55 protein-coding genes, 1 tRNA gene and 1 pseudogene are annotated in these 56834 nt (G+C 46.8%); 28 read left to right on the forward strand and 29 right to left on the reverse strand.

Going from position 1 to position 56834, the window contains the following annotated elements; translation table 11 throughout:
• The first annotated feature begins 112 nt into the window (after positions 1–112).
• From SFV55_RS21335 to SFV55_RS21345, 3 genes are all read left to right on the forward strand, one after another.
• Positions 113–691 (forward strand): TIGR04282 family arsenosugar biosynthesis glycosyltransferase, encoded by a 579-nt coding sequence (locus SFV55_RS21335; RefSeq protein ID WP_320031582.1) that lies wholly within the window; start codon positions 113–115, stop codon positions 689–691.
• A 99-nt stretch (positions 692–790) separates the two neighbouring features.
• Positions 791–1021 (forward strand): hypothetical protein, encoded by a 231-nt coding sequence (locus SFV55_RS21340; protein WP_320031583.1) that lies wholly within the window; start codon positions 791–793, stop codon positions 1019–1021.
• A 10-nt stretch (positions 1022–1031) separates the two neighbouring features.
• Positions 1032–1499 carry a hypothetical protein gene (locus tag SFV55_RS21345; RefSeq protein ID WP_320031584.1) on the forward strand — a complete coding sequence of 156 codons (468 nt, stop codon included), beginning with the start codon at positions 1032–1034 and terminating at the stop codon, positions 1497–1499.
• 15 nt (positions 1500–1514) lie between these two features.
• On the opposite strand, the gene SFV55_RS21350 is transcribed toward SFV55_RS21345, so the two are convergent.
• From SFV55_RS21350 to SFV55_RS21360, 3 genes are read right to left on the reverse strand one after another with little or no spacing between them, the layout of a single operon-like run.
• On the reverse strand, positions 1515–2159 hold the full coding sequence (locus SFV55_RS21350; RefSeq protein ID WP_320031585.1) for a protein-L-isoaspartate(D-aspartate) O-methyltransferase: 645 nt from the start codon (positions 2157–2159) through the stop codon (positions 1515–1517).
• 2 nt (positions 2160–2161) lie between these two features.
• Positions 2162–2614 carry a GNAT family N-acetyltransferase gene (locus SFV55_RS21355; RefSeq protein WP_320031586.1) on the reverse strand — a complete coding sequence of 151 codons (453 nt, stop codon included), beginning with the start codon at positions 2612–2614 and terminating at the stop codon, positions 2162–2164.
• Between the two features lie 37 nt (positions 2615–2651).
• Positions 2652–3014 (reverse strand): diacylglycerol kinase family protein, encoded by a 363-nt coding sequence (locus tag SFV55_RS21360; RefSeq protein ID WP_320031587.1) that lies wholly within the window; start codon positions 3012–3014, stop codon positions 2652–2654.
• Positions 3015–3142: 128 nt separating this feature from the next.
• On the opposite strand from SFV55_RS21360, the gene SFV55_RS21365 reads away from it, so the two are divergent.
• Both SFV55_RS21365 and SFV55_RS21370 read left to right on the forward strand, forming a co-directional pair.
• The gene (locus tag SFV55_RS21365) at positions 3143–4351 is read left to right on the forward strand and encodes a Gfo/Idh/MocA family oxidoreductase (RefSeq protein WP_320031588.1); all 1209 of its coding nucleotides are present in this window, start codon (positions 3143–3145) and stop codon (positions 4349–4351) included.
• Between the two features lie 69 nt (positions 4352–4420).
• Positions 4421–5323 carry an ROK family protein gene (locus SFV55_RS21370; protein ID WP_320031589.1) on the forward strand — a complete coding sequence of 301 codons (903 nt, stop codon included), beginning with the start codon at positions 4421–4423 and terminating at the stop codon, positions 5321–5323.
• A gap of 158 nt (positions 5324–5481) precedes the next feature.
• Here the strand turns inward: SFV55_RS21370 and SFV55_RS21375 are convergent, their stop codons facing one another.
• Entirely contained in the window at positions 5482–7212 is a 1731-nt protein-coding gene (locus SFV55_RS21375; protein ID WP_320031590.1) for an amidohydrolase, read from the reverse strand.
• A 77-nt stretch (positions 7213–7289) separates the two neighbouring features.
• Here SFV55_RS21375 and SFV55_RS21380 point away from each other — a divergent pair, with 77 nt between their 5' ends.
• Entirely contained in the window at positions 7290–7745 is a 456-nt protein-coding gene (locus tag SFV55_RS21380; protein WP_320031591.1) for a GNAT family N-acetyltransferase, read from the forward strand.
• 227 nt (positions 7746–7972) lie between these two features.
• Here the strand turns inward: SFV55_RS21380 and SFV55_RS21385 are convergent, their stop codons facing one another.
• Both SFV55_RS21385 and SFV55_RS21390 read right to left on the reverse strand, forming a co-directional pair.
• Positions 7973–8506: a GAF domain-containing protein gene (locus SFV55_RS21385; RefSeq protein ID WP_320031592.1), complete on the reverse strand. Its 534-nt coding sequence runs from the start codon at positions 8504–8506 to the stop codon at positions 7973–7975.
• A gap of 45 nt (positions 8507–8551) precedes the next feature.
• Positions 8552–9169: a DUF2306 domain-containing protein gene (locus SFV55_RS21390; protein ID WP_320031593.1), complete on the reverse strand. Its 618-nt coding sequence runs from the start codon at positions 9167–9169 to the stop codon at positions 8552–8554.
• A 35-nt stretch (positions 9170–9204) separates the two neighbouring features.
• On the opposite strand from SFV55_RS21390, the gene SFV55_RS21395 reads away from it, so the two are divergent.
• The 3 genes from SFV55_RS21395 to SFV55_RS21405 all read left to right on the forward strand — a co-directional run bounded on the left by SFV55_RS21395 (position 9205) and on the right by SFV55_RS21405 (position 10014).
• On the forward strand, positions 9205–9489 hold the full coding sequence (locus SFV55_RS21395; protein WP_320031647.1) for a hypothetical protein: 285 nt from the start codon (positions 9205–9207) through the stop codon (positions 9487–9489).
• A complete protein-coding gene (locus tag SFV55_RS21400; protein WP_320031594.1) occupies positions 9408–9632 on the forward strand; it encodes an NAD(P)H-dependent oxidoreductase in 225 nt (74 codons plus the stop codon). The genes SFV55_RS21395 and SFV55_RS21400 overlap by 82 nt, the downstream gene beginning before the upstream one ends.
• Positions 9633–9720: 88 nt before the next feature.
• Positions 9721–10014: a hypothetical protein gene (locus SFV55_RS21405; RefSeq protein WP_320031595.1), complete on the forward strand. Its 294-nt coding sequence runs from the start codon at positions 9721–9723 to the stop codon at positions 10012–10014.
• A gap of 107 nt (positions 10015–10121) precedes the next feature.
• On the opposite strand, the gene SFV55_RS21410 is transcribed toward SFV55_RS21405, so the two are convergent.
• The 4 genes from SFV55_RS21410 to SFV55_RS21425 form a co-directional block, all read right to left on the reverse strand.
• Positions 10122–11126 carry a hypothetical protein gene (locus SFV55_RS21410; protein ID WP_320031596.1) on the reverse strand — a complete coding sequence of 335 codons (1005 nt, stop codon included), beginning with the start codon at positions 11124–11126 and terminating at the stop codon, positions 10122–10124.
• 71 nt (positions 11127–11197) lie between these two features.
• The gene (locus SFV55_RS21415; protein WP_320031597.1) at positions 11198–12076 is read right to left on the reverse strand and encodes a hypothetical protein; all 879 of its coding nucleotides are present in this window, start codon (positions 12074–12076) and stop codon (positions 11198–11200) included.
• Positions 12077–12090: 14 nt separating this feature from the next.
• Entirely contained in the window at positions 12091–13143 is a 1053-nt protein-coding gene (locus tag SFV55_RS21420; RefSeq protein WP_320031598.1) for a permease prefix domain 2-containing transporter, read from the reverse strand.
• Position 13144: 1 nt separating this feature from the next.
• Complete coding sequence (locus SFV55_RS21425; RefSeq protein WP_320031599.1) at positions 13145–13471, reverse strand: PadR family transcriptional regulator; 327 nt, start codon at positions 13469–13471, stop codon at positions 13145–13147.
• A gap of 191 nt (positions 13472–13662) precedes the next feature.
• Here SFV55_RS21425 and SFV55_RS21430 point away from each other — a divergent pair, with 191 nt between their 5' ends.
• The 8 genes from SFV55_RS21430 to SFV55_RS21465 all read left to right on the forward strand — a co-directional run bounded on the left by SFV55_RS21430 (position 13663) and on the right by SFV55_RS21465 (position 20295).
• Entirely contained in the window at positions 13663–14019 is a 357-nt protein-coding gene (locus tag SFV55_RS21430) for a hypothetical protein (protein ID WP_320031600.1), read from the forward strand.
• 7 nt (positions 14020–14026) lie between these two features.
• Positions 14027–14662, forward strand: coding sequence for a TetR/AcrR family transcriptional regulator (locus SFV55_RS21435; protein WP_320031601.1), 636 nt, complete (start codon positions 14027–14029; stop codon positions 14660–14662).
• A 129-nt stretch (positions 14663–14791) separates the two neighbouring features.
• Positions 14792–15772, forward strand: a complete 981-nt coding sequence (locus tag SFV55_RS21440; protein WP_320031602.1) for a hydrogenase — start codon at positions 14792–14794, stop codon at positions 15770–15772.
• Positions 15773–15781: 9 nt separating this feature from the next.
• Positions 15782–17374, forward strand: coding sequence for a nickel-dependent hydrogenase large subunit (locus SFV55_RS21445; RefSeq protein WP_320031603.1), 1593 nt, complete (start codon positions 15782–15784; stop codon positions 17372–17374).
• Positions 17375–17572: 198 nt separating this feature from the next.
• Complete coding sequence (locus SFV55_RS21450; RefSeq protein ID WP_320031604.1) at positions 17573–18097, forward strand: hydrogenase maturation protease; 525 nt, start codon at positions 17573–17575, stop codon at positions 18095–18097.
• Positions 18098–18104: 7 nt separating this feature from the next.
• The gene (locus SFV55_RS21455) at positions 18105–18419 is read left to right on the forward strand and encodes a hypothetical protein (protein ID WP_320031605.1); all 315 of its coding nucleotides are present in this window, start codon (positions 18105–18107) and stop codon (positions 18417–18419) included.
• A 1-nt stretch (position 18420) separates the two neighbouring features.
• Positions 18421–19938 carry a hypothetical protein gene (locus SFV55_RS21460; RefSeq protein ID WP_320031606.1) on the forward strand — a complete coding sequence of 506 codons (1518 nt, stop codon included), beginning with the start codon at positions 18421–18423 and terminating at the stop codon, positions 19936–19938.
• 3 nt (positions 19939–19941) lie between these two features.
• A complete protein-coding gene (locus tag SFV55_RS21465) occupies positions 19942–20295 on the forward strand; it encodes a hydrogenase maturation nickel metallochaperone HypA (RefSeq protein WP_320031607.1) in 354 nt (117 codons plus the stop codon).
• 93 nt (positions 20296–20388) lie between these two features.
• Here the strand turns inward: SFV55_RS21465 and SFV55_RS21470 are convergent, their stop codons facing one another.
• Positions 20389–20922: a hypothetical protein gene (locus SFV55_RS21470; protein ID WP_320031608.1), complete on the reverse strand. Its 534-nt coding sequence runs from the start codon at positions 20920–20922 to the stop codon at positions 20389–20391.
• A gap of 137 nt (positions 20923–21059) precedes the next feature.
• Positions 21060–24341, reverse strand: a complete 3282-nt coding sequence (gene ileS, locus SFV55_RS21475; RefSeq protein ID WP_320031609.1) for an isoleucine--tRNA ligase — start codon at positions 24339–24341, stop codon at positions 21060–21062.
• Positions 24342–24504: 163 nt separating this feature from the next.
• Between ileS and SFV55_RS21480 the strand changes: the two genes are divergently transcribed.
• A complete protein-coding gene (locus tag SFV55_RS21480) occupies positions 24505–25080 on the forward strand; it encodes a Uma2 family endonuclease (protein WP_320031610.1) in 576 nt (191 codons plus the stop codon).
• Between the two features lie 147 nt (positions 25081–25227).
• Positions 25228–25926, forward strand: a complete 699-nt coding sequence (locus SFV55_RS21485; RefSeq protein ID WP_320031611.1) for an SH3 domain-containing protein — start codon at positions 25228–25230, stop codon at positions 25924–25926.
• Positions 25927–26024: 98 nt separating this feature from the next.
• Here SFV55_RS21485 and SFV55_RS21490 read toward each other — a convergent pair whose 3' ends face one another.
• From SFV55_RS21490 to SFV55_RS21500, 3 genes are all read right to left on the reverse strand, one after another.
• Positions 26025–30341, reverse strand: a complete 4317-nt coding sequence (locus SFV55_RS21490; RefSeq protein WP_320031612.1) for a T9SS type A sorting domain-containing protein — start codon at positions 30339–30341, stop codon at positions 26025–26027.
• 655 nt (positions 30342–30996) lie between these two features.
• Positions 30997–32286: an O-acetylhomoserine aminocarboxypropyltransferase/cysteine synthase gene (locus SFV55_RS21495; protein ID WP_320031613.1), complete on the reverse strand. Its 1290-nt coding sequence runs from the start codon at positions 32284–32286 to the stop codon at positions 30997–30999.
• 138 nt (positions 32287–32424) lie between these two features.
• Positions 32425–32877 (reverse strand): small multi-drug export protein, encoded by a 453-nt coding sequence (locus SFV55_RS21500; RefSeq protein ID WP_320031614.1) that lies wholly within the window; start codon positions 32875–32877, stop codon positions 32425–32427.
• A 345-nt stretch (positions 32878–33222) separates the two neighbouring features.
• On the opposite strand from SFV55_RS21500, the pseudogene SFV55_RS30275 reads away from it, so the two are divergent.
• Both SFV55_RS30275 and SFV55_RS21505 read left to right on the forward strand, forming a co-directional pair.
• Positions 33223–33438, forward strand: a pseudogene (locus tag SFV55_RS30275) (formylglycine-generating enzyme family protein); the annotation flags it as partial.
• The gene (locus SFV55_RS21505; protein ID WP_320031646.1) at positions 33438–33746 is read left to right on the forward strand and encodes a formylglycine-generating enzyme family protein; all 309 of its coding nucleotides are present in this window, start codon (positions 33438–33440) and stop codon (positions 33744–33746) included. The pseudogene SFV55_RS30275 and the gene SFV55_RS21505, both read left to right, overlap by 1 nt.
• Before the next feature lie 90 nt (positions 33747–33836).
• On the opposite strand, the gene SFV55_RS21510 is transcribed toward SFV55_RS21505, so the two are convergent.
• Complete coding sequence (locus SFV55_RS21510) at positions 33837–34472, reverse strand: hypothetical protein (RefSeq protein WP_320031615.1); 636 nt, start codon at positions 34470–34472, stop codon at positions 33837–33839.
• Between the two features lie 213 nt (positions 34473–34685).
• On the opposite strand from SFV55_RS21510, the gene SFV55_RS21515 reads away from it, so the two are divergent.
• From SFV55_RS21515 to SFV55_RS21525, 3 genes are all read left to right on the forward strand, one after another.
• A complete protein-coding gene (locus tag SFV55_RS21515) occupies positions 34686–35408 on the forward strand; it encodes a PepSY domain-containing protein (RefSeq protein WP_320031616.1) in 723 nt (240 codons plus the stop codon).
• 107 nt (positions 35409–35515) lie between these two features.
• A complete protein-coding gene (gene purU / locus SFV55_RS21520; RefSeq protein ID WP_320031617.1) occupies positions 35516–36358 on the forward strand; it encodes a formyltetrahydrofolate deformylase in 843 nt (280 codons plus the stop codon).
• 61 nt (positions 36359–36419) lie between these two features.
• The gene (locus SFV55_RS21525) at positions 36420–36788 is read left to right on the forward strand and encodes a VOC family protein (protein WP_320031618.1); all 369 of its coding nucleotides are present in this window, start codon (positions 36420–36422) and stop codon (positions 36786–36788) included.
• A 61-nt stretch (positions 36789–36849) separates the two neighbouring features.
• Here SFV55_RS21525 and SFV55_RS21530 read toward each other — a convergent pair whose 3' ends face one another.
• The 4 genes from SFV55_RS21530 to rbfA form a co-directional block, all read right to left on the reverse strand.
• Positions 36850–37158, reverse strand: coding sequence for a rhodanese-like domain-containing protein (locus SFV55_RS21530; RefSeq protein WP_320031619.1), 309 nt, complete (start codon positions 37156–37158; stop codon positions 36850–36852).
• A 137-nt stretch (positions 37159–37295) separates the two neighbouring features.
• Positions 37296–40940 (reverse strand): PASTA domain-containing protein, encoded by a 3645-nt coding sequence (locus SFV55_RS21535; protein ID WP_320031620.1) that lies wholly within the window; start codon positions 40938–40940, stop codon positions 37296–37298.
• Between the two features lie 160 nt (positions 40941–41100).
• Positions 41101–44796, reverse strand: coding sequence for a reprolysin-like metallopeptidase (locus SFV55_RS21540; protein WP_320031621.1), 3696 nt, complete (start codon positions 44794–44796; stop codon positions 41101–41103).
• Positions 44797–44990: 194 nt separating this feature from the next.
• Entirely contained in the window at positions 44991–45365 is a 375-nt protein-coding gene (gene rbfA, locus SFV55_RS21545; protein WP_320031622.1) for a 30S ribosome-binding factor RbfA, read from the reverse strand.
• A 161-nt stretch (positions 45366–45526) separates the two neighbouring features.
• Here rbfA and recG point away from each other — a divergent pair, with 161 nt between their 5' ends.
• Positions 45527–47635: an ATP-dependent DNA helicase RecG gene (gene recG / locus SFV55_RS21550; RefSeq protein ID WP_320031623.1), complete on the forward strand. Its 2109-nt coding sequence runs from the start codon at positions 45527–45529 to the stop codon at positions 47633–47635.
• Positions 47636–47649: 14 nt separating this feature from the next.
• Positions 47650–48633, forward strand: a complete 984-nt coding sequence (locus SFV55_RS21555; protein WP_320031624.1) for a hypothetical protein — start codon at positions 47650–47652, stop codon at positions 48631–48633.
• Positions 48634–48649: 16 nt separating this feature from the next.
• On the opposite strand, the gene SFV55_RS21560 is transcribed toward SFV55_RS21555, so the two are convergent.
• The 3 genes from SFV55_RS21560 to SFV55_RS21570 form a co-directional block, all read right to left on the reverse strand.
• A complete protein-coding gene (locus SFV55_RS21560) occupies positions 48650–49546 on the reverse strand; it encodes a hypothetical protein (RefSeq protein WP_320031625.1) in 897 nt (298 codons plus the stop codon).
• 54 nt (positions 49547–49600) lie between these two features.
• Positions 49601–50104, reverse strand: coding sequence for a hypothetical protein (locus SFV55_RS21565; RefSeq protein WP_320031626.1), 504 nt, complete (start codon positions 50102–50104; stop codon positions 49601–49603).
• Positions 50105–50389: 285 nt separating this feature from the next.
• A complete protein-coding gene (locus SFV55_RS21570; protein WP_320031627.1) occupies positions 50390–51064 on the reverse strand; it encodes a head GIN domain-containing protein in 675 nt (224 codons plus the stop codon).
• 175 nt (positions 51065–51239) lie between these two features.
• On the opposite strand from SFV55_RS21570, the gene SFV55_RS21575 reads away from it, so the two are divergent.
• Positions 51240–52556, forward strand: a complete 1317-nt coding sequence (locus SFV55_RS21575) for an acyltransferase family protein (RefSeq protein WP_320031628.1) — start codon at positions 51240–51242, stop codon at positions 52554–52556.
• Here SFV55_RS21575 and SFV55_RS21580 read toward each other — a convergent pair.
• The 6 genes from SFV55_RS21580 to SFV55_RS21605 all read right to left on the reverse strand — a co-directional run bounded on the left by SFV55_RS21580 (position 52553) and on the right by SFV55_RS21605 (position 55993).
• Positions 52553–53194: a Crp/Fnr family transcriptional regulator gene (locus SFV55_RS21580; RefSeq protein WP_320031629.1), complete on the reverse strand. Its 642-nt coding sequence runs from the start codon at positions 53192–53194 to the stop codon at positions 52553–52555. The genes SFV55_RS21575 and SFV55_RS21580 overlap by 4 nt on opposite strands.
• Positions 53195–53217: 23 nt before the next feature.
• Complete coding sequence (locus SFV55_RS21585) at positions 53218–53586, reverse strand: DUF983 domain-containing protein (protein ID WP_320031630.1); 369 nt, start codon at positions 53584–53586, stop codon at positions 53218–53220.
• 162 nt (positions 53587–53748) lie between these two features.
• A complete protein-coding gene (locus tag SFV55_RS21590) occupies positions 53749–54090 on the reverse strand; it encodes a metalloregulator ArsR/SmtB family transcription factor (protein WP_320031631.1) in 342 nt (113 codons plus the stop codon).
• A gap of 185 nt (positions 54091–54275) precedes the next feature.
• A tRNA-Leu gene (locus tag SFV55_RS21595) sits at positions 54276–54360 on the reverse strand.
• Between the two features lie 109 nt (positions 54361–54469).
• Positions 54470–55243: an ABC transporter ATP-binding protein gene (locus SFV55_RS21600; protein ID WP_320031632.1), complete on the reverse strand. Its 774-nt coding sequence runs from the start codon at positions 55241–55243 to the stop codon at positions 54470–54472.
• A gap of 6 nt (positions 55244–55249) precedes the next feature.
• Positions 55250–55993, reverse strand: a complete 744-nt coding sequence (locus tag SFV55_RS21605) for an ABC transporter permease (RefSeq protein WP_320031633.1) — start codon at positions 55991–55993, stop codon at positions 55250–55252.
• A gap of 277 nt (positions 55994–56270) precedes the next feature.
• Between SFV55_RS21605 and SFV55_RS21610 the strand changes: the two genes are divergently transcribed.
• Positions 56271–56813, forward strand: coding sequence for a GNAT family N-acetyltransferase (locus SFV55_RS21610; RefSeq protein WP_320031634.1), 543 nt, complete (start codon positions 56271–56273; stop codon positions 56811–56813).
• Positions 56814–56834: the final 21 nt, after the last annotated feature.

The raw sequence follows: 56834 nt of genomic DNA on the forward strand, positions 1-56834 counted from the left end.
AGTTGAAGTGTTGTAAAGTTGCTGCCGCCGCGGTTTTGGCCGCGACCGAATCTAAGTTGGTGCGGTAGCAACATTTCAACACATCAAATTTTCAACAATTCAACTACGCCCCATGAGCCTAATTATTTTTATCAAAAACCCGGCCCTGGGCAAAGTTAAAACCCGCCTGGCCGCAACCATTGGGGACGAAGCCGCGCTTGCCGTTTACCACAAACTCTCTCACCGCGCTCGTGAAATGGCCCTAGTCCTGGATGTTCCCCGCCATTTGTTCTACAGCGATTTTATCGACGACAATGATGCCTGGGACAAGGCCCTTTTTATCAAAAAACAACAAGTAGGACAAGACCTTGGTGAACGGATGCACCTTGCCTTTGTGGACACCCTACAAACTTCTTCCAAGGCCGTCATCATTGGTAGCGATTGCCCCTTGTTGACCTCCGAAATTGTGCAGTTGGCTCTTGATCAGCTTGACGAGTATCCTTTCGTTTTAGGCCCAGCTTTGGATGGTGGGTACTATTTATTGGGCATGCGAAAGCCAACACCAGCACTTTTTGAAAACATGGAATGGAGCACGGAGAATGTGGCAAAAATCACCTTGGAACGGATGGCTGAAAGTGGAGCCCCCTGTTATTTGTTGCCTGCCTTGCCAGATGTTGATGTGGAGGAAGACTGGCAAAAATATGGCTGGTGATTTTTTGTCTTGACTTTAACAGATTTAATCGAAAATTCAAACATCACAGTTGCATGTTTGAAGTAATTTTAGTTACTTTATTAGTAAATACGTACCTACATGATCCAAAATAAAGTTTTGCTTACCCTGGTCAAAATCATCAGCATTATTTTACTTTGCTACCTCCTCTTTGTTGACTTTTTCTTCGATGAATGGGTTGAACAGCAGCCAAAGGAAACTGTCAGGCTGATCCAGCGAGGACGTGGTTTTGTCATGTTATGGGTGAGTGCCCTCTGCTTTTATAACCTATACAGCAGATTTGCCAAAAAAGAAGCTCCAATTCAGCCTTAAATAATCGACAATGGACCCTGTAATGGAACACTTTTATCTGGATCTGGGGATAAACCCAATCAGCCCGAAAGCCCGAAAAGGGTTGAATATCTTATATGTAGTTGTCCTTATTTTTTCAATCGTAAAATCGGTGGCTCGTTTTGCTACGAACCAGGAACTTCCCGGCTGGACCTCGATCTTTTTAGTCCTATCCTTCGTATTTAGTCTGTATTTCATCAATCGAAAGCGGTTTTTCCCTGAAGGTAAATTTTTTGTGTCCATTACCCGGGATACCCTCAAGTATCGCGCGCAAAAGGATGCTGAAGTACAGGCCTGCTCGCTCCAAGACATCGAATACATCCACCATGATGATGAACGGGTTGGATTCAAGCCCGCTGGTGCATACTGGCAATACATCTACAGTGGCCAGTTCACTAAAGAGATTTTTGAGCACCTTGAAAAAGCCCTCCAAGCAAGGGCCAATTCGAATGTCATGTGACAAGCTTTTCAGTTTTCACTCATTCAGCCCCTCCACAAACGGCACAAATCGAAACGGCCCCAGCGGCTCATCCTCATACAAATTTTCAGCAATGCGCCGCACTCGAACCATCGTCTGCTCTTCCTCTCCCACGGGGATCACCATCACGCCCCCAAGGCTCAACTGATCCCGCAAGGCATCCGGAATAAACGGCGCTCCGGCCGTAACGATGATCCGATCGAAGGGAGCGTACTCTGGCATTCCTTTATACCCATCGCGAAAAAACAAGCGGATTTGGGGAAAACCAATGACAGGCAAAAAAACCTTCGCTTTTTCGTACAAGTCTTTTTGGCGTTCAATGCTGTATACCCTTCCCCCCAAAAGTGCCAGGATACAGGCCTGATACCCCGATCCCGTACCTACTTCCAATACTTTTTGGCGCTTTTCTACCTCCAGCAATTCAGTCATGTAAGCCACGGTGTAGGGCTGGGAAATGGTTTGTTCGTTCCCAATCGGGAAAGCTTTGTCCTGATAAGCGTGTTCTTCAAAAGCTTTATCCAAAAAATAATGCCGAGGCAGCGTACCTATCGCCTCCAGCACTTTTTCATTTTTAATGCCTTTTTTGCGCAAGCCTTCTACCAATTGGCGGCGCATCCCTTTATGTCGATAAGTATCTTGCATTTTTAGTTTTTCAACATGGGGATATGTGGAATACCATCTTCCAAATACCCCTCGCCGCATTGGACGAAGCCCAAGGATCCATAAAATTTTTCAAGGTAAGCTTGTGCGCCAATTTTGATGGCTTGCTGTCCAAAAGTAGCATACAATTGCTCAATGCTGTATTCCATCAATTTGCGTCCCCAGCCACCACCTCGCGAGGCTGCCGAAGTTACTACCCGACCAATAGAAGCGTATTCAGGGTAGGCAATGCCCTTATCCAATAAACGGGTATAGGCATGCAATTGCCCATCGGTATCATACCCAAAACAATGGTACGCAACTTGATCTTTGCCATCTGCATCCAGGAAGGCACAGTTTTGCTCAACCACAAAAATCTCCTGCCGCAGCACCATACTGTCGTACAATTCTTTCAAACTCAGCTCGTCAAAATGTTTACAGGTAAAACTCAGGTTCATAAGATCAAAGTAGAGGGGCAAAAACAAATGCTCATTTTTATCGCCCTAAAGCTACAATTTTTGGTCCAAAAATAAATGCCGCTACTGCGATGGCCGCTAAAGCGGTAATCAATACTGCCCCCGCCGCCACATCTTTAGTTTTACCAGCCAACTCATGGTAATCGGGCGAAACCAGATCGGTCAAAAATTCGAGCGCGGTGTTGAAACCCTCCGCTGCCAGCACAGCGCCAATCGTCAAAGCCAAGATAGCCCATTCCAATGCCGATACTTCGAGGTACCATGCCACTACAATTACTACTGTGCCAGCCAGTAAATGAAAGCGGGCATTGGCCTGGGTTTTGATCAACAAGGCGATTCCTTTAAAGGCGTACCTGAAACTGGCAATGTATTTTTGCAGCATAACTAAAAATTTATTTGGTAATCGCAGTTAGAAACTTAATTTTCTTTGGAATACTCTGGGCTTCTTCCTATTTTCCCGCTCGTAAACGCCAAGCACTTGGTCAACTGAAAGTTTGCAAACCACAATGTATGAACACCCATAAGATTTGCATGCTGGGCACCGGTTTAATCGGTACCTTTTATACCATGACTTTGCATAATCTGCGTGGACGCGATCGGGTCCATGCCATCTATTCCCGCAGTCAGGAACGCGCCGACAAGTTCGCGAAAGAATGGGGAATTCCCAAAACTTATACCAATCTCGCTGCCGCTATTGCCGACCCAGACATCAATGTAGTGGTCATTGGCCTGCCCAACGACCAGCACCTGGAAGCGGTTAAACTATGTGCGGCCGCTGGCAAAGCTGTCCTTTGTACCAAACCGCTTGGCCGCAACGCAGCTGAGGCCAAAGAGATGTTGGACGTCGTGGAAAAGGCAGGAATTTTTCATGGTTACCTTGAAGATCTGGCTTACACCCCCAAAACTTTAAAGTCGCTGACTGCGGTCAAAAACGGTGCCCTTGGCCGTATTCTTTGGGCTCGTTCCCGCGAAGCACACCCTGGTCCACACAGCGATTGGTTTTGGAACAAGGATATGGCTGGCGGTGGCGCTATCGTAGATCTTGGTTGCCATTGCATCGAGATTGCCCGCAATTTCATTGGCAAGGATGTTAAACCACTCGAAGTGATGTGCTGGGCTGCAACCCAGGTCAAACCCATTGACGCTGAAGACAGCGCCATTGGCCTTGTCAAATACGCCAATGGTGCCATCGGCCAGTTTGAAGTAAGTTGGAATTACCGCGGTGGTATGGATTTACGCGATGAAGTAGCCGGAACCGAAGGCAATATTCGCCTCGATCACTTCCTGCGCACGGGTTTTGAATTGTATACCGGAGTAGGCCTAGGTGGCTATGTCGCCGAAAAAGCGGAAAGTGAAACGGGCTGGATGTTCCCGGTTGGCGATGAAGTGCACGAGTTGGGTTATCCGCATATGTTTGCAGATATGTTCGACTGCATCGATAGTGGGGGCACACCGATGGAGTCGTTTTATGATGGCTACATCGTCAATGCCATTATTGATGCCTGCTACAAATCAGCCCATACTAAACAGTGGGAACCCGTACAACTCGATGTTTGGCGGGGCTCCAACGACATTACGGAAGGTGCTCAATACGAACACTACGATGAGCAGCACTACCTCATCAAAACTGAAATTCTGCCGGATGAACGCAAAAAAATCATCCTGAAGGACAAAACTACGGGCGAAATCACACAAAAAGTAATTGATAAAGCAGAATAATCAGTTTTCATCCGTACTCCGCTATTCAGGGATAAACGATTGGTGATTGATTATTGAAAAAACACGACCATGTTGGCAATTGGAATGGACCTTGGCGGCACTGCGGTAAAAGCAGTCGTCATCGACCACTATGGAAATGTTCAAAAAACGATGTCCCGCCCCCTTGGACAACACGCCACACCTATCGATGAGTGGCAATGGAAAGGGGTTGTAAAATCAGTTGCAAGCGACCTTTTGGAAGAATTTGGCGATCGGGTCACGGCCATGGGAATGTCGGCACCTGGCATTTGCAACGAAGAAAATACCGCAATTTACTCCATGCCAGGCCGCTTTTATGGGCTGGAAAAATTCATCTGGTCGGATTATCTCGATCACGAAACCTGGATTCTGAACGACGCCCACAGCGCCCTGATGGCTGAGGCGCAGTTTGGTGCTGCTAAGGGCTATAAACATGTGATTTTGCTCACCCTGGGAACAGGGGTAGGTGGTGGCATCATCATAGATGGAAAATTGCTACAGGGTCGCAACATGATGGCTGGTCACTTGGGGCACATCTCCGTAGATGCCGACAATCCTGAATTGGATATTTTCAAAATCCCTGGTAGCATTGAAGACCACATTGGTAATGCTACCATTGAAAAACGCACCTACAACCGCTACCAGGCTACCCACGAGTTGGAGGCTGCTTACCGCGAAGGAGACCCGATTGCTACCTACGTTTGGTTGAGCTCAGTGCGCAAGTTGTCGATTGCGATGTGTTCCTTGATCAATGCGCTTTCGCCCGAAGTATTTGTACTTGGCGGCGGCATTGCCCAGGCTGGGGATTCGCTGATGAAACCACTTTCCGCGTTTATGGAATTGCATGAGTGGCGGCCTCGTGGAGAAGGGGTTCCAGTGTTGCTAGCGCAACATGGTGAATATGCCGGGGCGATTGGTGCGGCGGCGTTCGCGATTCGGCAGAGCACGAAGTAGAGGAAAATAAAAAGAGTACATGAGATAAGCGTTGAGAAGTGGGCTACTGCAGCGACCGGTTCGCTGCGGAAGTCCACTTCTCAACGCTTATCTCATGTACTCGGAACTCGGAACTCAAAAAAAATCATCAATCAACTGATCATCAATTTAATTCAAATTTACTTCCTGCTATATTTTTCCTTTCCTCCTACCACAGTTTTCAGCACCTTGGTTCCCAAAATCTCCTCATCTCCACACTTGATCAAGTCCTTATCCAATACCACAAAATCTGCCAGCTTGCCTTTTTCCAGCGAGCCCTTGTCCTTCTCTTCAAAGGCAGCATATGCATTCGCCATCGTGTAGGAATAAACCGCCTCTTCACGAGTGATCTTTTGTTCAGGGAAAAAAACCAGGCCACTGTCGGCTCGTTTACGGGTTACTGCGGCGTAAAAAGATTGTAGTGGGTCCACATCTTCTACCGGAGCATCGGTTCCATTGGTCACCACTGCCCCTGCGTCCAAGAGTGAGCGCCAGGCGTAGGCTCCATTGCGGGCACGGTCTTCCCCAAGGCGTTTGACCACAAAAGGAGCATCCGAAGTACAATGTACCGCCTGCATGGCCGCGATTACGCCCAGTTTTTTAAAGCGGGGAATGTCGTCAGGGTCCAGGTGCTGAGCGTGTTCGATCCGCCAGCGCAGTTCTTTGCCTTTTTGGTCTTTTTTCAATTCGCCCTCCATGATGTCGAGGCAAACCCGGTTGGCGCGGTCGCCGATGGCGTGAACACAAAGCTGGAGTTTGTGTTCGCGGGCCATTTGGGCAATTTTTTTCACCTCCTCCACCGAAGTTGTGTTTTGGCCTTCAAAATCGGGCTTATCCTGGTATGAGCGCAGCAACCAAGCCCCAAACGAGCCCAATGCCCCATCCACTTCCGACTTGATACCATTGACGGTAAAATAATTATTGCCCAGGTTGATCCAGGGAAAATTATTGAGTTTTCCTTCCATGTCCTTGGAAGAATGACGGATCATGGCCCAGAGGCGCACATCAAATTTGCCAGCCTCGGCCAATTCCCGGTACCAGTCCAGGTCTTTAAAACTGGATCCCGCATCCTGAAAGGAGGTGATTCCCTTGGCCAGACATTCTTTTTGTGCCAATTCAATACCTTTCAACCATTGTTTTTTGCGGTCTTCCTCTGATAAGGTTTCCAGGTATTCCTGGTATACTTTGTAGATCACTCGCATGGCGCGTTCTTCGAATACCCCGATGGCATTTCCCCGATCGTCACGCACAATTTCACCACCAAGAGGGTTGGGAGTTTCAGCGCTTACCCCTGCCAAATTCATAGCCTTTTCATTGGCAAACAAGCCGTGGCCACTGGCATGGCTGAGTAGGACAGGGTTGTTCGGCGCCGCTTTACTCAGCTCATCATGGTAGGGATACCCCAGTACATTGCGGTCTGGTGTGCTGGTCCATTTTTCTTGATGCCAACCACGACCAATGATCCACTCACCCGGTTTGGCGGTTTTGGCGCGCTCGGCAACTGCTTGGACTATTTCTTCCCAGCTTTTGGATTTGAGGAAATTCAAATTGATCAAACTTTGGCCCAAACCCGAATAATGCCCGTGCCCTTCAATAAAGCCTGGCATAACGAACCGGCCTCCTAAGTCGACCGTTTGAGTGTTTGGGCCTTTCAGTTTTTCAATTTCGGCATTGCTGCCTACGGCCAAAATCCGTTCGCCCAGAACCGCAATGGCTTCCGCATGAGGATTTTTTTCATCCACGGTGTAAATGTTGCCGTTGGTAAAAATGGTGTCGGCTACTTCTTTTTTTTGGCATGCTGAAAACAAGCCAAATAATAACACCATTGAAAAAAGAGAAAAAGTTGTAGTTTTTTTACTCAGGTAGAACATGTTTACAGTTTTGATTTGGAAAGGGAAAAATTGCGATTATGTTTGTCACAAGTCTAATCAATTTCAATCAAAAAAATATGGAAATCATCATCCGCAGAGCCACCCACGCTGATTTGAACGCCATCCACGATCTGGTCCACGATTTGGCCGTGTACGAAAAAGCTGAAGAGGAATTCATTGCCACAATTGAAGAGTACGAACGTGATTTTAGCAGTGGCATTTTCCAAGCCATCGTTGCAGAAATGGACAATCAGGTGGTAGGAATGGCTTTGTATTATGTGGCCTATTCTACCTGGAAGGGCAAAATGCTTTTTCTGGAAGATTTTGTAGTAAAAGAAACCCATCGGCGTTATGGCCTGGGCCAAAAATTATTTGATGCTTTTTTGGATGAGGCCCGCAACCAGGGTTGCCGCATGGTGAAATGGCAAGTTTTGGACTGGAACGAGCCAGCGCTGCGCTTTTACCGCAAGAATGACGCCATTATTGAAGAGGGTTGGTGGAACGGGAAAATCTTCTTTTCCGAAAATTTCTAGAAAAATTTAAAAAAAAATCCAAATCTGCAAAATTTGGCACGCTATTGGAATATTAGTTAAATATCTCAACCGATTAAAGATCTAGTGTTTCATAGTGTGTGGGGGGGAGTTGCCGATTTGGAAGCCCCTCCATTTTTTTGAATTTGCTTTCCTCAAAATATACAAGGGCTAACTGTAATTTACCAAGAAAGGGAGTAGGCAACTGCTCCCTCTTTTTTATTCCCTACTCAATCCAAGGCCTCCTGCCGAAAATGCCGCTCCATTATTTTTTCTAAATAGAACTGGTCCAGCGCGTCAAATGAATTGATTTGGGTACTATCCACATCGTACACCGCAATCAGCTCACCTTTCCCATCAAATACTGGCACCACAATCTCCGAAGCCGAATTGGGGTCACAGGCGATGTGCTCGCTGCCTTGTGCCAGTGCATGAACATTCCCTACCAGTTGCGTTTTTTGCTCCCGTGCCGCTTTGCCACATACCCCCCGGCCAAATTCGATGTGCAAACAACCCAAAGTGCCTTGGTAAGGCCCTACCGAAAGTCGACCATTTTTGACCACATAAAAACCGGCCCAATAATAATAAGGCAGGTAAGTTTTCAACACGGAGTTGATGGTTGCCATTTTGAGGATGCGGTCGGTTTCGCCTCCCAAATTGGCATCAATGGCGACTACTGCCTGTTCGTAAGCGGCTTTTTTGGCCTCCGCATCCAGATTGAGCGAAGGTTTGATGAAATAGGGCATTTCTGCGGATGCGGACATGGTACTTCTTTTTGCAAGAATACAAAAAAGGGGAAAAAAAGTTCGTTAGGCCAAACTGGGTTTAGCCCTTCTGATGATCCACTCCGCCACCAACAAATTAGGCACCCAGCTCAGCCAGGCGATGATCGGATAAGCGAAGTCGAAACTCATGCCCAAAGCGCCCAGGAACAGGGGCATCCACAAGCGTAGGGTGACTGCCCCAAAACAAAGGGCGTAACTGCGGGTCATCCAGTTTTGATGCTCGGCAATGTCGCGTTTTTTGATGGCCAGAAAAGCCTTCGCCGTTGTATAGAGCCACAAAAAGCCCAAGGCAGCAAAACCCATTTGCGCCCACACCCCTCCGCTAGCCGCAAAGGCGATGCCAAGACCCGCAACTCCGCTCAACATGACCGAGGCTATGTAACCCTTACCCAGGTTGCGGTGCAAGGACAAGTGTTTTTGCCGCAAGCTGGATAAGAACTGCGTGCAGCCACTCAACAAAGCCAAACCACCCAAAGTGATGTGGGTATAAAAACCCACTTGCCACAAACGATTGCTCAACAACTGCGCTGATTTGGAGCTCATCAGGCCATTACTCATGTCAAATAGGAAGTAAACGAGCGGGTACAACCCAATGGAGATGGCAAAAAAAAGGAAAATAGGCGTGAGTACTTTTGATTTCATAAATAATTGTTTGCTTAAAGATGTAAAAATTGAGCTTGTCCCCTAAATCTAAACCAAATTATTGTCGGGATGGGCTGGTGGTTGGGATTTGGAAACGGACGGTTCAGAAGAATAAAGTGGTGGTGGAAGTCGAGTTTTTTGATTTGAAGGATGCGCTGGAGCTGAGGGTGATGGAAAAAGTGGTGGCGGGTTTTGGGAAGTTTTTGGGCTTGGAGGTGGTGGTGAGGGCAACAAAAAAATGTTTTGTATCTCCTCCAGGGGGAATGATTATGGTGCAGGTAGTCCAATGCATCAATTTGATTTTCAAGAGCCCTATTTGAGAGGTGTTTTTGGCATGGCTGGAATACATGACATCAGTTTTATCACTGCTCAACCGATGGATTATGATCCAGGTATTACACAAAATGTGCTGGATGGTGCCAAAGCAGAAGCGGTGTTGATGGCTCAGAATAGTGATTTGTAAAATTTGATCAGAGCCCCTATCATATGACCCTTTAAGCGCATGGAAGGTGGTAAGATGGGCATTTCAAATCAAGATTTGAGCTCCTTTTTTGCGTTTAAAGGCTCCCACCTTGATCCGCACCCAATACCTCAAGGTTTATCAAATCACCTATAAAATTTACGGATTGCTGAACCGCAAACCCGTGGGCAGTTTCCCCGCTGCGAAAATGTTGCTAGAACTGGCAGAGGAGCAACACCCGCAATCAGCGATTGTGTTTGCACATTGGGGAGATTATTTCCTCAAAATGCAGGATCGGGCGGCGGCGATTCGGGCCTATGAACGGGCAGATCAGTTGGATCCAAGTGATGAGGGAGTGGTGAAGGTTTTAAGGGGGGTGAAGTAGAGAGCTTGATAGAGGTGGAATATTCAATTTCTGCCACCGCGAGTGGCAGAAATTGTCCTTCTGATTCTCGTACCAGTTGTGCGAGAATTTCAACCACAAAATTATCTCTAACTGAATCTTCCTTGATTGGAGTCTATCTTTAGCTTCGCTTCTTCCTGACTTAGCCCTTCGTCTAGTAAAGTCTCCTGAATGATGACCCTCACATCTTCCAAGGGCAAATCCACCAGAATAGCCACCTTTTCAAAGGAGAATTCTTGAAGACTCCAGAGTTTTTTGGCAAACTCGCGTTTTTCCAGGGCAATACCTTCAACAATGCCTAGTTCTCGCCCTTGTTCCAGTCCTTGTTCCAGTCCTTGTTCTAGTCCTTGTTGCTTCACATCTTCCAGAATAGCTTCAATGAGTCCCATAGGTTTGTCTACTTGAGTTAATGCCATCAAATCTTGTTCAAAAATAACTTCAATTTCTGAATTTGTAAAGGGCAAATAGAATTTTATAAAGTTGATGATCAGGCTGATTTTATCTCTGGGGATATTGCGCATTTTGAGCCTTTCAATTAAGTTTAGCTTGAGGGCACGGAGCGCCTGGTCATCTGCAGGTTGGTCTAAATATTGCCAGGCAGCTTCCATAATGGCTGCAAAAGGATTCGGATTTTGGCTCAATTCGGCTGGGGAATGCTCGCACAAAACAAAAGTGTTGAATTTATAAACCAACTCTGTGCCAAAAAAAGAGGCTCGATATTCCTTAAAATGATGCTTGTGTTCCCAATCTGTGTAAATAGCTAACGCTGTGACTGGTCGTTGAAATTTATCGCCGATGCGATAAACACATTCATACATGCGACGATCAAAAAAAGGATCGGAATAACCCTGCACTTCTACATGGATCAAAAACCAAACTTCTTCGCCATCTTTTAACCACACTTTAATGAGCTTATCCGCATGCCTATGACGACTAGGGTTTTCAGGCAACAACTTTTGCAACTCGGTATCGAGAAACTCAAAACCGCGTTCAAAATCAATTAAATCTGCATATTCGGCAAAGAAAAACCGAATGAATTCATCGATTAAACTTTCGATAATGCCTTTCCAGAGAGCGTCTTTTGAAATGTGCATTTGGGGGTATTGAAGAGTGCAAAATAATTAAAGTTTTAAAATAAAAAAAATAAAACTATTTTTTGCGCAAATCAATCAAACCAAAAATACTTCCAATGCTTCTCCTCGGCTTCGTGCATCGCATACCAGCCTTGTGTAGCCTCCATTTGTTCTTGCGACCAAATCAAAATCCATGAAGCATGGCTAGGCATGATGTGCTGATCCAATTTGTTGTACATGACAAATTCCCTGGTACCGAAGTTGTCGAAAAAGAACCTGGGTTGTTCAAAGCACAAATTGTAAGCCTGGCCATTTGGCGTGTAGTAGAATTTTTCAATACCAACAATCCCGGGGTGATAGTCTGGCCATACCGCAAAAAGTGAAGCAGGATAACTGCCATGTTGGAGGCGGTGGCGTTCAATGGCCTCAATGAGTTCCTTGCTTTGAGAAATGGCGTATTCCCTGCTAAAGTTGGTTGCAGATTTGGAAAAAGCGACCTGAAAGAATACCAGGATCAGCGGGATGGCCAAGAGGGACAAAGGGACATAATTCAGCCCTCCCGGCTCAGCATTTTTCCAGGTTCTAATTTTATGCCTTGTTTTCAACATCAGAAAAAGCCATAGAGCCAACGCAGATAAACCTACCAAAACGCTATACCCAAACAAGACCAAGAAGGTTCCTGGAATGGCTATGAAAGAGAGGCCAATCACCGAAGCCCAGGCAAAATGGTGCCGCAGATTTGAAGTGGGTACATTGCGTTTTCTTCGAGATTCTTGCTTTATTTCATACCTCAACCATAAAACACCTATGGGAATCAGCAATAGTCCAAACCCGCTCCATAACTGCAACAGGGTGGAAATGGGCAGGGCTAAAGCTTCATACTTTCCGGGGAGATAGGGATAAAACATAAGCGACCCTACCAAAGTGCCGATTGCCCCAATCGTCATTGAATGCCGAAATAATGTCCGCATAGCCTAAGGTTTGATTAATCCATCCAGTAATACCGCCAATGTGGTACCTTGGCGTCAAAGCTGGCGTAATGTCCTTTGATATTGTGGATGTTGGCCCGGTTGTAAACCACCAGCTCGTCGGTAGCACCCAGTTGTTGCTGAAAAGACAAGTTATAAGTTTCTCCAATTTTTTCATACTGATACTCCATACTGCCCATGATGGCAGGACGAGGTATTTTGCTGAGGTAGTTGGGTTGCAGGTCTGAAATGGATTCAGGGTATTGCCCTTTTTGGATTTTATAGGTTTCGATCGCGCTGATTAGGGACTCCGTTTTTTTGATTACATAATTACGGCTGTACTGACTTACGGGTACCACCAGGCTCATGTGCACAATGAAAGCGACCAAAGGGATACTCAACAAGTACAAGGGAATTGGGTTAAACCTTTTCTCAGTTTCTCTTCGCAATTTGTTCAGTTGTGGAATGATTTTCCACAAGGCCAAAGCCAGCAAAATGGCAGAGGGCAAAAGGCCGTAGGCACCTTTCGTTAACACCAAGCCTAATGTCAGCACCAGAAAAGCACAACAGACCACCATCGCCGCAATTGCAAAATAGTACCCCGAGCGCCAATAGTTGTTTACTTGATTGCTTTGCCTCAATTTTTTAAATTCTACAATGGTCCAGGCAATACTGATGGGTGCCAAAAAGATACCCACAATCGCTCCAAAAAATCCAAATACAGAAAAAGCCGTCGCAACCTGATTCGGTGGGCCAGGCACAAAGCGTAGTAAAATGAGTGCTGCAAAAAGTAAGTTCAATCCAATCAGTTTAACCCAGTGTGAAGTATACATTTGTTGAAAAGGATAAAAGGTGAGTTGATAAAAATTCCCCATGATCTCTGGTCTAAACAGCAGTAACACATCCAGTACAAAGTGCCATTTGGCCTGATTAAAGCCATATTCTTCTACATTCAAGTGGAACTGTTCGAGTAAATCGCCTTCAATTTCTTCCTGGAAATCCGGGTGGCAAAACCAGCGAAATACCTGTAGCAAGATTCGTGGTGGATTGGGATTTTCGGTACCTTTCATCTCAGTTGAAATTGAGTTTGGGCATGGCATTCCACAAAGAAAGCCGTTGTTCTTTGCTCTCCTTGATCACCTGCAAACCATAAGTGGAAATGGTGTAGTAGCGCTTGCGTTTGCCACCGCGCACCTTGGTGGCTTCGCCAAATTCAGAGCTGAGCATCCCCTTTTCTTCCAGGCGTTTGAGTACGGTTTGGATGGCACCCAAGCTCACACTTCGATCGAGCCGGCTTTTGATCTCCTCGATGATGCTGAGCCCGTAGGCTTGCCCGTCCAAAATGGCGACCGTGAGCAACACGATTTCTTCAAATTCTCCAAGGTGGTATTGATCCATTAGGCTATATTTACTACAAATGTAGTTATTATTTTTATAAAAACTAGATTGTAGTTAAAATTCATTGTGATTTTTTTGACCTGATCAGGCATTTGAATCGCCAGCAATTAGAAAAAATATTCTAATTTTGTAGGAAAGACCGGGCACGAAGCGTAATTTAAGTTTCGATTCACCAGACACAAAAGAGGGCCATGCGCAAATTCTCTTTGAGTAAAGAAATGTACGCTCAGATGCTGGATGGTTTGAATAACCTCTACTTCTCGGACAAACTGGGGTTCAGCGATGACCTCAAATTCATTGCCAACGATTACTGGTTGGGAGATACTGCGGTTATTGAACAACTACAGCTCCGCAAGGGGCTTTGGGAAGTCAACCTTATTTTTGCCTACCCCTCTGCACCAACCCGTTTCCTCAAACGCCGAATTACTGCCCACGCCAGCCCCCAACGGGCGGCTCAAATGGCTTTTTACATGCGTCGATTGGCAGCTAAAGACCAACGTGGAACCATAAGCGTTAATATTGATGATTTTCATTTATCCTTAAATTGAACCTGAAATGCCACAAATCGGCACCAAACAACGAATACTGGACGCGTCTGTGCTGTTGTTTAATCGAGAAGGACTGGCCAATGTGCGTTTGCAGCAAATTGCCGATGAAACAGGTATCAGTGTAGGTAACCTGGCTTACCATTTCAAAAACAAGGAAGCAATTGTTACCGCCGTATATGAATCCCTGTTTGAGGAACTCAAGCAAATTTTATCCACTTATTTGTCTCAACCCAGTCTCAGCGACTTTGACGATCAACTGCGTCGGTACTACTCTTTTTTTCGCAAGTACCGTTTTTATTTGATCGACCTTTTTGAAATCGAGCGCTCTTTTCCCGATATCATTGCCCAGTGGCACGAGTTTGTGGCCAAAATGATTTTGCAAATCCGCCGCCGGATCGACTACAGCATCCAACGAGGCGTCTTTGTGCCTGAGCCTACCAAAGGCTTGTACGATACCCTTAGTGACAACATCTGGATGACCATCACTTTTTGGATTCCTCAACAAGTACTAAAGGGATTACCCTTGGATGAAAACTCCTTTAAGAGCGCCCTCTGGATCCAATTTCAACCTTACTTCACCGATAAGGGCTTGGCAGAGTACCACGATACCATTGCGCCCATCGAAATTGACCGTGGAAAATAAGATTAGAAAAAAGTTTCTAAAAAAATTAGAAATTATTTTCTAATCCAGGAACAATGGTTATATTTGCTATCATGGCGAAACTTCCGTCATTTGTTTTGACATTTTTCCTGATCGCAAAAAATCATTACCATGGCGAACATACTCTGGCTCCAGGGCGGAGCTTGTAGTGGCAATACCATGTCGTTTCTCAATGCCGAGGAACCCACAGTGGTCGAGCTCATCACTGATTTTGGCATCAATATCCTCTGGCATCCCTCCATCGGCCTCGAAATCGGGGATCAAGTTCATGATCTACTGAATGACATCCTCGCAGGGAAAGTTCAATTGGACATCTTCGTATTCGAGGGTACTATCATTCAGGGTCCCAATGGAACTGGAACCATGAACTACTTCTCTGAACGCCCAATGCAAGATTGGGTGAAGGAACTGTCCAAAGTGGCGGGGTACGTCGTAGCGATTGGGGATTGTGCCACTTATGGCGGGATTCCCGCAGTTGCGCCCAACCCGAGTGAGTCTACCGGGATGCAATTTTTAAAAACCCACAAAGGAGGATTCCTGGGGCCAGATTACGTCTCCAAAGGTGGCCTTCCCGTCATCAACATTCCTGGCTGCCCTGCCCATCCTGACTGGGTCACTCAAATTCTGGTAGCCATTTCAACTGGTCGTATTGGCGATATTTTGATTGACGAATACCATCGTCCCAAAACCTTCTTTACCGATTTTGTACAAACGGGTTGCCCCAATGCCATCAGTTTCTCCCAAAAAGTAGATGGTGGATTTGGCAAACGCGGCGGTTGCCTGTTCTACGAGGTAGGTTGCCGTGGCCCAATGACCCGCGCAAGCTGCAACCGGATTTTGTGGAACCGCACCTCCAGCAAAACCCGCGCCAATCACCCTTGCTTGGGTTGCACCGAACCAGGATTCCCTCACCACGACCTGAAAAAAGGAAGTGTGTTTAAAACCTTGAAATACCTGGGCTTTTTGCCACAGGATGTTCCTGCGGGCACCTCCAAACTGGCCTATTACACCCGGGCAGGTTTCGAAAAAGTAATGGGTAGCGTAGAAAAAGTAACCGGTACCAACAAAGTCCATTTTGACACCTCTAAATAATCCATCGTCATGTCAGTAATGAAAGAATTAAACATATCTCCCGTAGGTCGTGTGGAAGGCGATCTCGATGTTAAAGTCTACATGCAGGATGGAGTGGTGACTCGTGCGCATACCCAGGCTGCAATGTTTCGGGGTTTTGAACAAATCATGGCGGGAAAAGACCCCCAGTCGGGTTTAATTGTTACCCCGCGTATTTGTGGCATTTGTGGGGGCTCCCATTTGTATTGTGCTTCTTCGGCACTGGATACAGCCTGGAAGACTCATTTACCGCCTAATGCACTTTTGCTGCGTGCAATTGGGCAAGCAACCGAAACCATTCAGAGTATTCCGCGATGGTTTTATGCCATTTTTGCGACGGATATGGCCAATAAAAAGTTTGCCAACAAACCTCTGTACGAAGAAGTAGTGCGTCGTTTTGCTGCTTATGTAGGTACTTCGTTTCAAAAAGGAGTTACCGCCAGTGGGCGACCAGTAGAAGTATACGCCATTTTTGGAGGTCAGTGGCCACACTCCTCTTACATGGTTCCAGGAGGTGTAATGTGTGCCCCTACCCTCAAAGACATCACCCGGGCTCACGCCATTATGAATCATTTCCGGGTCGATTGGTTGGAAACAGTTTGGTTGGGTTGCTCCATCGAGCGTTACATGCAGATCAAATCCTGGGATGACCTCATGAATTGGCTGCACGAAAACGAGTCGCACCACAACAGCGATTTGGGGCTTTTCCTACGGGCTGGCATTGAATTTGGATTGGACAAATTCGGCCAGGGTGTAGGAAAGTTCATGGCTTATGGTACCTATTTGCACAAGGATATGTACAACAATCCTACGGTAGAAGGCCGGCAGGATGCCGTAATCAGCGCCGGTGGTTTTTATGATGGTGCCAACTTCTTCAACCTGGATCATCGTGAAATCACCGAGCACGTCAAACATTCCTGGTACAAAGACGTAGCAGCAGCTCACCCCTGGAACGAGCCACTGCCCACCCCTTTGCCTTCACAAAACCTGGAACAAACCGACTTCAATAACAAATACTCCTGGGCAAAAGCACCACGCTACACCGGGCATGCAGCTGAAGTAGGTCCCTTGGCCAGAGTGATCATGAATGCCAATCCGGTCAATCAATCTCACCAAATTCAGGATCCATTGTTCCTGGATATCATGAACCGGATGGGGCCAAGTGTATTCACCCGGGCATTGGCGCGGGTACACGAAGCACCACGGCTTTACACCTTCATCAACGATTGGCTAAGTCAAATCAACCTCGACGGTGAGTTCTACGTCAAACCTCAAGAACGCGATGGCCGCGGCTGGGGTGCAACCGAAGCCGCTCGTGGTGCCTTAGCCCACTGGATCGAAATTGAAAACGGCCTGATTAAAAATTACCAGGTCATCGCACCGACCACCTGGAATGTAGGCCCCAATGACGAATCAGGCAATTCTGGCCCAATTGAAGCGGCATTGGAAGGTACCGAAATCGAAGATCCACACGATCCTGTAGAAGTAGGAATGGTGGCCCGTTCTTTCGACTCCTGCCTGGTGTGTACCGTACACGCTCATGATGCCAAAACAGGTGATAAACTGGCGAAGTTTAAGTTGTAAAAAAATCGATTACCTACCTGGGGCGATAAAAAAATAAGTGATCATTTTGCCAGAGGATTAGATAAGTAAACGTTTCATTTTAAGTGCCTTATCTAATCCTTTGGCTAAGGAAAAATGATCGCTTATTTTTGCCCCACTACTATAAGTTGAAACCCGCAATTTTTGCAAAAAGATTGCGGGTATTTTTTATTTTTAGAGATGGAAAAAACCGCAATTTTAGGCTTTGGCAATCCGGTGCGCAGCGACGATGGCATCGCTTGTTTTGTAGTCGAGAAGCTACAGGAGCACTGGGGCAATCACGAAAATTTAAGCATCCTGGACATGGGTACTTCTGCATTTGAAGTCCTTTTTCAATTGCAGGGGCACTCGCGGATCATTTTTGTCGATGCGGTGATCAATACAGGCGAACCCGATGGTACCCTTTATCGCTTACCCGCCGAAGCCATTGCAGCTTCTATTCAGGACGATCCTATGGTATTTTTGCACAGCCTGAAATGGGATCAAGCCTTGTCCTACGCAAAAAAAATCCTGGGGGCTAATTTCCCCTCGGATATCAGTGTTTATTTGATCGCGGTTAGCAATACCCGTTTGGAGGTGGACCTAAGCGAGGAAGTAAAAGCTGCCGGACTCAAAGTAGTGGACTTGATCAATCAGGAATTGTTGACGGAGTTGGGGCAAGCCAATCTTCCAGTTTTTGAGCAATCTACAAACACGCTCAATTGACCCTACCATGAGCCAGGTAAAACTCAGAACACAACACCTCCTGATCGACGCAGCCCTGGCTGCAGAAGTGTTTGGGTCGTCTGCCCAGGTGCATACTGTTTTTTATGCAAACCAACAATCATTGCTACTGGCCCCCATGGAGGATGAACTTTTTGCCAAAATCCACAAAACTGCCTTACAAATGCTCAAATCCCGCAATTTGCAGGGCGACAAGAGCATTTCCCTGCAAGAACTGATCATCGACCACGATTTGGACGATAGTGATCGAGATTTGGCGTTTTCCCATCAGCCGGGTATTCAACTATTACAAGTAAAATTTTAGTATGGTTTCCATTTACGCCGCTACCGAATTGCTCGATGCGATCAAGGGCATCATTGCCACGGAAGATCGTTTGCACGAACTCGTTGAGGTAAAAGATTTTCTGCAAGATAGGCCCGAACTGTGTGGTTACAACCTGATTGTCCGCCAAGAGCACATCGCGCAGGTGATCGATTGGCAAAATGTACTGCCCCCTTATTTGCTCCCCGAAGCAATTGCATTTAGTCAGAATAACTTACTGGCGCTGGTTTACGCTAAATTGGGCAATTACGAACGGGCTTACCAGTTGTTGAGCGACAATGGATTGCTGCGCAATGAAATTGACATCGTCAACCGTTTGCAAAACGGCATTCCTACCCCGCCAGAAGTCCTGAACTCTGATCTCAGTCCCTTTGAAGAATACCGCTTTTGCCACAACGCGGCCATCTTGCACCACTACGCGGCTACCGAGGCCAGTTTCGATCCCAATAAAGCCCGCTATTTTTACCGCGAGGCGTTGAACAGTGCTCCCAATGGCGAATTTTACGCCTTCACTGCCAAACAATACGTCGCTTTTTTGCAGGACATGGAAGAGCCTGAAGTGGCGGAACATTTGTTGGATGATGCCATCAAGGAAGCCCTATCCGACGATGCCAGAATGGAACTCAGGGCAAGTTTGTCCCAGGTATGGATGAAAAAACTGGTGGCCCCTTACGACCCTGCTTTGTTGGAAAATCTCAAAAACACCCTCTGGGAAAGCCTGCAATACTACCAAAAACAAGGCCGCAGGGTAGAAGAAGCCTTGCTGTTGATTGATGCCTCCCATGTGGCCAATCTTTCCAAAAGTTTTTCAGAATCACTAGGCTACATCAATAAGGCGTTGGATATTCTGGGCCAGGAGGAGCTGCCCGAGTTGCAAGCCAATGCTCATTTCCGCCGCGCAGGCTTGTTGTATGCCTGGGCCCAAAAAGGAAATCCGCAGTTTTATCGGGGTGCCCTGGAGAGTTACCAGGAGGCATTAAAAGTGTTTAACCGCGAAGACAGCCCGGAAACCTTTGCCGAAATTCACCACCACCTGGGGGTCATTTATTCCGAAATCCCGGACGAGGTGCGCAAAAAAAGCATTTGGGCAGCGGTGTCTTCTTCCTCCTTCAATGAAGCCTTGAATTTTTACACCAAAGACCAATATCCCTACGAATATGCCATGATTTGCAACAATTTTGGCAACGCCATTTCCAAATACCCCGAAGCCATTCATTCTGACAACCTGGAAAAGGCTGCTTTTTATTACAACGAGGCCCTGAGCATCCGCAGCGCTGAACGTTTCCCGCTGGAGCGCACCTTGACTTTGCTCAATTTCCTGGAAGCCTATTGGTACATGAGTTTGGGAGAAAATGGTTCCAATATTGTGCGCTACAAACAGATGTTGGCTTTTGCCGAAGAAGCACGTACCCTTACTGATGACCCAACCCTGATCGCCGAAGCTGAAAACCACTTGCTCAAATTGCAGGAACTGGGTCAAGCCCTGGCCCACGAAAAATAAGCCATGCACGAAATCTCGCTGGTTCGCAACATCTTCCGCACCCTGGAAGCACAACTTCCCGCCGAGGAATTGGCGCAAGTCCAAAAAATCAAACTACAGGTTGGGTTATTGGCCAATGTGGAGCCTATTTTGATGCAAAATGCTTTTGAAGCGGTGATTGCGACCGAACAGCCGGGGTTCAAGTCAGCAATTTTGGAGATAGAATTGGTGCCCATTCGGATTTTGTGTCCTTCTTGTGGGCAGGAGTCAGGGGTGGAGAATTATCGCTTTCGCTGTGGTTTTTGTGATACGCCGAGTAATGAAATTGTGAGTGGAACTGAGTTGTTGATTAGTGGGGTGGAGTTGAGGGAGAATTAGTTTTTACCTATCTTTGTGGAAATCGGAGTTGAGATTTTTAGACTCAACGAATTTTCTAAATGACATTTGTACTAAAATAGCCACTGGGCAACCTTAATGAAAACTTTTTCCTCGATTACTATTTGGAACAATATTATCAATGTCATTTATAAATATCTGAACTGCACTGGCACACAACTCATAAAATGGCCTCATAGAAATGATATAGGTGGGGTGCTCATTTAGCAGGGTTTCCAAAAAAACTTGATCTCCAAACTGAGTATCAGGGAATAAATAGGCATGTTTCCCTAAAACAGAATTATGTGTTAGTTGAGAGCGAAACTTTGCATAAAGAGCTTTTAAAAACTTGGAAGACAAGTTTTGACCAAAATAGTGGCTATTCAATATTTTGAAATGTTCCCAGCCTTCACCAACAATATAGGTTTTCTTCCCATCAACAAGAATTTCAAGCGATTTATCTTTAGCAAAGTAACTCCCTATTGAATCAACAATTGAAAACAGTAACACACCTCCTGGATATCCTAGGCATCCATCTCCTTGGAAAGAATTCCATTTAGGGTCGTTTTTTCTGTAATAACAACAGAACTTTGCCGCTTCAAGATACTCTGGTAAAGATTCCTTAAGCATGTCACTCGGAGTTTTGTGTAGTGCCATGATTATGGGTATATGTTCTTATAAAAGTGAATTTTGCATCTAGCTCTATCAAAACAGACAGAATTAGATGCAAAATTTAATAATTTTAAAATCTATTAATTATCAATCTCTCACGCCAATTCCACCCTCACCTTCACCACGACCTCCTCCGGCAAATCCAGCACTTCCCCTTCAACTCCCGCTACCAACTCCAACCTCACCGCCAATACCTCATCACTGATGTACTGCCCAAACTGGGCCACAGCTTCCTCCACGGCCGGGTGTTTTTCCAGGTCGATTTGGATGCGGTCGGTCACGTTGAAATCGCGGATTTTGCGGATGTTCTGGATGCGGTTGACCAGTTCGCGGGCCATGCCCTCGGCCACCAGGGCGGGCGTGAGCGTAATGTCGAGTGCCACGGTGAGTGGGCCGTCGTTAGCGACCAACCAGCCGGGGATGTCTTCAGCGGCGATTTCAAAATCTTCCAGGTTCAGGTCGAAGCTGGTGCCGCCGACCTCCAGGGTATATCGTTTGTTCTTTTCGATGGCGTTGATGTCGGCCTGGCTCAGGTTGTTGATGATTTCCTGGGCGGCTTTCATGTGTGGCCCCAGGCGTTTGCCCAGGGTCTTGAAGTTGGGCTTGATGCGCTTTTTGAGCAGGCCCGAAGCATCGGTCAGGTATTCGATTTCCTTCACGTTTACTTCCGACTTGATCAGGTCTTTCACCGCGTCCAGTTGTTCGATGAATTTTTCATCCAACACGGGCAGGATCACCTTTTGCAGCGGCTGCCGCACATTGATTTTGTGCTTTTTGCGCAGCGAAAGCACCAGGGAGGAGATGCGCTGGGCATAATCCATCCTTTCCTCCAACCCTTTGTCGATCATGTCGTCGCCAGCAGGTTCGATCAGGGCAAGGTGTACCGATTCGAAAGGCTCGTGGCGGGTCGCCTTATTCAGGTTTTGGTACAACCAGTCAGCAAAGAAAGGCGCGATAGGCGCCATCAACTTGGCCAGGGTGGTCAAACATTCGTACAAGGTTTGGTAAGCCGAGATTTTATCGTCGGTATAGCCGCCCTTCCAGAAGCGGCGGCGGCAGAGGCGGATGTACCAGTTGCTCAGTTGCTCGTCCACAAACTGCATCATCTTGCGGGCCGCGTTGGTCGACTCATATTGTGCGAAGTCGGCATCTACCTCGTTGATGAGGCTATGCAGCGCGGAGAGGATCCAGCGGTCGATCTCCGGGCGTTGCCACATCGGGATGTCGGCCTCCATGTGGCGGAACTTGTCGATGTTGGCGTACAGCGCGAAGAAGGAGTAAGTATTGAACAGTTTGCCAAAAAACAAACGGGTCGTTTCTTCGATGCCAGCCAGGTCAAAACGCAGGTTGTCCCATACTTGTGCATTGGAGATCATGTACCAGCGGGTGGCGTCGGCGCCATATTTGTCAACCGTTTCGAAGGGGTCTACCGCGTTGCCCAGGCGTTTGGACATTTTCTGGCCATTTTTGTCCAGTACCAAACCATTGGATACCACGTTTTTGAAGGCCACACTGTCGAACACCATTACGGCGATCGCGTGCAGGGTATAAAACCAGCCCCGGGTTTGATCCACGCCCTCGGCGATGAAGTCGGCAGGGTAGCGGAACTGGAAGTCTTCCTTGTTTTCAAAAGGATAGTGCCACTGCGCATAAGGCATAGCGCCTGAGTCGAACCAAACGTCGATCAGGTCGAGTTCGCGGTACAGCGGCTCGCCGTTGTCGGCTACTAGCACGATCTCGTCAATGTAGGGGCGGTGCAGGTCCTTGGGTACAGCCTGGTTTTTGCCCAGGGCAGCATTGGCCTTGTTGACCTCGTTTTGCAATTCCTCAACTGAGCCGATGCATTTTTCCAGCGTACCTTCCTTGTTGCGCCAGATTGGGAGCGGGATGCCCCAGTAGCGCGAGCGGGAGAGGTTCCAGTCTTGCAGGTTTTCGAGCCATTTGCCAAAGCGACCTTCACCCGTTGAAGCGGGTTTCCAGTTGATGGTTTGGTTCAACTCAAACATGCGCTCCTTCATGGCCGAAGCCTTGATGAACCAGCTATCCAGCGGGTAATACAACACCGGGCGATCGGTACGCCAGCAGTGCGGGTAGGAGTGCACGTATTTTTCAGAGACAAACAGCTTGTTCTCCTCCTTGAGTTTGATCACGATATCGACGTCCACGGGGCGTTCTTCCACCTGGCCGTAGTCTTTGACGTAGCGGCCAGCGAAGTCGGTCACTTCTTTCACAAACTGCCCGTGGCGATCCACCAGCGGCATATCGTTGCCCAATTCGTCTTTGACCATCAAGGGCACAATGCCGTACTGCTTGGCCACCTTGAAGTCGTCCGAACCAAAGGTTGGAGCGATGTGTACGATCCCGGTACCGTCCTCGGTGCTCACGAAGTCGCCCAGGAGTGCGCGGAAGGCGGGGCCATCCGGCTTCACGTAAGGCAACAACTGCTCGTACTCGGTATTCTCCAGCTCAGTACCTTTCAGTTCCGCTACGATCTCGATGTAGGGGATGGGTTTGTTCCCGGGTTTGAGGTCTTCGGGTTTGAGGTCGGGGTTTTGCTCTGAGAAATAAGCACTAAAGCGGTCTTTCGCCAAAATCACCACGATGGGCGCTCCGGTGTAACGGTTGTAGGTGCGCACCTTCAGGTAGGTAATGTTGCGCCCCAGGGCTACGGCGGTATTGGAAGGCAGCGTCCAGGGCGTGGTGGTCCAGGCCAGGAAGTACTCGTTGTCGCTGCCTACTATTTTGAACATGGCCACCGCGGAAGTATCGCTGATTTCTTTGTACGCGCCGGGCATGTTCAACTCGTGTGAGCTGAGGCCAGTACCTGCGGCGGGTGAATAAGGCTGGATGGTGAAGCCTTTGTACAGCAAGCCCTTGTTGTACAATTGCTGTAAGAGCCACCAAACCGACTCGATGTAATGGTTTTCGTAAGTGATGTAGGGATTGTCCAGGTCAACCCAATAGCCCGTTTTGCGGGTGATGTCGTCCCAACGGTCCTTGTACATCATCACCGTTTCGCGGCACTTCTGGTTGTACTCGTCTACACTGATGCTTTTGCCGATGTCATCTTTGGTGATGCCCAGGGCTTTTTCTACACTCAACTCGATGGGCAGGCCGTGGGTATCCCAGCCGCCTTTGCGCTCCACCCGTTGGCCTTTCATGGTGTGGTAGCGACAAAAAATATCTTTAATGGTACGCGCCATCACGTGATGGATGCCAGGCATCCCGTTGGCCGAGGGCGGACCTTCGTAAAATACATAACTGTTTTCAACCGCTCTTTGCGCGATGCTCTTCTCAAAAATGCCCTCTTTTTCCCAAAATGCGCGTATCTCTTGATCGATTTCCGGTAAATTGAGTTGCTTGAATTCCTTGTACATGGAAGTTGAAAATTTTGAAGGTGCAAAGATAGTTCTTTTTAGCTTAGGAGAACAAGTAAAGGCTGGTTTTGGGTTCCATTTAGGATTGGTTCAAGCAATGAAAACGCAATGAGCTTGCATTGCGCGGGGTAAAACCCTATCTTTGAAAAAAAGTCGATTCGCCATGACCGGTACAAGTGCAATTTTAGCCACTGATGTTCCAACCCATCTTGTATATGAATGGGATGATGGTTCTCCCATTTATTACCGAAATTATCAGGAAGTATTATCAGGTAAAATTACAAGCGAAGAGGTTATGGCGGATAGCACCTTGCAAGCATGGATCAAGAGTAAATTATACCTTTTTTTGTGTGGTGCCTTATTAGAAAAAGGTTACGAAATTCTGGTAGGTGAAATTGGTATGCAGCTCGCGCCAAAATCTACACGTGCCGCAGATATTGCTATTTTTAAAGCTGAAACCTTCACCTTAAGCAATAAATACACCGAGCAGGCTCCTGAAATTGTCATTGAAATAGACGTCAAGGCCGACTATCCCAATAGTGGAAAACTGATTGAATATTATGAACTGAAGACCCAAAAACTGCTGGAATTCGGGGTGAAAAAAGTAATCTGGATTTTTACGGACTCTGAAACGGTGATAGTCATCAATCCCGATCAAAAATTGTTTTTGGATTGGTCGGATGAGGTGGAAGTGATGCCAGGGTTTGATTTGAGGTTGGATGATTTGCTTAAGCGATAGAAGTGATGGTATTGCCAGTTTATACTTTGGCTAAGGGTAAATGAGTAAAAAAAGCATGCAATCACACAATTGGTTCGGAAAATGTGAAAAAATCACATTTTCCGAACCAATTGTGTGATTTAGGAACGATTATTAACCTCTGCCCTTATGAAAAAAACAACCATCATTTTTTCGATTTTAATGGCCGCAATCCATTTTGGAAGTGCCCAGCCCAGCAAATTCCCCCCCATCAACGACATCACCAAGGACAAATCCCTGGTCACTTTTGTCAATCAATTGAAGGTGGCAGTGCAAAAAAAAGACAAGGCTTTTTTGTTGAGTGCTTTGGATGAAAAGGTGATGAGTGACCTAGGCGGCGACGGAGGGATCGCCGAATTTAAAAAGATCTGGAATTTAGATAAAGGCGACACCTCGATTTGGCATCAATTGAGCCGGGTAATTGAACTGGGAGGGGCGTTCAACAAAAGTGACCCGGAAGGCAGGTACACCTTTGCTTTTCCCTATGTCCATTTAATTGATTTGGAGGATGCAGACGATTACATCAATGTGGGGGTGATTACGGGTAAAAATGTGAATGTTCGGGAAAAACCCGACTTGAAAGCCAAGGTGCTGATGCAATTGAGTTATGACGTGATCTGGTTTGTGGAGGCGGAACAGGCCTTACAAAAAACCGAAGGTACCAACCCCTGGGGTGACCCGGAATGGTACCTGATCGAAACTCTGGATCGGAAAAAGCAAGGTTGGGTGTTTTGGAAGTACGTCCACAGCCCGATTGGTTATCGATTGTACCTGTTCAAAAATAAGCAGGGCAAGTGGAAGATATCGGCTTTTGTGGCGGGGGAGTGAAGCTAAAATGTCTAGAACTGCGCAGCATTTGAGCCTTGCTCGGAACTCCCCGAAAGTTCCAAACTTTCGGGGAGTGAGGTTTGAGATGGGAGGCAACATCAACGATTGGAGGCAATCATGATGCGCTCGGTGTATACTTTTTGACCAGCCTGAATGCGCAGGATGTATAGGCCAGGTGTTTGGCTGCTCAAATTGAGTGGCAGATTTTGAGTAGGTTCAACGGAGGTTTTAAGGGTCAATACTCGCTGACCAGAGGTGTTGAATACTTCCAACCTGGCCCCAGTGAGTGGCGTAGTCAATTCTGGAAAAACAATGTCTATTTTTCCTGGGCTAGGATTGGGAATCACCCGAATCGTTCCTGATTGAGGAGCATCCGTTAGCCGTTCCACCAACCCGCTGTGAATTTTGGGCGCTTGGATTGTTCCAGGGTTTTTCCGGTTGAACAGTTTGATCACTGCTGACCAGGGGCTTTTGTTGCCATTCGGGCATATCAAGCGGAATTGAAAATCGTTCATTCCGGGGTGCAGCGAAAAAACAGTTAAAAACTTATCTTCAAAAACAGCCGGAAAGTACTGTACGAAGAAACCATTTTCCGGCTTGGTACGCATTTGGTATCGATATCCTTTCGGCGATTTAAACTGAATCACCGGATCCAGGCTACTTTCCTGAAAGGTAATTTGGACGGATGCAGTATCAGGTTGTTCAGTGCAAGAATCCAGCTGCGCAGTAAACGTAGTCTCCAGCCTGAGCGAATCTTGTGGGTGATTGGGGCAAGCGATGGCAACGCTCAAATCGTATTTCTGCCCTCCCGATAAATTGCTCAAGGTGAATTGTTGTTGTTTCCCGTTAGTGGGTGTAGTCCACAGGTTTTGATCCGCAGGTTTGTAATGCCAGGTGTAATTGTGCTGTACCGGGAAGTTAAAATTGAGGTAATCCACGCTAAAAGTGGCCGCGTCCTGGGTTTTGAATTGCAACAAACTGATGTCTCCAGCTAAAGGTAGTTTGCAGTTTTTGGTCGTAAAAATCAGCGATGGTGACCAAACCAGGAGGGTATCTTCGCAGACTACTCTTGCACTTATTTCATAAGTTGTGCCGGGGATTAGTCCCTTGAGGTAGCTTCCAGTTCTAAGTTTTATGAAGGAATAATTGGGTTGCCCCACGATTCGGTAGCGGTACTCAATCATTCTTACTTGCCCTAGCCTTAGTTCGACAAAAACGGAGGAGTCATGGACTTCTCTGATGTTGATTTTAGAAATTATGAGGCAAGATGGCGGCACCTCGATTCGCTTGAAATAGGAAACAAAATCGTTTCCACAACGCACATCTACCCTTACTTCATATACCTTCCCGGGGCTAAGGTTCTGAATCGAAATGGCAAAATTTGTACTGCGAATGGTATCAACCCAGGTAGTTTGCCCGAGCTCCCGGTAATACCATTTGAAGCTGAATGGGTCGGCGCGTTGAAGCAACAGAATGGAAATCCTCAAACTTGGAAATGCTGAAAAAGAAGTGTCAAAGCGGATGTCTTTCGCATCAGGAAAAACACAAGCAGCAAACTCAACCAATAAAGATTCCGACCACTCACTCCAGACACCTAAGTTTGGGCAATTCTGCCTTACCTGGATTTCATATTCCCCTCCTCCCGATTCAAACTCAATATTGGTAATGGGGTTAGTGGTGATATATGGATATTTCCAGTTATCTGCTCCCTTTTTGCGGTAGCGCCATTGCAGCGCCTTGTTGTCGATTCCCTGGTAACTGAGTTGAGCATTGTACCAACGATCCTGTTTCACTTTGATGTTGAGGATGTTAGGCGTTTCGCAGGTATCTAGCCTGGAATAAGCGTCAAGGTGGATAAGGTCTTCAGTGGAGACTATTTGCACCGGATTTTTTTCTTCCGCATACTCTTCCCAGATCGTATTGCTAACGGTAAAGTTTTGATTGCCTGCCAGCATCCGGACGAAATACAGACCGCTGGCCTGGTTCGACAAATCCAGAAAGGTGCCATAGCCATCAATTTTTTGGCTCAATACCTTTTGACCAGAAAGATTAAATACCTCAATTATACCCTGCAGTGCTGATTTACCTTCAATTGGCATTTCTAAGCGGAAAAGCCCAGTACTAGAGTTGGGGCTAATCTGCAACTGCTTCACTTCAGCCTTAGGCAGAAGCTCCAATTGGGCCACTCCATTGGGAGCAAAAGGTCGGCGTGTTTTGGTGTTCATCGTTTCAGACCAGGGGCTGGCATTGCCATTGGGGCAAATGATTCTGAATTGAATCTCATAGTTAAATTGTGGAAACCCAAAGCCGATAAAATAATTGTAAGGAAGTTCCCTGCTTTGATAAGGGAATACTGCATCTCCCTCATATCGGTAGCGAATTTGGTAGGCATACCCTCTGGGGATGGTGGCAGTGATATCCCATTGTGTAGGAGTCCGTTCAATATTCAGGAAGCTGGTGTCCGGCGCTAAATTGCAGGCTGTGGAGGCTACTAAAGTTCGGGTTAAAAGCAAAGAGTCTTCGCTTGAATTGGGACATTTGACCGTTACGCGCAGCTGGTATTTTGCATCGCGCTGCAGGCCTTTGAGCAAAAAAAGCTGATTGCCCCGCTGATGCTGAGTTGCCCATTGGGCGTCATTCTCCTGCTTGTACTGCCAGAAGTAGTCCAATCCACGATCAAAATCGTTGGTGAAATAGGTTGCTGACAACAAAACAGAGTCAGCTCCGTAATATTTCACTATTGCCAGGTCGCCATCTTGTGGGATCAAGCAGCTCTTGGTCGTAAATTCCAGGGTATCCGACCAATCAGCCTGTTGGCCGGGGTCGCCACAAATGATCCTGGCACTGATTTCATAGGTAGTGTTCGGCTGTAGGTTTTCAAGTTCTAAAGAACCATTAAATCCAGCCACACCCCGGAAAGTATAAGCAGTTCCTCCTTTGACGCGATAGCGGTATTGGCAGGTTCTGGAGTTTACAGAAAGCGCATACACATGAGCCGTTGTATTGGTAATGTTTTCGACCCTTAAGTCTTTCCGTTCAATTAAAAAACATTCGGAAGGAGCAGTAATTGTGCGGAAAAACGTTTTAAATTCTTTCCCACAGTATACCTCAATCCTCACCTCGTAGGTGGAATCGGGGCTGAGGTTGACAATCTCCGTTGTCCTGGTGGTCGTACTGATGGTATCAATCCAAGTCGTGCTCCCTTGTTTGCGATAAAAAAAGCGATAGGAATAATCATAATCCCTTTGGTTAAATACATTGAAAGAAACATGTAAGTCCGGGAAATTGTAAAATTGCATATTGATGGATACCTTGTTTTCAACTGGCAGTACGCATTCCAGCGTATAAACCAGCAGGCTTTCGGACCAGTCGCTCAGCTCTTCTGAATTGCCACAGCGCTTTCTGACCTGCACTTCATAATTTTCCCCCACAACCATTCCAAGGATGTTGATCTCACGGTCGGTTGGACCACCAGTGTACAACCAGTTGTTGCCATCTCCTACTTTACGGTAACGCCACGTTACTTTTTCCAGCGGATAGTTTTCGTCAATTTTTATCCGTATATACCCAATGTCGATCTGGGTGAAAGAAATTTTGTCTTTAGGAATGGCTGTACAAGCAGCAGGCGGAGGGGCAAGGGTGGTAAAGGTTTTGACCTCGGACCACTTTATTTCACCGGATTCACACTTGATACCCAGTCGAAGTTCATAAGTATGTTTCGGGGTCAGGGAAATGAAAGACAGGGAGTCCTCGTTGATTAAAACAAAGGTACTTGCGTTTGGGCTGTTCGCACTGCGCAATTCCAGTTGATAGGCTTGTTTTAAAAACCCACTGAAAAAAACGGTAGCCTGATTAATGCCCACCTTTTGAACGGAAAATTGCTCGGTACTTGGCGCAGCACAGATTTGTTGGGTACGCACTTCAATGCCGTAGTCTTCTATTTCAATGGTATTGTTGCCTCCACAGGGGCTGCTGAATGCCATTCTGGACAAAATTACCCGCATCAGGAATTTTCCACTGGCATTTACCAGGGCACTTTTTAATGACAAAGTAGTTTTTGCGCTGCTTTTGAATACAGATTTGGTTTGCAGGACTTGCTCTCCAGCATCTTCAAAATCCTTATCCCCGTTGAAATCGATCCAAATCCGCCAATAGGCCGTATCCTGCACCCTGGGGTAGCCGCCCAGGTCGAGTTGTACGGCATAAGTCGAATCGGTACGTAGTGTCAATTTGGAATCAGGAGTATTTAAATAACCTCCATTGGCACCGGAGTTGTTTGTCCAGGAGCCAATGCTTACTTTTTGCAGCCATACATTGCTGCGGGGGCCTTTGTTGAGGCAATACCCATTGGTGTCTTGGGCCGCCAAAAACATGGTTGTGCATAGTAATAAACTAAGGAGAAGAAGAGGTTTCATGGAAAAAATAGTTTGGGTGTTAAAAATTCAGAGTTTTTACAGCGATATTTTTTAGCGCAGCCCTACTTTCCCTGCTTGCAAGCGGACAAAGTAGAGTCATCCACTGAATGGCAGCAGGATCGGGTGCGATCCCACAAGCTGAAACAGGCTGTGCAGCAATAGTATCGGAAATAAACTGCACAAGAGAGAAATGAATAATTGAGCTTTCATGAGGTGAAATTTTCAAGTGACTACGGTAATACCGCCTTTTTTTTCAACCTGAATTGACAGAATGCCACAATAGTTTGTAGCTCTACTTGCTTCTGGATTTTTTTGTAATGGAAAATAAGTCTATCCATGAGCAGAGGTAATAAGGGGCAAAAATGCAAGCAGGGTCAAGTAAAACAGTTTTTCCATTGGTTTTAACATTAATGATGCAAAAGCATTATGAATGGGCGTGTTGTAGGTACACCCAGGATATTTTTTGTTAAAATGCCGAATTAACGATTTGTACTGAGTAGAAGCCTTTCTGTATAATTTGATGAATAATCCTTCGCTGGTAAAAGTAATATTAAATTTGTTAATAATCGGATACACAGGGTTATCAAAATGTAAACAAAAAAGCCTTTTGGCAAAAAAAAATTACCAAAAGGCTTTTAAATCATTGTATGTCAAGTTATTTAACCGCAGCAAATCCCTGCTCCAGATCCGCTTTAATGTCATCAATGTGCTCAATGCCCAAGGAAATGCGCAGTAAATTCGGCAATACTCCTGCCGCAGCCTGCTCCGCCTCATCCAATTGGGAGTGCGTTGTTGCAGAAGGCTGAATGATCAGGGTTTTGGAGTCACCAACGTTGGCCAGGTGGCTGGTCAGGGTCAGGTTGTCCACAAATTTGGTGGCCTTTTCCTTCCCGCCTTTCAGCGTGAAGCTCAGTACTCCGCCAAAACCGTTCTTCAGGTATTTTTTAGCCCGCTCATGGCTTTCGTGGCTTGCCAAGCCTGGGTACCATACCTTTTCCACCTGTGGGTGCGCTTCCAGCCATTCGGCCAGGGCCTGCGCGTTTTCACAAGTGCGGTCAACGCGCAAGGAAAGGGTTTCCAAACCCTGTAGGAACAAAAAGGAGTTGAATGGACTCAGGGCAGGACCCCAGTCGCGCAACCCTTCTACGCGGCAACGAATGGCAAAAGCAATGTTGCCAAAGGGGCCTTTGTCGCCAAAAATGTCCCAAAACACCATGCCGTGGTAGCCTTCAGAAGGCTCCGTGAATTGTGGGAATTTACCATTGCCCCAGTTGTAGTTGCCAGCATCCACAATCACGCCACCGATGCTGGTACCGTGTCCGCCGATCCACTTGGTAGCCGATTCTACCACAACTGCGGCACCCCATTCGATTGGGCGGCAAAGGTAGCCACAAGCGCCAAAAGTGTTGTCGACGATCAAGGGCAGGTCATGCTTTTTGGCCAGTGCACTCAAGCCTTCAAAATCGGGGATGTTGTAGCTGGGGTTGCCGATTGTTTCACAGTACAAAGCCTTGGTGTTGCCGTCGATGAGTTTTTCATAATCAGACACGCTCTCCCCTGCTGCAAAGCGCGCTTCTACGCCCAGGCGTTTGAAAGATACTTTAAATTGGTTGTGCGAACCTCCGTACAAATTGGAAGAGGTTACAAAATTGTCGCCAGCTTGCAAAATGTTGTTCAAAGCGATGAATTGAGCAGCGTGGCCCGAAGCCACCGCCAGGCCCATCGCGCCCCCTTCGAGTGCGGCTACCCGCTTTTCGAACACATCCGAAGTGGGGTTCATGATCCGGGTATAAATATTGCCGAACTCGCGCAAACCGAATAGGTTGGCACCGTGCTCAGAATCTTTAAACGTGTAGGAAGTGGTCTGATAGATGGGTACTGCACGTGAGCGCGTAGTTGGGTCTACCTCTTGGCCAGCGTGCAATTGCAAAGTTTCAAATTTCATGAATCCGTAGGTTTTATGTGTGAATAAGCATCCAATACAAGTGCGTTGTTCCACAGTGCCTACCACCGTGGAATAGTTGTTGTTAGCGCGTAGACAAGTTTAATAATCGTGAAAAAGTTGGCGTGAGTATATCTAAAATTATGGTTTGGGGTGGTGAAGAAGGCCCTGCAACAAATCGCCTGCTTCGTAGACCATCAAAGTTACTAAAATTCCCCAGATTGTAGCAAAGATAGACATCCAGAAAAAGATTTTTTCCCGCTTTTCCCCAAAGGCATTGGCCACCAAAGTGCCGCCAATGGGTGTCAACAAAAGTGGCGTAAAGAGGGCTACGCCGATGATCCCATACCTGCGCCAAAGGGTCACTTTGCGCCGATTGGCCGGAGTAAATACTTTTTTGGTTTTGAAAAAACGCTGTTTGAGGTACTGCCCGAAATAAGTGAACACCACTACACTCAACATCATTCCTGCCGCAGTGAGCGCAGCTGTCAACAACCAGGGTAATCCGTAGGCCTTACCCTGCAGGGGGCCAAACAAAAACTTGAAAGAACTCGATAGGAGCACGGATAGGTACTCCACAATATTTTCGGACATGTCAAGGGATATTTCAATCGTTTAAACAGTAAAAGTGGGGTTTAAGTTGCAATTTTTTTCAGGACACAAATATGCAAAAAAAACGGGGATAATGTCAATAACGTGAATAGGGCATGGAGGGGTATTTTTGGGGTTTTGGAAGAGGGAAGGAGAGAATATGGAATTGCTGTGACAAATGGGGTGTGTGGACTGTTGACTTTCCTTTGAAATAATGCTAATTTTGTGGAGCATCCCCAAGGGTAGCTCCCTTGGGCCAACGCACCATCTCTGCTGCGTTTCTTGGTTTTTATTGAGTTACGAGTTAAGAATACATGATTTTAGAGTTTCGAAGTTAAAAATACACAATTACCAATTGATTGCATCAATTGGCAAGAAGCGCAAGAATTCATTCGCTTGCTCAACAAACGCAGTGGAATGAATTACCGGCTGCCTAGTGAGGCAGAATGGGAATTCGCAGCTAGGGAAAGGGGGAATAAGATACGTTTTGGGAATGGGAAAAATTTTGCCCTTGCAACGGAAATAAATTTTGATAGCACCAAGGGAATACCCCGTCTTACGTAATTAAAGGTGACAACTGGGGGAAAACCACACCGATAAGTAGTTTTCCTGCCAATTCGCTTGGGCTTTATGATATGAGCGGCAACCTTTGGGAATGGTGTGCGGATGTATGGCATGAAAACTACTATAACGCACCCTCGGATGGTTCTGTCTGGATGTCTGGAGGAGAGCAGAATAAGCGGGTGATTCGTGGCGGATCCTGGGTGGATGAGGGGGCTTATTGCCGTACAACTTATCGATTCCTTAAGGATTTTGATGGTTTAAATAAGCACAACTTTAATGTCGGTTTTCGCCTTGCCCGGCACCCTTAACTCTTTTTACGCTTAAAAATAAATTAAGGAGAAAAAGAAGCCAAAGCGACAGGCTTATGCCAGCAGAAAAAAGCTTAGAATAAGCTCAGCCTAAACAAACTTAGCCTGATAAGCCTCCAGTGTTTGAGCAGCGACAGCCTCATTTAGTCCCTCTGCCTGTAAGTGCGCTGAAAGGATTTCGATCACACGTTCCAAGCTGGTGCCAGATAGCAAGGCAATTTTCTCCAGCGAAAACTCCTGGAGTGACCATAGGTTTTTGGTGACTTCGCGCACTTTGAGCTCGGCACCTTGCTCGATGCCTTTTTCGATTCCTTCTGCTTGAATCATGTCGTAAGTACTCATCGCATTGTGATTTAAATTATCCGGCAAGTGCTTGATGAACCTGTTGATGGTTTCCCGCTCAATTTCGGAATTTTTGAAAAGATATGCAAGCAGGGAAACGACAAAGTCGCTAACCTGTTGGTTTTGGGGCTCTAGGTGAATAAAGATCAACTCAGGATGCTCAAGAACGAATTGCGGCTCCCAAATGTGTTTGAGCATGAGCAGGGTATTGATGAGCAATCCCTTTTTTAGTTCCAAAATTTGCTCATCGGAAAGCGCCCGTACATTGGTGAGGATGTAGTCGAAACGCGGTAAATAAGGCAGTAAACCTTGGGGTAAACAACAACTGCTCCAGATAATCCCGCGCAATCTCCAACTGCCCAAAAGAGGCTTTGAAAAATTCATCGTGAGACTTGTGTGGGTACTCTGACATCCTGAAAGTTTGTGTATGGAAGAATTGGATACGAAGGTAGTGGGGATAGTGCGGTTGGGCAAGGCACTTTTGGCCAATTTTGACCAGGGCAAATTGGGAGGATTGGAGGATTAGAAAGGCCATGGTCGAATCCGCCCCCTCTTCTCCCATTTATTCCGATATTTAGGCCATAAATGAACCAACCAATGACCTTCCACTACCTCATCCGCCGCACCCACCGCTACCTCGGCCTCTTCCTCGGCATCCAGTTCCTGATGTGGACCATCGGCGGCCTCTACTTCAGTTGGTCCGATATGGACTACATCCACGGCGATTACCAGCGCAAAGCGCCGCCTATGTTGCAGGTGCGGGATAGTTTGGCATCGCCCAATCTGGTGTTGAAAAACCTGGTCGCCCGACACCCCATTGACCAAGTGGCCAGCATTCAGCTCATCGATGTTTTGGGCAAGCCCACTTACCGGGTGGAGATTGTGCACGGCATGCACCACAAGATGTTTTTCCTGGCCGATGCGGTTACGGGTGAAATCCGCCCAGCATTGAGCAAAAAGGAAGCTGTGGAGATGGCTACTCAGCAGTTCATTGGAGCGCCCAAAGTTACTAGGGTTCAATACCTGACCAGCACCAATGGCCACCACGAATACCGCGAAAGCCCCCTGCCTGCCTACGCCATTCGGTTCGACCATCCGAGTCGCACCACAGTGTATGTGGCGACCGAGCTGGGCGCAGTGACCAAGTTCCGCAATGAAAAGTGGCGCATTTTTGATTTTTTGTGGATGTTGCACACGATGGATTACCAGTCGCGGGACAATTTGGGGAATGTGCTGCTGCGGGTGTTTTCGATCATGGGGCTGTGTACGATTGCTTCGGGCTTTTTGTTGTTTTGGTTGAGCCGAAAAAAGATCCGATAACTGCTTAGGTGTGTCTTCAGTGCCTTAGGTTTCTTAGGTGGTAAAAAAAAGATTTGGCGCAGTCAAATCCAATCCCTGCTTATCTTTGCCCTTTCAACCCAAACAATATGAGCCAACCCGCCTACGTACTCCTCATCGATTGTGCCGACCAGAAGGGCCTCGTTTACAAAATCACCAGCGTTTTGTACAGCCAGAATGTGAACATCATTGGCAACCAGGAATTTGTGGAACGCGAGCAAGACCGCTTCTTCATGCGCACCGATTTTTCGGGTAAAGTCAACGACGCTCAGATCCTGGAAGAATTGCGCAAAGTACTGCCCCCCGACGCCAGCATCAGCCTGCGGCAAAAACGTGCGAAAAACATCGTTCTGCTGGTCACCAAGGAACAACACTGCCTGGGAGAATTGCTGGTGCGCCACCAGTTCAACGAGCTCAATGCCAATATCCTGGCCGTGATCGGCAACCACGATACCTTGAAACCTTTTACCCACCAATTCGGGGTCAATTTTCACCTGGTTTCCCACGAAGGCAAAAGCCGCGAACAACACGAACAGGAGGTACTGGAAGTGGTGCAGCGCTACAATCCGGAATACCTGGTGTTGGCCAAATACATGCGCATTTTATCCCCGGAATTTGTGCGGAATTTTCCCAATCGCATCATCAACATCCACCACTCCTTTTTGCCCGCATTTATTGGGGCAAACCCCTATCGCCAGGCTTATGAGCGCGGGGTAAAAATCATTGGTGCCACCGCCCATTTTGTCAACAATGACCTGGATGAAGGCCCCATCCTGATGCAAAACGTCATCCCGGTGGATCATACCTACTCCGTACAGGACATGATGCAAAGCGGCCGCGATGTGGAGAAAATTGTGCTTGCCCATGCCCTTAAATTGGTCTTCAACGACAAAGTGGCTGTGGTGGGCAACAAGACGATTATTTTTGATTGAAACAATGAAACTGGATACGCTTCTGGTTTCACTCTTTCTTATACACCTAAACTAAAAAGTTATGGACTTCAAAGGACTACGTACCTGTATTTACAAGGTGAATGACCTCGAAAAAGCAAAGGCCTGGTATAACGAAGTATTGGGCTTTGGACCTTACTTCGATGAACCTTTCTACGTGGGCTACAACGTGGCTGGTTATGAATTGGGCCTGATTCCTGACGAAGGGAACCCTGCAACACATGAGGGTGGCGTGCATACCTACTGGGGAGTGGAAAATGTAGAGGCCATGTTTCAACGCTTGTTGGGCATGGGTGCCAGTACATACGAAGCGCCGAATGAAGTCGGCGGAGGCATTGTGGTAGGTATGGTCAAAGACCCCTGGGGGAATTTATTCGGGATGATTTACAACCCGCATTTTAGTTTGGCCTGAAAGTAAGGGTAAATAAAAAAAGGGTGAATAAACAATCGTCTATTCACCCTTTTTTATTTGCTTATTTCGACATTCCAAAGTTATCGATCCAGTCCAACATGCCCCCTTCCAGGTTGCGCACGTTTTTGAAACCGGCTTCTTTCAGCTGGTACTGTACGCTGGCGCTGCGACGACCAGAGCGGCAGTAAACAACTATTTCATCCTCTTTGTGGCTGACCAAGCTGGGAATGACCATAGGGAAATTGCCCATTGGAATCAGATTTCCACCCACATTGAATTCCTCGTGTTCGTATGGTTCGCGCACGTCGATGAGGACAAAATCATCGTTACGTGCAAGTTTTTCTCTCAATTCTTGTACAGTAATGTCCATGATTATTCTAGTTTTTGTGTTTCTTACCCGATTGGTAAACAAAGTCAACATGGCGCAAAATTAGTGGTAAAATGTGGTTCCCGAATAATGCGCCGCAAATGTATTCATTTTTAGAGATTTGCAAGCAATCTCAAAAGTTAATCATTCTCAAATTCACTTTCCGTACTAACGGGTGCCTCGGTGGGGCAATCCGCTGGTCGTTTGCGGGTTAGGAACAATTTGAGTTCTGCACCCGATTTCATCGTTGAATCAGCATGGAAGGCAGGTTCCTGCTTCCACACATAATAACCAACAGGTCGACTGGCCGGATTGTTGTCATCGGTTTCCAAAACTAATTTCACACCACTGTTGCTGATGATGAATTCTGCCTCATCGTAGGTTTTGCACAACACATCGGGGATGGGCACATCACCCGTATTGCGCACAGATACCACCAGGGTAACTTTGGAGGCCTTGGGCACCTCAATTCCCGTTTTCAACTCGGTAGCGGTATATTGTCGGCCATTGTATTTGACGAACATGACCGTGTTTTCTTCCAATTGGCGGTCAAAGAGGTATTCTACTTTACCCACTTTTATCCCTTTTGCATTCAGGGCATTGGTGTACACGGATAGTTCATCCCGCCCAACCAGGTCGGGAAGATTCACCATTGGCGCCTGGCCGCTGGTGATCACCACGTAAATGTTGCGGCTGTTTTTGACCCGGGCTGGTGGCTTGGGGTCTTGATCTACGATGATTCCAGGCGCTTTGTCGGGATCAAATTGGGTAGAACTAACCACAATCCTGAAACTGGCCAGACGTGCTTTAGCCTTGGCATCTTCCAGGCTCAACCCTCTGAAGTCGCGCAACTCCATAGATTCACCATGGTGGGTATAAATTTTGATGCCGTTAGTGATGCCAAAAAAAACTAAAAAAATAAAGGCGGCTAAGGCCAGGGCGTTTTTGATGAATAGTGTAGACACAAAAAATCCGATTGTATCGTTGAGGAATTCTTTAAAACGGGCTTCAACCCCATAACTCGGTACTTCGGGAAGTGGCGCGCTAGACTGGCTTTCTTTTGGCGCTACATCGGGTAAGGACACGAGGGGGGCAGTAACAGGTTCGGTTGTGGGAATACTCGCGGTTGGGATGCTAACCTTTGGTGCTGCAACCACTTCTGCAACAAGGGTTGAGGCCAGTTCCGCGTATTTTTTGCTTTCGCTCAGAATTTGATCCAACTGAACAAAAGGAGTAATCCCGGCCAGTCCTGCCTGTTGCAATACCCCACGGCCATAGTGCATTGGAGGCAAAGTGTTGGCTTCTAACAAAATGACTTCGGGGTTGGCGTTTTCATAAATGCGTACAAAGCCATCGATGGTAGCCAATCCAAAAATATTGAGAATACGGGCAGCTTTTTCAAAATCAGCTTTGACCTGGGTACTCAGGAAATGTTGATCCTGCGGATTTTTGGAAAAACGCGCTGGAATAATGGGGTACCCCTGCCCGGGAATGATTTCTGCCAGGTCAAAAACCTGGTATTTCATACTGCCTTCAATGGTTGGGGATGCCATTACGGTGGCGGAAATTTCCAAAAAATGCCGGGCACCTTCCGGGCCAATCATCGACTCCAGCAGGACTTCTTCGGCATAAGGAAACTCCATTTTGGGCTTTAACTTGAGGATTTTACGGTACTCCACTCCATCGGCACCCTGAGGCCGAAACATCAGGCGTAGGTAGGCTTCCAAATCTCCCCGGTTGCGAATGGCCTTGACGGCGATTCCTCCGTTTTGATCAATGGGCTTTGCCACAAAGGGGTAACTGAGGCGGCTTTCAATCTTTTGATAGGCTTCCTCGGCGCTCAAATCAAAGGCACGTTTGCTGAGTACCAGTTGCTGAGGCCCCTGAAAACCATTGCGCTTCCACACTTCCAGGGTCTGGACCTTATTGACCGCTATATGTGAGGTTTTGTGGCCAGAACCATTGTAAGGAATTTTGCGGGCTTCCAACTCCTGTTGCAGCTGGCCATCTTCACCAGGACGACCCTGCAAGGCGATAAATGCCTGATCAATCATTCGTGCCAGGTCGTCCAAACTGCGTTTTTGTGCACTGGCATTTGCACTGCCATTGGCATACTTGACCAGAATGTCGGCACTGCGGTTACGTAAGGCTTCCACTTCTTCAATGGCCGCAGGGGCCTTGTGCAGTGCTTTGACGATGCTGTCGATATCAGGCAGAAACAACATGGCACCGGGCGTCTGGTAATATTCCCATTGTTGGGCATTTCCAGTTAACAATACGGGGATAGGGTCATATTCTTCCGTGCCGGAAAGCACTTCGTATACGTGGCGGGCGGTTTGTAGGGTCAGATTGCGCTCTACCCCATAACCACCATAAAACAGGGCTACTTTGGTTTTTTTATCATCCTGTGGCCGCCAATTGCGCACCAACTCGTCCAGGTATTGCAACAATGCACGCAAGCTGGCATCTTGCCCTTGTTCATTTACCCTGGCCTGTAAGGAGGAACGAATAAGGTAAGTCAGCAGTTGAGAAGGACTGAGCCCAATGGCTGCACCAGCGTGTAGCATTTGGGTAGGAAGAAAAGGCTCAGGGTTGGGCAAAACCTGTTCAATGTACACCTGCCCTTGTTCATTGATACAGCCCCTAACGCCTACGTAGGCCTGGACTCCCAAGGTGGTAAACAAACGTTCACAAACTACCCGAATGGCAGCTGACTGCTCACGGGCAAATGGAGCAGGAGCAACATTCTCAGCATCAAAGGGTTCGGGCAATAGTGCAACGGGGCTGCCATCTTCCTTGGCCAAAACCAGACAGGAAAATTTGACCCAATCAGGATTTTCCTGAATGTTGAGTTGTGTAGTGGCATAACTTCCCTCCAAAACCATCTGCGCTTGTTCTTCCAATATTTCAGAAGCCAGGCGATTTAGGGTTTTGAGCAACTCTTCGGGGTGAAAAACGGAATATTGTTGACCGTTGGCTCCCACTCGAATGGGGAAACCCATGCCATCACTGGCATTGAGCAATAAGCGCACATGGTCTATGCGGTCGTATTCACTGCGTTTTAACCAATCGCCAACCAGAATGATTTCCCGACCAAAAACGGCGTCGACCGCTTCTCTAAACGTCTCGGGGTCATCATGGTCGTTCACTATGATCTGGTGTTCGATGGCACTTTGTGCAGTTGACCCAACGCTTACAGGAAAACCAACTTCCTGATGTACTTTATTGAGCAAAGCGGCCAGGTCTCCTCCCAGCCATTCCTGCCGATTCAGCGTGATTTGCCGCAGGGTGTTAAAACCTTTGGCCTTGAGCAGTGGAATAAGTTTGGATTGGTCGCTAAAAGTAGCACAAAGACTACTGTTGCTGCCCGAGTAAGGAATCCGCAACTCTTCCAGGCGCAGTTGTAAAGCCCCGTGCTCGCCGGGCATGAGCAAAAAGGCAAAGTTGATGAGTTCGGGTAGTTCTGCTGCTTTGATGGGTTCGCCCATTTTTTGGAAATGGCGATCCAATTCATCCTGGGGAAGATTTCCTAAACTTTCGATGTAAATGCGAAACTGGTTAGGAGAGGGTGGACAAAGCTCTGGAGTAGGGCAAAAATCGCGGATATTTGGTTGAAAAATGCTTTGCCAATCCAGAAGAATGATGTTCTCAAGGCTGTCCACAAAAATAGGGACAGGCTCAAAACAACCACGGTTTAGGTAATTGTAAGCGGTTCGCCCTACATCAAAGGAACGTTCCTTTACCCGAGAGGCGCCGCCAAAAAAAATGCCGACTTTTATTTTCATAGGTCTGTTGCAGAAAATTCGGCGATAAAATACGTGAAATTGTTGAAAAGTTTAGAGTTGAAGGGTTGAAAAGAGGCCGATAGCCCAAGAGCTGGGAATAAATACCCTATATTTTGGACTACCCATTACTTTTCAACTCTTCAACTCAAAACTTTTTAACTCACTTTGCCACCAAAAACTGCCGCTGCATACTTCCTTTGCCCGTATTCAAGTGCAAAAGATAAGCGCCGGCTGGCCATTGCTGGGTAGCAATTGAATGATTCTTGACACCTTGATTAACGGTTCTTTGGTACAACAATTGCCCTTGCAGGTTAAAAATACTGAGTACGCCCTCGGTAGGCAGATTTTGTTCAAATTCGAGGTTCAGCAAGTCCTGCGTCGGGTTGGGGTACAGTTTAACTGCAAATGGGAGTGGCACTTCGCCTAAACCAGTTGACTGGTCAATTTCAACATTAAAGCGATTGATGGGTAAAAAACCACCTTTGCCGTCTTGCACCACAAATGAAAAAGCATCACTGCTGCCCGTGCCGCCATTGTGGGTATAGCGTAGGCGAGCAGCATCAATGTCTGCCTGGGTGAACTGATCACCCACTTCCAGCAATTTATCCGTCAAGCGAAGCCCCCCGGCAGCAGGCACCTGGGTCAAAGTATACAACAACTGGCTGGGCGTCGCATCAACATCCTGGGCTTGCAGATCCGTACCCGCAATGGTTTTGTTGCTGTTGCGGTTTACTTTTACCCCCTTGTTGTTGAGCAGGGTTGGGTTGCTGGCAATAAGGGTGGAACAAAACTCAATGACCCAGGAATTGATGGCACCCACTGTACCTGCTTCTGAGCGGATAACCTGTACCCTCAAAATCCAGGCACCCTGGATGCTTTCACCCTGCAAAATTTTCAGCGCTTCTTTGGGTTTGAAGACGATGCCGTCATCAGGAGGGCAGGTGGCCGTCCCCGCAGTGATGACTCCAGGAGCTTCATCGTCAAAACCAACTTTCATAATTCCAGTTCGCCCGGTGCAAGCCTGATCGTACAATACCACCACCGTACCTTTGGGGCTTACCAAACTTACCTTGATCAGGTTGACGGTTTGGTAATCAATATCGATATTGGGAATGTTGATGTCGGTGATGGTTCCAGCATCGGTCACGTTGATGCGTGATTCTACCGTAGGGTTGTTGCGGGAGGGAATATTCACGGCAGCTGTGGAATTCTGGCGTTTGCAGGAAGTCACACTGGTGTGAAACACAAAAGGCTCAGTGTATTGTCCTGGCCCGCATTCATTTTCAGGCCGTACCCTCCAGAAGTGCAGGGTATTGTCTTTGAGGATTTTGTTTGGAGCAAAAGTATCAACCGTTACATTGCTGGCCTGGGCCAGGTTGGTGGTGCCAAATTTGGGGCTTTCCGACAATTCCACCGCATAAGATCGTGCTGCAGGCGTTTTTTGCCAACGCAAGATAGTGGCCAATTGGATGCCAGTTTGGCCATTGCTTGGATTTTTCAACGCCAGGTTGGAATAATCAGTAGAAATAGTCACCAAAGACAAAGTGCGCAGCACAGTATCGGCACCCTGTGCAACGGCGCGTACCGTAAACTCGACCGTATCGCGCAGGACATTTTGAACCATAAGTTTCAAGGTGCTGGTCTCTCCTCCGCGTAAATTGTTGGCACTAAAGGAAGCAGTAATCCCTGCGGGCAGACTGCCTGGCAGGATGTCCAACCTTACCACATTGTTAAAACCGCCTAAAGTCGTATTGGTGATTTTATATTCTACAGCAGTTGGCTGGCAATTCAATGGCAAGCTGTATGGGCTTACCCCCAAGGCAAAGGTTGCCTTAGGGTTCGACATGATGGCAAAGTTTTGATTGGAGATATCAAAAAAAACATTGTCCACTGCTTCTATCTTGATCCGGGCATTATTGGAGGTCATGTTGGGCAGCGTCACATTTTCACTGCCGTCATTCAGGGCGTTTTCAGCTAAAAGAAAGGGAAAACTAAAACCTCCATCAACAGACAGTCGGATATTGACATAACGGCAATTGACTGGTGCAAGATTGGTTTTGGCAACATCCCAGGTGATGGCTACATTTTCACCTGCTTTCATTACTTCTGTACCAAGATTTGGGCTTTTGACCAAAAAAGGTCCAGCTTGATCGGTTGCTTGTAGGCGAATGCTTTGCCAGGCTACACCACCCGCAGAAGCATTATTGTCCCGTACAGTACAACGAAAATTGAGTTGACGGGTATAAGTGGGCAACACTTCGAAAACAGTGCTCTTGTTTTCCAATAAATCGGTTAATTGTGGAAAAAACCGAGTAGGACTAGTCGTCGGTGGAAAGGAACGAAAACTTGGACTATTGCCTTGTGGAGTACCTAAAGGGCTCATTGGGCCTAAATCGTATTGTTCCCAACAATAGGTTAGGGCATCACCATCTGCGTCAGTTCCTGTGGCTGTTAGCATAAATGGTGTCCCCATTGGAATTACGAGATTGGACTTATACTTTAGTTGTACTTCAGGGAGGGTATTGGGGACAGGTATAGAAGTTCCGCAAGTACTTCCTTCCATTTCCCTACTAAAAGAAATGAATTCTTCAAGTGAACGGACATTGTAATAATCATCTGATTCACCACTTATGTTGCTGTTGCTTCCACATGACCCTGCGTAAGACATAATGGTGCTTCCACTTCCAGGTTCAGTTGCACTGATGGAGTGAAATTCCTCGCTGGAGACGCCGGGACAATTGCTCCATGTATGAAGGCATGAAAATTGATGTCCAATTTCATGGGCCATAATGGATACAGCAATATAGTTTACATTCGTCGTGCTAAAACAAGTGACTCCGTTTCCTTTATTAAAGGCACATACTGATTTAGCCGCTGCGATCCCTGCAATCCTATTGATACAGGATTTTGTGAATACATGACCAATATCGAAACTATTTGAACCAATGTATTTGTTGAGAATAGGGGCATTTGAACCTTCAAAATTGAACTTACCAACTAATATCTCTCCGTTGTCTGGAGCAATATAAGGATCGGTTGCTGGATCCAAAAAAATCAAAGTATCATTATTCTCTATTAGCATTAATTTAACAGCAGTTTCTCGAATAAAGATTTGATTTACTCTGTTAATTGCTGTATTCATTGATGCCAATACATTTTCTACCGTTTTTCCGCCATAGGTTTGAGCATATTCACCAGTGCAAGCTAAAGCTAATCGGTAAATGCGCAATGCCTGAGTTGCTGAACTTCGTAAATTCAATGCTGGTGTAGTATTAGTGGGAATACGTGAAGGTTCCTTTATTGCTGCCACTGCGTCGGTACCACAGCTAAGCGACGTAGCTCCAACTCGGCCTAAATCCAAATCTTTGGTAAAATAGGAGGTATAGTACTTACTCGCCATATTTGCATATGGATCAATATAGACAGTTCCTTCCAAAGAGTGGATAGCCGCATGCAAGACCCCTGCTCCCAGGTCAAAACGTACACTTATGGCTTGATCATCCAAACTTTTCCCACTAAAGCTTTTGATATTGGGATACTTGGCTGCAAGTTTAGGCATCATCACCGGTGATTCTTCAACAGCAAAGCGAGCCATTTTTCCATTGGGCAAAGGTAGACTTACTATCACTGAAGAGGTTTTGCTACCCTCCATTGGAGCCTTTTCCAAAATTTGTTGAATTTTGGAAAAGTCAAGGCTAAGCATCCGATACTTGTTGGTTGCCAAATCTACTTCAGCGTTAAATGGCAATTGAATGGCAGAGGTATTGGTCACATCCTGCCAATAAGATTGACCTTGCTGAGCCCACAAACCTAGGCTACATACCAACAGGCCACACAACACGGAAAAATATTTCATACTCAATTCGGTTTAAACAGCTTTAACGTTAACAAAAACCAGATCATAAAATGGAGATCCAGTACTTGAGGGTAAAAATACGTGCTTAACCGAATTGTGGGAGGATGCTTTGAGATTTTCGTCGGGGAAAGTATAAAAATCGTTGGGGCACCCCTGGCGGGTGCCCTAGCAACCGGCACCCGCCAGGGGTGCTGCTACTCTTCTTCGCCCATTTGGTTATCGGCGCGCAGGCGGCCAAACATGGCATCAATGCGGTACATCTCATCAAGGGTATCGTCAAGATAAAAATCGACATCTGGAATTCGGCGCACCAGCTTGCGTAAACGCTGTGCAAGGGATTGTTTCAGACGTGATTTTTCCTCCTCCATTTCAAGCAATACCTCCTGTTTGTTTTCGGTATTGTATACACTGAGGTATATTTTAGACTGGCTCAGGTCAGGAGATACCTTGACGTTGGTAACTGTCACCAAAGGGGTGGCTCCGTAAATGTAGCTTCCTTCATCCTGCAACACCAGGCTGAAATTCCGCTTCACCAATTCTGCTACTTGTTTTTGTTTAATCGTTTCCATCCCTATGTAAGGTTTTAATCAAAATTATGTTTTATATTTATAGGAAAACATAAATTTTGGCACAAAAATCAACAAAAAGAATGCAAATTTCGCAATTCGTGCTTAATTTGCAAATTACTTTTAGAGCTTGCTTATTTTTTTTGTTTTAATCAGCAAAAAATATGCTGGATATTCTGGATAGCCCAATTGAATACCTCAAAGGGGTTGGCCCCAAAAAAGGTGAATTGCTGCGTAAAGAGCTGGGTATCGCTACTTTCGCAGATTTGTTATTGGCCTATCCCAGCCGTTACATCGACAAAACCCAGTTTCACCGCATCGCTGACCTTACGGAAGACAGTGGCAACGTACAACTCAAGGGCGTATTGCGCCGCTTCAGCACCGAAGGTGAAGGCCGCAAAACCCGCCTGGTTGGTCAATTTCGCGATGAGAGCGGGGTTATCTCTCTGGTTTGGTTTACGGGCATTTCCTGGCTGCAAAAACAACTGGTCATTGGCCAGGAATACGTGATTTATGGTCGGGTCAATGCGTTTATGGATTCTTTTTCGATTCCACATCCCGAAATGGAAGTGGTCTCCCCTGAAAATACCCAAACGGCCACTGCTTTTGCTCCCGTTTATCCCAGCACAGAAAAGCTGAATGCACAGGGCCTGGATGCCAAAAGCCGCCGCCGCTTGCTCAAAACCTTGCTGGAAAAACTGGAGCCTGCCCATATTCCGGAGACATTACCCAATTACATCGTCAAAAAGTTCCATTTCCCGAGTCATTTTGAAGCGATGCTCTTGATTCACTTCCCGCGTACGGAAGATGAACTCAGAGCGGCCAGCAATCGGCTCAAGTTTGAGGAGCTTTTTTTCATGCAATTGCGCTTGTTGCAAATCAAACGCCGCCGCAAGGATGAAGTCAAGGGCTACGTATTTGAAAAAATTGGCGACTACTTCAATAATTTTTACCAAAACAAACTGCCTTTTGAGCTCACCAATGCCCAAAAGAAGGTATTGAAAGAAATCCGCCGCGACCTGGGCCTGGGTGCTCAAATGAACCGCCTGATCCAAGGAGATGTAGGAAGTGGCAAAACCATGGTTGCTCTTTTGGCGATGTTGATGGCTCTCGATAATGGTTTTCAAACCTGCATGATGGCCCCAACCGAGATTTTGGCGCAGCAACATTTTATCTCGATCAGCAATTATTTGCAAGACTCTCCGGTAGAAGTCGCTTTTTTGTCGGGTAGCATCAAAGGAAAAGCGCGCAAACACATTTTGGAGCGCCTCGCTGCTGGGGAAATCCATATCCTGATTGGTACCCATGCCTTGATCGAAGATTGGGTGGTGTTTAAAAACCTGGGCCTGGCCATCACCGATGAGCAACATCGCTTTGGCGTTGCCCAACGAGCCGCCCTGTGGAAAAAGACCAAACCATTCCCTCCGCATGTCCTGGTAATGACCGCTACGCCGATACCCCGCACCCTGGCCATGACCTTGTACGGAGACCTGGATGTATCCGTCATTGATGAATTGCCCCCGGGACGAAAGGATATCGTCACTTTGCACCGTACCGAAAACCATCGCCTGCGGGTGATCGGGTTTATGCGCGAGCAAATTGCGCTGGGAAGGCAGGTGTACATCGTGTACCCGATGATTGAAGAGTCTGAAAAGCTGGACCTACAAAACCTGATGACGGGGTATGAAGCCATCTCCCGTGAGTTCCCACTCCCCGACTACCAGATCAGTATTGTGCATGGCAAGATGAAGGCGGCAGACAAGGAGTTTGAAATGCAGCGCTTCGTACGTGGAGAAACCAACATCATGGTGGCCACCACGGTTATTGAAGTAGGGGTAAACGTTCCGAATGCTACCGTGATGGTGATTGAAAATACCGAGCGTTTTGGCCTTTCACAATTGCATCAGCTGCGTGGGCGGGTCGGTCGTGGTGGCGAGCAATCGTATTGTTTATTGATGTCGAGTTTCAAATTGAGCAAGGATAGCAAAGAACGCATCCAAACCATGGTGCGCACCAACAATGGTTTTGAAATCGCAGAAGCTGACCTCAAACTACGTGGCCCTGGTGATATTGAAGGCACCCAACAAAGTGGTATCGTGAACCTTCGCCTGGCCGACCTGGCCAAAGATGGGAAAATCCTGCATGCGGCTCGGGAAGTCGCTGCGCGCATCCTGGATGATGATCCTTATTTTAAACGCCCCGAACATGAGATTTTAGGCGTTCAGTTAGCAAAAGAAAGCAAGGCAAGAAAGGTATGGAGTAGAATTAGTTGAGAAAAAAGAAAGTGATGCTAATTTCAAAAGATGCATTGTGGAAAGGAATCATCGAAAGTTTGATTGATGACTTCATTTGGTTTTTCTTTTCTGAATACGCAGAAATCATTGATTTTGAGCGAGGATTTGAGTTCTTAGACACTGAGTTGCAAAAACTGGTGCCGGATAATCCCGGGCATAAGCGCCATGCTGATAAACTCATTAAAGCTTGGCTTAAAAGTGGTGAGGAGGTTTGGTTTTTGATTCATGTGGAGGTACAAGGTTATCCAGATCCCTTTTTTGACCGGAGGATGTTCGAAATCGTATACCGGGTAGGCGACAAGTTTCAGCGCCCAGTAACTGGCTTGGCAATTTATACAGATTGGAATCGAAAGCACCATTTCTCAGAGTTTAGATCATCCTTCATGGGATCCGACCTCGTTTACAAATTCAATACTTATGCACTTTGTGATCATTCTCCAGCTGAGCTGAGTTTGAATCCAAACCCTTTTGCTGCTGTAATGGAGGCAGCTTGGCAATATTTGGATCTACCAGAGGACGAGCAAATCTTACTCAACCTTAAACTAGATTTGATTCATCGTTTGAAATTGCGCAACATACCAAGGGACAAGATCAATGTCCTTATCAACTTCATAAAGTACATTGTCCCCTTTACAAATTCAGAAATTCAGGCTAACTTTGAACAAGATTTGATCACACTTTCTAATGCAGATATTCCTATGGGACTTCAGGAAGCGATATTGGCTGATGTAAAAAAACAAGGCCTTGAAGAGGGCCTTGAAATAGGTTTGGCCAAAGGAATCGAACAAGGAATCGAACAAGGAATCGAAATTGGTGAAGCTAACCTTCTTAGCTTGACTGTGCCTGCTCTTTACCAAAAAGGCTTAAGCGTTGAAGAAATTGCAATAATCTATCAAATTTCGATTGAAAAAATTGAAGAGGTTTTAGCTCATGCGCAAAATGAGCAGCATAGAGAAACCGACCTTGAAGAAGAATAGCTTAAGGGAAAAGAATTCACTTCCCATCCAACCAATGCAGCACATTCAATAACAACTCAGGATTTTCCTTCGCTGTGGCCGCATTCATCCCGGTAGGCACCCGATCGGGGCCAGCTAATTGTGCACTGAACATGGCCGCCTCACCCGATACAAAAATCCGCCCCTTACCGTATTCCAGTGCTGCGAGTTGATACAAACCAGTTCCCGGCACAAAAGCTGTACTTTCCTCAAATTGCCAGGCAATTTCCGGCATGAGCACCGTATAGGTATGATTGAGCCTTAAGATGGGTTTAGCAGTAGCTGGAATTTTAAAGGCGCTGCCTGTAAAGGTTACGATGGTATCGATGCCCGCGGTAATGGGATGCTCCAGCAGCATTTTATTGCTTTTGTAAAAACGCTCCACCGCCCGTTGGCGGTTGTCCATAGCGAAACTGTTGAGGAACTCAAAACCAAAAGCTTTGCCCAAATCAGCAGCAGCCCCGGCAAAAGGCATATGATCGGCAATGAGAAAAAGTTTGCCACCATTGGCTACCCAGGTTTTTACGGCCTGTATTTCGGCAGGGGTGAAAGCCGAAGGGGTGGGTAGTTTCCAATTGCCATTGGCATTTTGGCTATTCAAGGGATTAGAAATCACAAGGATTTGGCATTGCGCCAGGGATTGTATGGTGAAATTTTCGGTAAAACCTTTTACCTGGTAGCCATCGCTGCGCAGGAGTTCGGCAAAGGCGTAAAAACGATTGTCCGCAGTGTGAAAATTCTGGTGGGCGGCATCCACGCACACAATCGGTCCGGTTCCTTCAGGGTAACGAACTTTAGCAATGGGAAAAGTAAAGCTGGAATCAGGGACTTGTTGGGCGAAGGCAAACAATGGAAATAAAACCAGGAGTGTGTAGGTCAGGTGCTGCTTGAACATATGCTTAAGTTTCCTCAAAAGATGAATCAAATCCTTTTTTTGGTGGGTGAGGCATTAGGGTTTTTCCGAAAAATCAGCTTCATTTAAAGTGATTTTTACAAAATCGAAAGTAAAAACCTTATCACCTTGTTCAATTTCCAGATGATGTGGTAAAGTTAGCCCCTGGACGTTCCGCCAATCCGAAAATCGGGTTTTGATGATTTCCAGCGGGTCATCCGGATTTTGAATGTGAAAAGCAGATAAGCGGCGAGTATTTGTATCAAAAAATAAACTGCAAGGGTGATTGAGTTCATCTTTTGCTTTGATTTGAAAAAAATCATGACCTGAAATTGCCACCAATTGGGCGGGTTCAAAATCATGAAATCGCTGTTGGACTTCCAGAATTACATTGTGGAAATGATGACTCCGAATGGCGTAAACGGTATTTGGGGAAATGACTTCCTGGGGTTTGCCTGGAATAAAACCGCTTGAGGTTCCTCTGGTAATGATTTCGAAGGGTGCATCTCGATAGCTGTATGCTTGTTTGAAATAACCATACCCGTTGCGGTGGGTATGCACTTCAGTTGTATATGCTCCATTAGGACCTTTGCATTGAGCTAAGGAAGTGAGATTTTCAATCTGGTGAATTGTTTTTGCTTTTCCGACTGCTTTAAGGGAAGCCTTAAGAATGGCAGAACTCGATGGATTTTTTTTTACTTGTCCATTTTGGGCAAAGCCGAGTGTATGGAAAAATAAACCAAAGACAAGAAGAAACAAGAATGGCAGAGCGGAACTTTTTTTCATAGCCATAATTCATAGGGCAGGAGGCTTTTGAATAGCCCCCTGCTATTCTCCGTACTGGTATTACAATGATTCTACTTTCCCCGATCCAGCCACGCTGGTTTTTACACTCGGTTTTCCGTTGTAAAACACGGAACCTGAGCCTGCAATCGAAACGGTCAATTTGTCTTTGACGTCTACGAAAGCATCACCGCTACCGGCAATACTGACCTTGCTGCTACTGGTGCCCAATTGGCGCACGTCTACCTTGCCACTCCCGGCAATGCTGATGCTGGTATTAGCAGCTGAACCGGCCAGGGAAACCTCGCCACTACCGCCGATGGAAACCTTCAGGTCCTCCAGGTTTTTGAACTCACTTTTGCCCAGGATTTTGCCAGCACCACCAATTGAAAGGGCTTTTACCGTTGGCATCGTGATGTGGATTACCACATCTTTGTAATCCTTGATTCTTTTTTTGCCCTTGATGTTCCAGGAGCCATTTTCGACCTCCAGATTAAGGTTGTCGATGATGTTTTGTTGTGCTTGGATTTCAACGGAATGGCTGCTGCCCTGCGTTAGATAAACGGTGGCATTGATGCCCAAACCCAGGCTGTGGAAATTGTCCACATTCAGTTTTTTCTTCACAATTTCACCCTGACCGGTGATGGCAGGGCCATTGTTGTAGTTTTGAGCGATTGCCGAACTGTACCAACATACGGTCAGCAATAAAAGGAGAGTACGAAAATGAGCAATTTTCATATTTGAGTGTTTTTTGAAGCAAAGACAAAAGAAATTACGAGAGGTTGCAATGAGCAATGAGCAATCAGCTGTCATTAGATCGCCGTTGGCTGATAGCTGATAGCTCATTGCTGATCGTTGATCGTTTTGAACTCTGCATCTCTTTACCTATTTTTCCCCCACAAATCCTTCACAGATGCAAACTTCTAACCGCCTTCTTTCCCTCGACGTGATGCGTGGACTCACCATTGCGGGTATGATTTTGGTCAACAACCCCGGGGATTGGGGCAATGTTTACGCCCCCTTGCTGCACGCGGATTGGCATGGCTGTACGCCTACCGACTGGGTTTTCCCTTTCTTTTTATTCATGGTTGGGGTGGCGATTCCACTGGCCTTGGGCAAGCGTAAGGATGAAGGTGAAGATTTGCGGAAAATTTATTACAAAATCGTCAGCCGCTCTTTGATCATCATTGGCATTGGTTTGTTTCTGACGGCACACCCTAATTTTTATTTTAAGGACAAAAGTAGCCCTTGGTACATCGTACACCTCATTCTGATGGCCATTGCGATGATCTCGGTATTCACCCGGGAGGTACTAAATCAGCCCCAATTTAAAACCGAAACCTGGCAGCAACGCCGCAAATGGGCATCCTACCTGGCCTTGGCGGCAGCGGCAGGAATGGTAATTGTAGGGATTTTTTATTACGATTTTAGCCACATGCGTTTTCCGGGGGTGTTGCAGCGCATTGGGCTGGTGTACCTGGTTTGTGGATTCTTGTTCCTGAAGGCCAGTACCCGCATGCAGTTGTTGACGGGAGTAGCACTGCTCTTGATTTATTGGGGCTTGATGACCCTGGTGCCAGTACCAGGAGGAATTGCGCCCAATCTGGAAGCTGAAACCAACCTTGGAGCCTGGTTGGACCGGGCCATTTTTAGCACCAATCACCTTTGGGCGGCGGTCAAAACCTGGGACCCGGAAGGTTTATTGAGTACCATTCCAGCTATTGGTACTGGCATCGCCGGGATGCTGACGGGGGAGTGGCTACGCACCTCAAAAACGGATCACGAAAAGGTCAATGGTTTATTGGCCGTGGGGGCGCTGCTTTTTGCCTTGGGTTTGATCTGGAATGAGGTATTTCCACTCAACAAAAAAATCTGGACGAGCTCTTATGTGGTGTACATGGCGGGTATCTCGCTGTTGTTTTTGGGCACCATTTATTGGTTGGTCGACATCAAAGGCTGGAAGGGCTGGATCAAACCCTTTCAAGTATATGGGGTGAATGCCCTTTTTGCATTTGTATTGTCGGGGGTAGTGGCGCGTTTGTTGGGTACCATCAAAGTGGCAGTGCCGGAGGGTGATCCCATTGGCTTGGGGGCCTGGCTGTACCAGCACAGTTTTGTGACCTTTTTATCGCCAATGAATGCCTCCCTGGCCTGGGCGATTTGTAATGTATTGCTGATTCTGGGTTCTTGTTGGATTTTGTACCGCAACAAGATTTACATCAAGGTTTAAACCAACTCAATCTTGTTGCGCCCCAATTTCACCCGACCATCATTTTCCAACTGTTTGAGTAGTCGGGAAACCGCTTCACGAGAAGCGTTAAGGTCGTAGGCAATTTCCTGGTGGGTGGCATTGATCACTTTGGAGTGAGTGGCCTTGGCCTTTTTATCCAGATAAGCCAAAAGGCGCTCGTCCATGTGGTGAAAAGCAATGCTGTCGATGGTGCGCACCAATTCCATCATGCGGAAATCGTAGGTTTGCATGACAAAGTTTTTCCAACTTTGGTACTTCGTCATCCACTCGTCCACGTAGCGGATGGGAATCCCGATCATTTTGGTGTTTTCCTCGGCAATGGTGCGGATTTCACTTTTTTTGTTCATCATGCAGCAGGTGAAAGACATGGAACAGGTTTGGCCCCCTTGCAGGTAATACAAAAAGAGCTCGTGGCCATCCTCGTCCTCGCGAGATACCTTGATGGCGCCCTCGATGACCAGGGGCACCAGTTTGACGTACTGACCTACATCCATGATCACCGTTCCCGCCGAAAATTCAGTGAGTTTGCCCACGGAGGCGATTTCTTCTTGCAGCGCTTTTTCCGCAATATTGGGGAAATTTTTGCGCACCAGGTCTAAGATGTGCTCGTCCAGCATATTGAATCCTGAATTTTAAATCCCTATTTTGTATTGGCCATCAATCCCAACCAAATGGAGCGGGAGATGCGAAAAAGAAACACGTAAAAAAATGCCGCAATAGCGATGAGTATGGCAAAAGACAACTCTACACTCAGCTTGAGCACCCAGTGTAAAAGCATCACAAAACCAATGGAAAAAAAGCCAGAGGTGATGTAGGAAATGAACATGGCCCCGTAGTAAAAGCCCGGCTCGGGAAAGTAGGACATCTGGCAATTTGGGCATTTTTCATGCATGTCCAAAGGTTTTTTGAACGAAAAAGTGGGGGTAAGGAAAAGGTCTCCTTCACCACAATTGGGGCATTTCATCCCCAAAATTCTGCTCAACTTGGAGCTTTTTTTAGTCGTGCTCATTGATCAAAATGACTTTAAGTAGCAGGGCATTGGGAACACTTGTTCTTGATGGCCTCTAAGAATGAATACATGAAGATGTGTTCATGTATTTTTTTAAAAAAACACCACAGGTTTAAGCGCGAACACCGCAGCAATAAACCTGTTGCTTATGTTTTGCCTGCATCAAATGTTGCATTGACAATTGTCAAGACATTCCAGAATGAGGGAAACATCCCGTTCTTTCAGGGAATACAACATACTCCGACCTTCCCGTTTGACCGAAATCAAACCCCGCAAACGCATGTTTTGCAAGTGGTGAGAGGTAAGGGATTGCTCGCTGCCCAACATGTCGCAAATTTCAGTAACCGACAATTTCGGGTGTTGTTCAAGCAAGTGAATGATGCCCAAGCGCATAGGGTGAGCTACCGTTTTGAGGATAGCCGCGATCCGCTCCAATTTTTCCGCCTCTTTGCTTTCAGCCGTGGAGCCATCTTTGTTGTACAATATACCACTTGGTGTTTCCATACAGGATTTGCGCTTTAGTGATTGCTGTTCGAGTGTAATGATAAGAAATATTCAGAATATACGCTTGAGGAAGGCATTAAGTTTTATTGGAGGTGAATTTGGAGGGAAAAATAAAAGGGGGAGGGGCTAAAACAACGAACTACAGAGAGCAACGTGGCTTCTGTAGTTGATGTAAGTGTAAATTATGGTGCCCAGAACAGGATTCGAACCTGCACACCTTGCGGCACTACCACCTCAAAGTAGCGTGTCTACCAATTTCACCATCTGGGCAAGGTATAAATGACCACGGAGGTCGAAAATGCTCTTTCGTTTAGAGCGATGCAAAATTATAGTCCACCGGGAACATATGCAAGTGCCACGGGCTTTTTTTCAAAAGAATTTAGCCTTCCTGCGAGCGCTCGAGCGCAGCAGCGCGGAGGCGTTGCAAAAACGGCGAAGCAAAAATGAACTGCTGAAGCGTATCATTGGTACTTTCGAGGACCTGGCTTTTGTCACCGCGCCAGGCCAGTTTGCCTTCGTGGATCAGCACGATGTTGTCGCCGATTTCCATCACCGAGTTCATGTCGTGGGTGTTGATCACGGTGGTGATGTTTTTATCGATGGTGATGTCGCGGATCAGTTCATCGATCACGATGGCCGTTTTGGGATCGAGGCCGGAGTTGGGTTCGTCGCAAAAGAGGTATTCGGGGTTGAGCACAATGGCCCGGGCGATCCCCACCCGTTTTTGCATCCCGCCACTGATTTCAGAAGGGTACTTTTTGTGCACCTTGCCCAGGCTTACCCGCTCCAGACAGGAGTCGACCTGCATGGCTTTTTCCTTCCAGGTCATGTTGGTAAACATATCGAGCGGGAAGCGGATGTTTTCTTCTACGGACATGGAATCAAACAGCGCCGAACCCTGAAACAACATGCCAACCTTCATGCGGATGGCCCGCATTTCCTTTTTATTCAGTTGGCTAAAATTGACGTCGCCGTAAAAGATGTCGCCAGTGGTAGGCGTCACCAAGCCGACCAGTATTTTTAGCAAAACCGTTTTACCAGCTCCACTTCGACCGATGATCAGGTTGGTTTTTCCGGGGAAAAACTCGGTGGTAACGCCCTTGAGCACTTCCTGGTCGTTGAAAGATTTGTGTACGTCTATGGTGCGAATCATGCTGGATTAGGTTAAAATAGAGGCAATCAGGTAATCGGCCAGGAGGATCAAAATGTCGCTGAATACCACCGCGTTGGTGCTGGCTTTGCCCAATTCAATACTCCCCCCTTTGACATAATAGCCCTGGTAGCAGGATACTGAGGTGAGGATAAATGCGAACACAATCGCTTTGACAAACATCATGTTGACATTGCCATCTTTAAAAAACGAGCGCACGCCCATGATGTAATCGTTGTGGGACAAACTACCCGTCAAGACCATCGCCAGGTAACCTCCGATGATGCTCACAAATGCTGCAATGGCCACCAGGAGTGGAATCACCACCAGGGCAGCAATGATTTTAGGCAGTACCAGGTATCCAGCCGTATTCACGCCCATGATTTCCATGGCATCGATGTGCTCCTTTTGGCGCATCCCGCCAATTTCGGAAGACATATTTGAACCCACTTTACCTGCCAATACCAGACAAGTAATCGTAGGTGCCAATTCGATGATGGTACTGTCGCGGACGATGTAGCCAATGTAATAAAGCGGCACCAGGGTTCCATCCAACTGATAGGAAAACTGAACCGCCGTAACCGCCCCAATAAACAAGGAAATCAGGATGACGATGACCAGGGAACCGATCCCGATGTCGTTCATCTGCCGGGTGGTCTCTTTGTAATACATGTAGGTCCGCTCGGGGCGGGCCAGTGCTGTACCCATCATCGTGAGATAGCGGCCAAAATGATATAACTGTCTGGAAATCATCGGTTAAAATAACGAGATTCTAAAAGAAAGGCACAAAATACGGGTTTTGGGCCGATTTGTAGAAATATTTTGTGGATTTACTAGATTTGTCCTTCAGAGCAGGTTTAATTTTTTTTGTTTTGCTCCAAATGGCCCAATTTTGCCTGAATTTCGTTCCGAAAATGCTCATTTAGCGCTGCTAAACTCCGCTTTTCGTGCCTCATTCAGGCAAAATTGGCCTCATTTTCGCGTAAAACAAAAAAATTAAACCTGCTCTCAAACACACCCATCATCCAATATGGACAACAACAACATTAGCATCAAAGCGGTTGAAGCCCAGGAGCTGCCTTTTTTACTGGAATTGAGCCGCGACACCTTTGTCCGTAACTACGGCCACCTGAACGATCCCCTCTATTTTCAACAGTACCTCGATAAAGCGTTTACCTTACCCCAGTTTGAGGCCGAATGGGCCGATCCCCTCAGTTTGTTTTACTGGACGATGGTCAATGGGGAATATGCGGGGTATTGTAAATTGATGCGGGAAGCGCCAGCCAGAGGTTTGGAAGAAGCGGGCAGCCAAGTCTTGGAGATCCAACGCATTTACGTAGATGATCGCTTCCAAAAATTGGGTTTGGGGAAATTGATGCTGCAAAAAGCCTTGGAGATTGCCCAAGAATCAAACTATGAATGGATTTGGCTAGGCGTTTGGGAAAACAACCACAAAGCCATTGCCTGGTACAAATCCCAGGGCTTTGAAGCGTTTGGCGAGCATACTTTTTGGATGGGGGAGGACCCGCAGAGGGATTGGTTGATGAAAAGGAGAGTGATGAGTGATGAGTGATGAGTGATGAATTTATCACTC

It is taken from the genome of Haliscomenobacter sp. (assembly GCF_033763495.1).
Lineage (GTDB): Bacteria > Bacteroidota > Bacteroidia > Chitinophagales > Saprospiraceae > Haliscomenobacter.

Excerpts from the sequence above, each read along its gene's own strand:
- SFV55_RS21335 (WP_320031582.1), top strand. The coding sequence starts at position 113 with ATGAGCCTAATTATTTTTATCAAAAACCCGGCCCTGGGCAAAGTTAAA.
- SFV55_RS21340 (WP_320031583.1), top strand. The coding sequence starts at position 791 with ATGATCCAAAATAAAGTTTTGCTTACCCTGGTCAAAATCATCAGCATT.
- SFV55_RS21345 (WP_320031584.1), top strand. The coding sequence starts at position 1,032 with ATGGACCCTGTAATGGAACACTTTTATCTGGATCTGGGGATAAACCCA.
- SFV55_RS21350 (WP_320031585.1), bottom strand. The coding sequence starts at position 2,159 with ATGCAAGATACTTATCGACATAAAGGGATGCGCCGCCAATTGGTAGAA.
- SFV55_RS21355 (WP_320031586.1), bottom strand. The coding sequence starts at position 2,614 with ATGAACCTGAGTTTTACCTGTAAACATTTTGACGAGCTGAGTTTGAAA.
- SFV55_RS21360 (WP_320031587.1), bottom strand. The coding sequence starts at position 3,014 with ATGCTGCAAAAATACATTGCCAGTTTCAGGTACGCCTTTAAAGGAATC.
- SFV55_RS21365 (WP_320031588.1), top strand. The coding sequence starts at position 3,143 with ATGAACACCCATAAGATTTGCATGCTGGGCACCGGTTTAATCGGTACC.
- SFV55_RS21370 (WP_320031589.1), top strand. The coding sequence starts at position 4,421 with ATGTTGGCAATTGGAATGGACCTTGGCGGCACTGCGGTAAAAGCAGTC.
- SFV55_RS21375 (WP_320031590.1), bottom strand. The coding sequence starts at position 7,212 with ATGTTCTACCTGAGTAAAAAAACTACAACTTTTTCTCTTTTTTCAATG.
- SFV55_RS21380 (WP_320031591.1), top strand. The coding sequence starts at position 7,290 with ATGGAAATCATCATCCGCAGAGCCACCCACGCTGATTTGAACGCCATC.
- SFV55_RS21385 (WP_320031592.1), bottom strand. The coding sequence starts at position 8,506 with ATGTCCGCATCCGCAGAAATGCCCTATTTCATCAAACCTTCGCTCAAT.
- SFV55_RS21390 (WP_320031593.1), bottom strand. The coding sequence starts at position 9,169 with ATGAAATCAAAAGTACTCACGCCTATTTTCCTTTTTTTTGCCATCTCC.
- SFV55_RS21400 (WP_320031594.1), top strand. The coding sequence starts at position 9,408 with ATGTTTTGTATCTCCTCCAGGGGGAATGATTATGGTGCAGGTAGTCCA.
- SFV55_RS21410 (WP_320031596.1), bottom strand. The coding sequence starts at position 11,126 with ATGCACATTTCAAAAGACGCTCTCTGGAAAGGCATTATCGAAAGTTTA.
- SFV55_RS21415 (WP_320031597.1), bottom strand. The coding sequence starts at position 12,076 with ATGCGGACATTATTTCGGCATTCAATGACGATTGGGGCAATCGGCACT.
- SFV55_RS21420 (WP_320031598.1), bottom strand. The coding sequence starts at position 13,143 with ATGAAAGGTACCGAAAATCCCAATCCACCACGAATCTTGCTACAGGTA.
- SFV55_RS21425 (WP_320031599.1), bottom strand. The coding sequence starts at position 13,471 with ATGGATCAATACCACCTTGGAGAATTTGAAGAAATCGTGTTGCTCACG.
- SFV55_RS21430 (WP_320031600.1), top strand. The coding sequence starts at position 13,663 with ATGCGCAAATTCTCTTTGAGTAAAGAAATGTACGCTCAGATGCTGGAT.
- SFV55_RS21435 (WP_320031601.1), top strand. The coding sequence starts at position 14,027 with ATGCCACAAATCGGCACCAAACAACGAATACTGGACGCGTCTGTGCTG.
- SFV55_RS21440 (WP_320031602.1), top strand. The coding sequence starts at position 14,792 with ATGGCGAACATACTCTGGCTCCAGGGCGGAGCTTGTAGTGGCAATACC.
- SFV55_RS21445 (WP_320031603.1), top strand. The coding sequence starts at position 15,782 with ATGTCAGTAATGAAAGAATTAAACATATCTCCCGTAGGTCGTGTGGAA.
- SFV55_RS21450 (WP_320031604.1), top strand. The coding sequence starts at position 17,573 with ATGGAAAAAACCGCAATTTTAGGCTTTGGCAATCCGGTGCGCAGCGAC.
- SFV55_RS21455 (WP_320031605.1), top strand. The coding sequence starts at position 18,105 with ATGAGCCAGGTAAAACTCAGAACACAACACCTCCTGATCGACGCAGCC.
- SFV55_RS21460 (WP_320031606.1), top strand. The coding sequence starts at position 18,421 with ATGGTTTCCATTTACGCCGCTACCGAATTGCTCGATGCGATCAAGGGC.
- SFV55_RS21465 (WP_320031607.1), top strand. The coding sequence starts at position 19,942 with ATGCACGAAATCTCGCTGGTTCGCAACATCTTCCGCACCCTGGAAGCA.
- SFV55_RS21470 (WP_320031608.1), bottom strand. The coding sequence starts at position 20,922 with ATGCTTAAGGAATCTTTACCAGAGTATCTTGAAGCGGCAAAGTTCTGT.
- ileS (WP_320031609.1), bottom strand. The coding sequence starts at position 24,341 with ATGTACAAGGAATTCAAGCAACTCAATTTACCGGAAATCGATCAAGAG.
- SFV55_RS21480 (WP_320031610.1), top strand. The coding sequence starts at position 24,505 with ATGACCGGTACAAGTGCAATTTTAGCCACTGATGTTCCAACCCATCTT.
- SFV55_RS21485 (WP_320031611.1), top strand. The coding sequence starts at position 25,228 with ATGAAAAAAACAACCATCATTTTTTCGATTTTAATGGCCGCAATCCAT.
- SFV55_RS21490 (WP_320031612.1), bottom strand. The coding sequence starts at position 30,341 with ATGAAACCTCTTCTTCTCCTTAGTTTATTACTATGCACAACCATGTTT.
- SFV55_RS21495 (WP_320031613.1), bottom strand. The coding sequence starts at position 32,286 with ATGAAATTTGAAACTTTGCAATTGCACGCTGGCCAAGAGGTAGACCCA.
- SFV55_RS21500 (WP_320031614.1), bottom strand. The coding sequence starts at position 32,877 with ATGTCCGAAAATATTGTGGAGTACCTATCCGTGCTCCTATCGAGTTCT.
- SFV55_RS21510 (WP_320031615.1), bottom strand. The coding sequence starts at position 34,472 with ATGAATTTTTCAAAGCCTCTTTTGGGCAGTTGGAGATTGCGCGGGATT.
- SFV55_RS21515 (WP_320031616.1), top strand. The coding sequence starts at position 34,686 with ATGACCTTCCACTACCTCATCCGCCGCACCCACCGCTACCTCGGCCTC.
- purU (WP_320031617.1), top strand. The coding sequence starts at position 35,516 with ATGAGCCAACCCGCCTACGTACTCCTCATCGATTGTGCCGACCAGAAG.
- SFV55_RS21525 (WP_320031618.1), top strand. The coding sequence starts at position 36,420 with ATGGACTTCAAAGGACTACGTACCTGTATTTACAAGGTGAATGACCTC.
- SFV55_RS21530 (WP_320031619.1), bottom strand. The coding sequence starts at position 37,158 with ATGGACATTACTGTACAAGAATTGAGAGAAAAACTTGCACGTAACGAT.
- SFV55_RS21535 (WP_320031620.1), bottom strand. The coding sequence starts at position 40,940 with ATGAAAATAAAAGTCGGCATTTTTTTTGGCGGCGCCTCTCGGGTAAAG.
- SFV55_RS21540 (WP_320031621.1), bottom strand. The coding sequence starts at position 44,796 with ATGAAATATTTTTCCGTGTTGTGTGGCCTGTTGGTATGTAGCCTAGGT.
- rbfA (WP_320031622.1), bottom strand. The coding sequence starts at position 45,365 with ATGGAAACGATTAAACAAAAACAAGTAGCAGAATTGGTGAAGCGGAAT.
- recG (WP_320031623.1), top strand. The coding sequence starts at position 45,527 with ATGCTGGATATTCTGGATAGCCCAATTGAATACCTCAAAGGGGTTGGC.
- SFV55_RS21555 (WP_320031624.1), top strand. The coding sequence starts at position 47,650 with ATGCTAATTTCAAAAGATGCATTGTGGAAAGGAATCATCGAAAGTTTG.
- SFV55_RS21560 (WP_320031625.1), bottom strand. The coding sequence starts at position 49,546 with ATGTTCAAGCAGCACCTGACCTACACACTCCTGGTTTTATTTCCATTG.
- SFV55_RS21570 (WP_320031627.1), bottom strand. The coding sequence starts at position 51,064 with ATGAAAATTGCTCATTTTCGTACTCTCCTTTTATTGCTGACCGTATGT.
- SFV55_RS21575 (WP_320031628.1), top strand. The coding sequence starts at position 51,240 with ATGCAAACTTCTAACCGCCTTCTTTCCCTCGACGTGATGCGTGGACTC.
- SFV55_RS21580 (WP_320031629.1), bottom strand. The coding sequence starts at position 53,194 with ATGCTGGACGAGCACATCTTAGACCTGGTGCGCAAAAATTTCCCCAAT.
- SFV55_RS21585 (WP_320031630.1), bottom strand. The coding sequence starts at position 53,586 with ATGAGCACGACTAAAAAAAGCTCCAAGTTGAGCAGAATTTTGGGGATG.
- SFV55_RS21590 (WP_320031631.1), bottom strand. The coding sequence starts at position 54,090 with ATGGAAACACCAAGTGGTATATTGTACAACAAAGATGGCTCCACGGCT.
- SFV55_RS21600 (WP_320031632.1), bottom strand. The coding sequence starts at position 55,243 with ATGATTCGCACCATAGACGTACACAAATCTTTCAACGACCAGGAAGTG.
- SFV55_RS21605 (WP_320031633.1), bottom strand. The coding sequence starts at position 55,993 with ATGATTTCCAGACAGTTATATCATTTTGGCCGCTATCTCACGATGATG.
- SFV55_RS21610 (WP_320031634.1), top strand. The coding sequence starts at position 56,271 with ATGGACAACAACAACATTAGCATCAAAGCGGTTGAAGCCCAGGAGCTG.